At 59.6% G+C, this 43,878-nt stretch carries 41 protein-coding genes and 2 pseudogenes (1 of these 43 running past the window's edge); 10 read left to right on the top strand and 33 right to left on the bottom strand.

All coding sequences use genetic code 11. The annotated features are described in order from the left end of the window. From ACIPUD_RS33565 to ACIPUD_RS33550, 4 genes and pseudogenes are all read right to left on the bottom strand, one after another. A pseudogene (locus ACIPUD_RS33565) lies at positions 1–202 on the bottom strand (ISL3 family transposase); the annotation flags it as partial. 636 nt (positions 203–838) lie between these two features. After that, positions 839–1,546 (bottom strand): PRC-barrel domain-containing protein, encoded by a 708-nt coding sequence (locus ACIPUD_RS33560; protein WP_377791812.1) that lies wholly within the window; start codon positions 1,544–1,546, stop codon positions 839–841. 145 nt (positions 1,547–1,691) lie between these two features. Continuing rightward, positions 1,692–1,856, bottom strand: a complete 165-nt coding sequence (locus ACIPUD_RS33555) for a hypothetical protein (RefSeq protein WP_446482353.1) — start codon at positions 1,854–1,856, stop codon at positions 1,692–1,694. 105 nt (positions 1,857–1,961) lie between these two features. Beyond that, positions 1,962–3,118: pseudogene (locus ACIPUD_RS33550) on the bottom strand (sensor histidine kinase). 334 nt (positions 3,119–3,452) lie between these two features. On the opposite strand from ACIPUD_RS33550, the gene ACIPUD_RS33545 reads away from it, so the two are divergent. Together ACIPUD_RS33545 and ACIPUD_RS33540 are read left to right on the top strand one after the other, a co-directional pair. Then, positions 3,453–3,899, top strand: coding sequence for a hypothetical protein (locus ACIPUD_RS33545; protein WP_377791810.1), 447 nt, complete (start codon positions 3,453–3,455; stop codon positions 3,897–3,899). A gap of 204 nt (positions 3,900–4,103) precedes the next feature. Continuing rightward, a complete protein-coding gene (locus ACIPUD_RS33540; protein WP_377791809.1) occupies positions 4,104–4,289 on the top strand; it encodes a DUF2934 domain-containing protein in 186 nt (61 codons plus the stop codon). A 936-nt stretch (positions 4,290–5,225) separates the two neighbouring features. On the opposite strand, the gene ACIPUD_RS33535 is transcribed toward ACIPUD_RS33540, so the two are convergent. From ACIPUD_RS33535 to ACIPUD_RS33525, 3 genes are all read right to left on the bottom strand, one after another. Beyond that, a complete protein-coding gene (locus ACIPUD_RS33535; protein ID WP_377791808.1) occupies positions 5,226–6,212 on the bottom strand; it encodes an ABC transporter substrate-binding protein in 987 nt (328 codons plus the stop codon). 479 nt (positions 6,213–6,691) lie between these two features. Beyond that, positions 6,692–7,195 (bottom strand): T6SS effector amidase Tae4 family protein, encoded by a 504-nt coding sequence (locus ACIPUD_RS33530; RefSeq protein WP_446482352.1) that lies wholly within the window; start codon positions 7,193–7,195, stop codon positions 6,692–6,694. Between the two features lie 350 nt (positions 7,196–7,545). After that, complete coding sequence (locus ACIPUD_RS33525; RefSeq protein ID WP_446482351.1) at positions 7,546–9,105, bottom strand: winged helix-turn-helix domain-containing tetratricopeptide repeat protein; 1,560 nt, start codon at positions 9,103–9,105, stop codon at positions 7,546–7,548. Positions 9,106–9,260: 155 nt separating this feature from the next. Between ACIPUD_RS33525 and ACIPUD_RS33520 the strand changes: the two genes are divergently transcribed. Both ACIPUD_RS33520 and ACIPUD_RS33515 read left to right on the top strand, forming a co-directional pair. Next, the gene (locus ACIPUD_RS33520) at positions 9,261–9,983 is read left to right on the top strand and encodes a hypothetical protein (protein ID WP_377791805.1); all 723 of its coding nucleotides are present in this window, start codon (positions 9,261–9,263) and stop codon (positions 9,981–9,983) included. Between the two features lie 101 nt (positions 9,984–10,084). Then, positions 10,085–10,435 (top strand): hypothetical protein, encoded by a 351-nt coding sequence (locus ACIPUD_RS33515; protein WP_377791804.1) that lies wholly within the window; start codon positions 10,085–10,087, stop codon positions 10,433–10,435. Between the two features lie 136 nt (positions 10,436–10,571). On the opposite strand, the gene ACIPUD_RS33510 is transcribed toward ACIPUD_RS33515, so the two are convergent. After that, positions 10,572–12,146, bottom strand: a complete 1,575-nt coding sequence (locus ACIPUD_RS33510) for a winged helix-turn-helix domain-containing tetratricopeptide repeat protein (RefSeq protein ID WP_446482350.1) — start codon at positions 12,144–12,146, stop codon at positions 10,572–10,574. A gap of 160 nt (positions 12,147–12,306) precedes the next feature. On the opposite strand from ACIPUD_RS33510, the gene ACIPUD_RS33505 reads away from it, so the two are divergent. Next, on the top strand, positions 12,307–12,549 hold the full coding sequence (locus tag ACIPUD_RS33505) for a DUF1127 domain-containing protein (protein WP_446482349.1): 243 nt from the start codon (positions 12,307–12,309) through the stop codon (positions 12,547–12,549). Between the two features lie 283 nt (positions 12,550–12,832). Here ACIPUD_RS33505 and ACIPUD_RS33500 read toward each other — a convergent pair whose 3' ends face one another. The 4 genes from ACIPUD_RS33500 to nagA all read right to left on the bottom strand — a co-directional run bounded on the left by ACIPUD_RS33500 (position 12,833) and on the right by nagA (position 19,282). Beyond that, on the bottom strand, positions 12,833–13,720 hold the full coding sequence (locus ACIPUD_RS33500) for an alpha/beta hydrolase (RefSeq protein ID WP_446482348.1): 888 nt from the start codon (positions 13,718–13,720) through the stop codon (positions 12,833–12,835). Positions 13,721–16,016: 2,296 nt separating this feature from the next. Continuing rightward, the gene (locus ACIPUD_RS33495) at positions 16,017–17,345 is read right to left on the bottom strand and encodes an adenylate/guanylate cyclase domain-containing protein (protein ID WP_446482347.1); all 1,329 of its coding nucleotides are present in this window, start codon (positions 17,343–17,345) and stop codon (positions 16,017–16,019) included. Positions 17,346–17,394: 49 nt separating this feature from the next. Beyond that, positions 17,395–17,748 (bottom strand): amino acid kinase family protein, encoded by a 354-nt coding sequence (locus tag ACIPUD_RS33490; protein WP_446482346.1) that lies wholly within the window; start codon positions 17,746–17,748, stop codon positions 17,395–17,397. Positions 17,749–18,097: 349 nt separating this feature from the next. After that, positions 18,098–19,282, bottom strand: coding sequence for an N-acetylglucosamine-6-phosphate deacetylase (gene nagA, locus ACIPUD_RS33485; protein ID WP_085394009.1), 1,185 nt, complete (start codon positions 19,280–19,282; stop codon positions 18,098–18,100). Between the two features lie 108 nt (positions 19,283–19,390). On the opposite strand from nagA, the gene ACIPUD_RS33480 reads away from it, so the two are divergent. Genes ACIPUD_RS33480 through ACIPUD_RS33470 form a run of 3 tightly spaced genes read left to right on the top strand, consistent with a single transcriptional unit; the run spans position 19,391 to position 22,300 of the window. Continuing rightward, on the top strand, positions 19,391–20,314 hold the full coding sequence (locus ACIPUD_RS33480) for a BadF/BadG/BcrA/BcrD ATPase family protein (protein WP_446482345.1): 924 nt from the start codon (positions 19,391–19,393) through the stop codon (positions 20,312–20,314). A 19-nt stretch (positions 20,315–20,333) separates the two neighbouring features. Further along, the gene (locus tag ACIPUD_RS33475) at positions 20,334–21,290 is read left to right on the top strand and encodes an N-acetylmuramic acid 6-phosphate etherase (protein ID WP_317245994.1); all 957 of its coding nucleotides are present in this window, start codon (positions 20,334–20,336) and stop codon (positions 21,288–21,290) included. An 11-nt stretch (positions 21,291–21,301) separates the two neighbouring features. After that, a complete protein-coding gene (locus ACIPUD_RS33470) occupies positions 21,302–22,300 on the top strand; it encodes an SIS domain-containing protein (protein ID WP_317245993.1) in 999 nt (332 codons plus the stop codon). Positions 22,301–23,056: 756 nt separating this feature from the next. On the opposite strand, the gene ACIPUD_RS33465 is transcribed toward ACIPUD_RS33470, so the two are convergent. The 14 genes from ACIPUD_RS33465 to ACIPUD_RS33400 form a co-directional block, all read right to left on the bottom strand. Further along, complete coding sequence (locus ACIPUD_RS33465; RefSeq protein WP_317245992.1) at positions 23,057–23,263, bottom strand: GDCCVxC domain-containing (seleno)protein; 207 nt, start codon at positions 23,261–23,263, stop codon at positions 23,057–23,059. Between the two features lie 6 nt (positions 23,264–23,269). Then, positions 23,270–23,521 carry a hypothetical protein gene (locus ACIPUD_RS33460; protein ID WP_446482344.1) on the bottom strand — a complete coding sequence of 84 codons (252 nt, stop codon included), beginning with the start codon at positions 23,519–23,521 and terminating at the stop codon, positions 23,270–23,272. A 1,343-nt stretch (positions 23,522–24,864) separates the two neighbouring features. Next, positions 24,865–25,290, bottom strand: coding sequence for a CopG family transcriptional regulator (locus ACIPUD_RS33455; protein ID WP_377791795.1), 426 nt, complete (start codon positions 25,288–25,290; stop codon positions 24,865–24,867). Between the two features lie 6 nt (positions 25,291–25,296). Continuing rightward, positions 25,297–27,285 carry a conjugal transfer protein TraG gene (locus tag ACIPUD_RS33450; protein ID WP_446482343.1) on the bottom strand — a complete coding sequence of 663 codons (1,989 nt, stop codon included), beginning with the start codon at positions 27,283–27,285 and terminating at the stop codon, positions 25,297–25,299. A gap of 37 nt (positions 27,286–27,322) precedes the next feature. After that, positions 27,323–29,086, bottom strand: coding sequence for a relaxase/mobilization nuclease domain-containing protein (locus ACIPUD_RS33445; protein ID WP_446482342.1), 1,764 nt, complete (start codon positions 29,084–29,086; stop codon positions 27,323–27,325). A 549-nt stretch (positions 29,087–29,635) separates the two neighbouring features. Continuing rightward, the gene (locus ACIPUD_RS33440) at positions 29,636–30,700 is read right to left on the bottom strand and encodes an IS110 family transposase (RefSeq protein ID WP_446482341.1); all 1,065 of its coding nucleotides are present in this window, start codon (positions 30,698–30,700) and stop codon (positions 29,636–29,638) included. Positions 30,701–31,067: 367 nt separating this feature from the next. Continuing rightward, positions 31,068–31,904, bottom strand: coding sequence for a lytic transglycosylase domain-containing protein (locus tag ACIPUD_RS33435; RefSeq protein WP_446482340.1), 837 nt, complete (start codon positions 31,902–31,904; stop codon positions 31,068–31,070). After that, complete coding sequence (locus ACIPUD_RS33430) at positions 31,901–32,413, bottom strand: S26 family signal peptidase (protein ID WP_446482339.1); 513 nt, start codon at positions 32,411–32,413, stop codon at positions 31,901–31,903. Before ACIPUD_RS33430 ends, ACIPUD_RS33435 begins: the two co-directional genes overlap by 4 nt. Beyond that, a complete protein-coding gene (locus tag ACIPUD_RS33425) occupies positions 32,410–32,874 on the bottom strand; it encodes a DUF2840 domain-containing protein (RefSeq protein WP_446482338.1) in 465 nt (154 codons plus the stop codon). Before ACIPUD_RS33425 ends, ACIPUD_RS33430 begins: the two co-directional genes overlap by 4 nt. Positions 32,875–33,163: 289 nt before the next feature. Next, entirely contained in the window at positions 33,164–34,045 is an 882-nt protein-coding gene (locus ACIPUD_RS33420) for a replication initiator protein A (protein ID WP_446482356.1), read from the bottom strand. A gap of 21 nt (positions 34,046–34,066) precedes the next feature. Continuing rightward, entirely contained in the window at positions 34,067–34,348 is a 282-nt protein-coding gene (locus ACIPUD_RS33415) for a helix-turn-helix transcriptional regulator (RefSeq protein ID WP_317245985.1), read from the bottom strand. A gap of 131 nt (positions 34,349–34,479) precedes the next feature. Next, positions 34,480–34,872 (bottom strand): DUF2285 domain-containing protein, encoded by a 393-nt coding sequence (locus ACIPUD_RS33410; protein WP_446482355.1) that lies wholly within the window; start codon positions 34,870–34,872, stop codon positions 34,480–34,482. 187 nt (positions 34,873–35,059) lie between these two features. Then, positions 35,060–35,254, bottom strand: a complete 195-nt coding sequence (locus tag ACIPUD_RS33405; protein ID WP_446482337.1) for a transcriptional regulator domain-containing protein — start codon at positions 35,252–35,254, stop codon at positions 35,060–35,062. A gap of 163 nt (positions 35,255–35,417) precedes the next feature. Continuing rightward, the gene (locus ACIPUD_RS33400; RefSeq protein ID WP_018454790.1) at positions 35,418–35,690 is read right to left on the bottom strand and encodes a hypothetical protein; all 273 of its coding nucleotides are present in this window, start codon (positions 35,688–35,690) and stop codon (positions 35,418–35,420) included. A gap of 101 nt (positions 35,691–35,791) precedes the next feature. On the opposite strand from ACIPUD_RS33400, the gene ACIPUD_RS33395 reads away from it, so the two are divergent. Further along, positions 35,792–36,073 (top strand): helix-turn-helix domain-containing protein, encoded by a 282-nt coding sequence (locus tag ACIPUD_RS33395; RefSeq protein WP_083926382.1) that lies wholly within the window; start codon positions 35,792–35,794, stop codon positions 36,071–36,073. 77 nt (positions 36,074–36,150) lie between these two features. Here the strand turns inward: ACIPUD_RS33395 and ACIPUD_RS33390 are convergent, their stop codons facing one another. From ACIPUD_RS33390 to ACIPUD_RS33360, 7 genes are all read right to left on the bottom strand, one after another. Next, complete coding sequence (locus ACIPUD_RS33390; protein ID WP_446482354.1) at positions 36,151–36,531, bottom strand: GNAT family N-acetyltransferase; 381 nt, start codon at positions 36,529–36,531, stop codon at positions 36,151–36,153. Positions 36,532–36,893: 362 nt separating this feature from the next. Beyond that, positions 36,894–37,214: a DUF736 domain-containing protein gene (locus ACIPUD_RS33385; protein WP_018454792.1), complete on the bottom strand. Its 321-nt coding sequence runs from the start codon at positions 37,212–37,214 to the stop codon at positions 36,894–36,896. A 654-nt stretch (positions 37,215–37,868) separates the two neighbouring features. Continuing rightward, positions 37,869–38,249, bottom strand: a complete 381-nt coding sequence (locus ACIPUD_RS33380; RefSeq protein WP_446482336.1) for a hypothetical protein — start codon at positions 38,247–38,249, stop codon at positions 37,869–37,871. Between the two features lie 134 nt (positions 38,250–38,383). Then, positions 38,384–39,307 carry a DUF2493 domain-containing protein gene (locus tag ACIPUD_RS33375; protein ID WP_446482335.1) on the bottom strand — a complete coding sequence of 308 codons (924 nt, stop codon included), beginning with the start codon at positions 39,305–39,307 and terminating at the stop codon, positions 38,384–38,386. A 330-nt stretch (positions 39,308–39,637) separates the two neighbouring features. After that, complete coding sequence (locus tag ACIPUD_RS33370) at positions 39,638–40,699, bottom strand: DUF7146 domain-containing protein (protein WP_446482334.1); 1,062 nt, start codon at positions 40,697–40,699, stop codon at positions 39,638–39,640. Then, a complete protein-coding gene (locus tag ACIPUD_RS33365; RefSeq protein WP_085394633.1) occupies positions 40,699–40,941 on the bottom strand; it encodes a hypothetical protein in 243 nt (80 codons plus the stop codon). Before ACIPUD_RS33365 ends, ACIPUD_RS33370 begins: the two co-directional genes overlap by 1 nt. A gap of 108 nt (positions 40,942–41,049) precedes the next feature. Continuing rightward, positions 41,050–42,000: an ArdC family protein gene (locus ACIPUD_RS33360; protein ID WP_446482333.1), complete on the bottom strand. Its 951-nt coding sequence runs from the start codon at positions 41,998–42,000 to the stop codon at positions 41,050–41,052. A gap of 1,420 nt (positions 42,001–43,420) precedes the next feature. On the opposite strand from ACIPUD_RS33360, the gene ACIPUD_RS33355 reads away from it, so the two are divergent. After that, positions 43,421–43,878, top strand: partial view of a hypothetical protein gene (locus tag ACIPUD_RS33355; protein WP_446482332.1) — the 5' end (the start) only. 844 nt of this gene lie beyond the right edge of the window; the window shows 458 of its 1,302 coding nt (coding positions 1–458); its start codon is at positions 43,421–43,423; its stop codon lies off the right edge, out of view.

Genomic DNA, 43,878 nt, shown 5'->3' with positions numbered 1-43,878 from the left:
CCCTTCTGCCCGCTGACGGCAAATCAGCCACGTGCCGGATGTATCGGCTATGGATTCGGCGCGACGCTGTCGCGCACAAAGGGCATTGGGCCTCCGCAGCCTCTGACCGAACAGCCAGAATAACCGACTCCATTGAGTGACTTACACCATCAAACACCAAACCACTCGGTACTAGCGATGAGATTTGAAAGCCCGTACGCATGGCGCTGATTCTCCGTTTGAGAACCACAGTCGCCCGGCAAACTTCATCGGAAATGAGTCAGACCCAAAATTGGACGCCGATACGGGGTCAACTTTGAACGCCGATTGACAGCCGAAGCAGCCCGTGAAAGGGCCAAGTCGCTGTAATGTGCTTGTGAACTCGGAAGGAAGGCGTCGCGAGGCCCGCGGCGACTTTTCTGAATTACTCCGCCTACAACATCAGCGCATCAGCTGGTTAAGGCAAGCCGCTGTCTGTGACGCTGCTGTGGTTGGCTCCGGAGTGCGCCGTCCGTCCAGTCTCTCTACGGAGGGCAATTCGAGCAATGGCCGGCCGCTCTGTGCCGGTGCGCTTCATTGCAGCCGCCGGGTGGCGCCTTAACTTCCACCGCTTAAGCCGGAAACCTGGGGGATGCCAGTTTGTCAGGCGACCCGCGCATCGGAGTGAACTTCGTATCACTCCGCTGAGCGCGTTTGCAGTTTGGGCAGACGATAAGGTGGGCGATTATCGACTTTCGCGTACGAGCTCCGAGCGAATCCATCGAGTCCTCCTGCAGAAATAGCCAGAGCGGCTTGAGCGCTGAGAGACGCGATGATTGAGATCGAGCTGTGGGAGGCACATCTACTAAGTGATCAGCACCTATGGCTTTACAAAAAATGCATCGTTGTGGACGCGCCAGGTCTGGTCAGAGAGCCACTTGTAGTCTTGATCAGGCATCACAGGGACAGTTTTCATGACTTCTTTTGCAATAGGAAGAAAGAAGCTCGATCGATCCTGCGTCACCTTGAGAGATCGGATCGGGACAACAATACTGTCCTTGCCGGTGGTGAAAAACCCTCCGGACGCGACAATCGCGTAGTCCGTTCCATCTTTGGTGCCGAACACGATGTTTCGCACCTCGCCAACGATCTTGTCGTCGGAGCTACGAACTTCGGCCCCAATCATCTCGTCGGTCCTCAAGCCGGGCGTAAGTTGATCGATTTTCATCAACGGCTTGGCGCCTTTCTTGTCCCTGCTCCCTGACGATGCCCCGCGCCTGGCTTTGGGTTCGCTATCAGCCATTTGCTTGTCGGCCGCCTCTTCATCATTGTCCCCAAGGGATCCCATAGGCGGTCCGGCGATAAGTTCACGAATGTTGGCGAGGAGACGCTCACAGTCTTCGTGACGTCCATAGGACCGAAGCGTGAAAGCGGCATCTCTCAAACTTCGGAGGTCGCGCACGGACTGACTGTTGGCCGGGCCTCGAAGCCGGGGATTTTGCTGAATCGCCTCCTCAAGCCCTGCGTCCGCAATCTGGCAATCAGCCAGCGCCTGGTTGACACCGGCGGCAACCATTAGCGCAGCCATGAAAAGTGTTCCTAGGGTCTTCATTGCAACCTACCTTTCGGCCGTTCGAATTGTTCATCACACCGTGCTTGTTAGCTCATGGATAGCGTCGATAATTTGGATGGGCATGTAAGGCTTGGGGATAAATCTTGCTTCCGCAGGAAGATCACCGGCTCATATTTTGAAATACCCTGAAGTTGCGGGGCATATCGATGTCGGTGAATATAAGGCGGACATTGGAGTGGTTTTCGAGCAGCAGAATAGCCTCGTCCGCGTTGGCTGCCTCCAGAATATCGAAGCCGGCGGCTTGGAGCATGTCGACCGCATCCATGCGAATGAATGCTTCGTCTTCGACAAAGGACTTGGATGGTTGCACGGACCATGGGCATACGAGGGGAACTCTCAAGAATCGACGCCGACACCCGGGAGCGAGGTTTCAGCTCGCATCACGCGGACGTGCAGGATGGTCGAGAGCAAATCTGATCGTGAACAGCGCTCCCCTTGGTATGTTTTTTGAGATCGTGAACTCGCCCATAACTGTTTGACGAGACCGCTGATAACTCGGAATCCGAGGCTCTTCCGAGGCTGATTGATGTCAAATCGCTCGGGTAGCCCTGCGCCCTCATCGGAGATTTCGACGCGCAGATGGCTGTCGATTTCGCGGGCGTCTACCATGATGACACCCGGCCCATCGACGTAGGCGTATTTAACCGCTTTTGTGACGAGCTCGTTGACCAGCAAGCCCAAAGGAATGGCCTTGTCGGCGGATATAATTATGGGATCCGATCGCGACTGAAGCCTGTGTTCCGGCGTCGAACTCTGAAGGTTTTGGCAAAGATGACTGACAAAGTCCGGGAGATCGACAAATCCAATCTTGCTGCCTCGCCAGAGATGATCATGAACTTCCGCGATTGGACGCGACGCGGCAGGCCCACGACTGATGTGAGGCTGTTTTTGACCCGATGGCTCATCTCTCGCGTCAGCAAGGCCTCGTGATCGAGGGCTTCCTGAAGCTTGGCATCGGCGTGTTGGCGTTCGATGGCGATTCCGAGCAGACCTGCAAAGCCTGCGAGAAAATCTGCATCTGCGTCGTCGAATTGTCCGGGATAGTGACTCAGCTTCGAGGACACCGAACGGCGCGTCGCCCTCGCCGCCGCGCCTGATAAGCACGTTGATCGCGCCCTTGATGCCATGTTCGGCGAGAAGATTCGGGGTTCGGAAGCGAGTCTCATCCTTCAAGTGGTTGGAAATCACCGATTGCCCCGTCTGATAGGCAAAGCCGGCGGGCGATTCGATATCGGCGCCGGGCGTTACATGATCGACCGTGCCCGCCGGCCAACCGATGCCGGCACGTACTATCAAACGCTGTTCATCGGGAAGATATTCGAGAACCTTGGCGTAAGAGCATCCCAGACCGCGAGCACTGAGTTCGACCGCGTGCTGAAGAATCTGCCGGAAGTCTCGGGTTTGAAGTGTAGCCGTACCGAAATCCCTGAGGAGAGCCTGTTGGCGGCGACGGTATGGAAGCTCATCCTGTCGATCCTTGAAAGCATCGACGGCCGTAGACGAAACCAGCCCCGGTTCGGAAGTCATTTAGTTGCCAATTCTGGGTAGCGTCTTCGTCAAGGCGATGGCCATACATGGTGCTTAGAGAAGCACCGTTCCAACGGCCGGAGGAGGACATCGACAACGCTGTCGGCAGCTCATGGTTCCTATGCAACGTCTGCCTTCTCCTCAGTTTCATTTGCGGCGACAACAAACAGGAACGGCGCTTCGTTCGTGCGGCTTGCTTATCCGAGCAGCGGCCTGTCCGGCGCGGCTCCGCTACATGCCTACGATGGCTTGCGTTCGGATCGGTTGGCGCCGCCGATAAGCCGTAGTGCTATGAATACATAACGAGGTGGGGCCGAGCTCGATTGGAACAAGAATGAACGCCGAGCAGCTGGCTGAAAAATTTCGACAGAAAATATCCGCAGCGGTCGCCGAAAAAGAGAGGCAGGCGATTATCGCCGCAGAAAACAAGGACAAGAGAACCGCTGACATCGAGCACTGCAAGCAGGCGATGGAGCGGGAAGTCATACCTTTTCTGGAGGAGCTGAAGCATCATTTGGGGGAAGAGCAATTCTCCTTTGCTCCGCAGATTGAACGCAACGATCACCGTCCGGTCGGGGTTTCTTTCACCGTGGGTAATGGTGCTCCGACCAGCATCTCAACCGCATTCGGCAATATCGTTGTGACTCGCATCGGCGACAGCGGAACCAAAAAGGGTATTCCTTTTGTTTTTGCCCCTGATGTCGAGCCCTACATTTCCAACTCCGGTGATCTGACGCGAGCTAAGATCGCCAAGCTGGTGGAGATGGTGATTGAGGAGTAATGGAGAGCCAACACGGACTGACTCTTGAGGAGAGTCCCGCGGACAGAGATTAACGCAGTCACTGGGACAACTGAGCACCATGGTACGTTCTTTTAGGTGTGCTTCCGATATGCGATCCCCTACCGTCTCCCGTGACGGTTCGCCGAACGGCCCAAGGGCAAGTTCCAATGAGCAGCCGCCGCCGCAACATCAAAGGTTGAAGACATGTCCGATTCCGACGCTCACGACGATCAAGAACGGCGCATCCAAGAGCGGGCCTACCAGCTTTGGGCACTCGAGGGCCGCCAAGAGGGGCGAGCGGAAGAATACTGGCATCGGGCTATCGAGCAACTGGACGCCGACACACATGCTGCCTATCCGCCCGTTGCTTCCAGGGGACACAGGACTTGATCTCCTAGAAACAACTTCGCGGCCATTCAAGAGCAAAGACGGTCCTCTGAACCGTCTCGCCATTTGGCGGGAAGTCTCGTGTTCGGTGTTATGCGCGATGATGATCGCCGCGTCATCGACGAAGGTGGTAGAAGCGGCTCAGCTTAAGGCATTCCGCGCATTTGAAGATGCGAACTCTTTTGACCTGCCGGCTTCGTCCCGCGGGGGGCTTGGGTGATGGCTTCGGCTCCTGCGGTTCATTGTCGTTAGACAAGGCACGCCCAAAATCTATGGGCACTAAGGTCGGCAACAGATCAGTACCTGCCTCTACCTGGGAACAAGTACGCGACATCATTTAGCAGCGCGGCATCAAGGGCGGCCATTGAGCAGCCCCTTGCTCAAGGCATCACCGCCAAGGACGGGTGAAGTTCACTTCCTTAGGATAGGTTTCTGCGCGTCCCAATTGTTTTTGCCGCGGCCACTTCAATTGTAGCTGACACGGTCATGATCGGGCCCCTTTAGTTCTTACGAGATAGACAGCTTCTCAGTTAGCTCCGAACGGCTGTGGTCTCACATCCCCTCGGCCAGATATCTCTCATCGCAGCGTCACGCGCAGCCGCGAAGTCCGAAAGGTCTTCGCCCTGCTCGTCGAGGATGGCCGGCCGAGTCCTGACAGTCGAAGTAGAAGCGCATGTGGGCCAACACTGTCCTGGGTCCGGGCGTTCCTATCTGACCAAGCGCCGTCCCAGGCGATTGTACTTTCTCAAAATGAGCCGTTCGCTACAAACGCGCATCCGTTCACTCCCTCAGGGGGAGCGCGATGCGTTGGAGTCCGCTTTGAGTCAACATGCGAAGAACTCAACCTGAGCAAATCGGGTCCGCCATGCCTCAGTGAGCGGACCTCGTGGGGCGCCGCTGCCTCTTCGCTGATGGGCCAGTTCCGGGCACCTCCCGATTTCACTCAATCAGTTCGTCGGCCTCTATGAGAATGGATGGTGGTACCGTGAGGGTGAGTGCTTTCGCAGTTCGCATGTTGATGACCAGCTCGAACTTCGTCGGCCGCAGGACTGGAAGATCGACCGGTTTCGCTCCGCGGAGGATCTTGCCCGCATACACTCCGACCTGGCGGTAAGCGTCGGCGAGGCTGGCACCATAACTCATTAGCCCGCCATCCGCTGGAAACTCTCGAATGTGGAAGATGCCGGGCAATTTGCGAGTAGACGACAGAGCAATGATCTTGCTCCGCCGAGAGTCGAAGAATGGATCGTTCTGCACCATCAGCGCCGAAACGCCAGCTTTAGTCAACGCGACGAAATCGGCCTCGATCTCAATATCGGTTGTTGCGCTCTGCACGATTACCTCGCGGTCGAGCGACTGAGCTGCGCTGACTACCGACCGCCGGAACTCGTCGAACGCTTCCATTCCGAAGGCCGGGTTGAGCAAAAGCCCCACAACGCGAGCCGAGGGGACCAATGTGCAGAGAAGCCCCAGCCGTTTGGCGCCCAGATCGCCCGTGAAGAAGTTTACACCAGTGGCCGTGCCTGGCCGATTCATACTTGCGACCAGACCGGCGCGCACTGGATCCTGGCCGACGACGAAGACAAGCGGCACAGCGACGGCCTCCGCCTTGGCTGCGAGTGCGGCCGGATCGCCGGTAGCAACAATGACCGAAAGCGGTCGGCTCCGCAGATCGGCGACAAGGGGTCCCAATTGACTGTAATCGCCCTTCGCCCAGCGATACTCGATGGCGACGTTACGGCCTTCGACATAGGCCATTTCTTCGAGCCCGCGGCGGAAGGCATCCATGTGAATCGTAGCTTCTTCGGGCGAGCGCGTACTAAGAAAGCCGATCAGCGGCTGCGCAGGTAGTCGCTGGGCGCTCGCAGCAACCGGCAACGTTGCCGAAACAGCCGTAATTCCTCTAATGAAATCTCGCCGCCGCATTTGTCGCTCCAAAAATACGCTGCGATAGGAACAGCGATGCACAATTGTCAGGACTCGCTTCAAAGGTGAATTTGCGCTGAAGTTCTCAGGCTGTCCATCTTGCGTCCCCGTCAATCGCATCGATCGACCCTGAGTTCGTGATTTCCGAGCTACCGCCGGGAGCGGACATGTGGCTGCACTTCCACAACTGACGCAACGGGCCACAAGCGGAATCGCAGCAACCGCGATGGTCTATCAGAAGAAATTAAAAGATGAGATCTGAGGAGCGAGCCAAGTCAGCTGCGATCACTCCGGCAATCAACGGATACTTTGACGGTCGACGTCCTGGTGCTTCACGGCCAAGCAAAATTACCGAAAGCAACGACGCCGAAAATGTGGGTGACCGTCCGGGTGGAGCACGAAGTTCATGTCACCGCCAAGGTGTTGCAGGCATAAGCCGGCTGCCTACTAGCCGATATAACCCTGTGCTTTTCACTACGTTACGAATTGAGGTCCCAAAAAAAGACTCTGTCGTTTGTCACTGCCGAATACCAACTGCCAAAGTACAAGTCAGCATCGTGTATCTGCCCATTTACCCAGATGTCCGTATGGCCGATGGTACTGGTGTCTGTTGGTTCAAATATGATCACCCCGTTTCGGCTCCCCAGTTTAGATGTGTTCGGAAACATCTGTCCGGAGCCATACCTATTATCGAGGTACTGCCGAAGATCGAGCGTCGAAAAAATATACTCCCAACCGTCGTCGTCCATAAGAAACCGAACTTTTTTGACGAGCACGCCACCTTTTCCGTAGTCGCCATCGCAATTGATATAGTGACCATCGACGTGGTTGAATGCCCAACTGATTTTCGAACCGCAGGTATTCTTGTGCCCTGGTTCGTCGTGAAATTTCTTTATGGACCCGTTGATCATTGTTTTGAAATCGTCGGTCATACTTGGATGGTTAGCCAGCAAGGCGTTGTAGCCTATGTTGATAAAGCCCATGATTAACCCTTGCCGTTGAACCCTCAGCGTCGCGGTATCCGATGAGAGAGGTATGCGTGCGCACACTGTGGTTTGGCTATCTTGCCTTAGCCATTGAGCGGGTCAACAGCTTTTGCCGAAGTAGGGTGTTCGTTTCGCGCCGACTAACCGGCCGCTGTCGCGTTCGCAAGCATCTGGAACGCCGGGAAGCAGATATGGCCTGACTTCGCTTGTGGGTCATTCGCGTCGACTGCTCGGGTCTTCCCAATGTCCGGTCTGGCCTCAACTGCCGACCTACAGGGCGCGATAGCGATCTTCGCCGTCGGGCCAGAAGTGGTCATCGATCACCCCGTCCGCACAGCGCAGGAAGGTTATTCGGGCAGCCCCGCTTTCCGAAGGCCCTCGATCAACAGCTTTGAGCTTTTGGGGACCCGGGCGATATGCGCCGATATTGTAAAGACGGGATCGATCTCAAGCACACGCGCCGCCGCGGCGTGCGCCTCAGCGTCGCGTCCGAGGTGGGCGAAGGCAGACGCGAGTCCACGGCAAGCCGGCACAAAGGAAGGATTCTGACGAAGCGCTTTCTTCAAGACAATGATCGCCTCGTCAAACCGGCCAAGGCCTATAAGAGCATGCCCAATGCCCAGAAACGTCATGTGTAGCAGCGGGTCTACCGGGCTCATGCGAATCGCACGTTCAAAGCTTTGGATAGCCTCTTCGGGCAGTCCCGCGATTGTATAGACCCAGCCTCTATTGTTCCAAGTGCGCCAGGAATTCGGGTTGAGCGCGACCGCCCGGTCAGCCATTTCGATTTCGGCTTCACTATCGCCGACCAGGCCCGCTGAGATTACGGCAACCCTTGACAACGTGTCGGGGTCATCATCATCGAGGCTCAATGCCAAACGTGCAAGCCGAATTGCTTCCTTGGCGTCGAACTCGGGATCCTTGGCATAGCCTAAAGCGAAGTTGCTCGCGTGACAGTCACCTGCCAGAGCCGCTGCAGAGCTAAACCTCGGGTCTAGCTCCAAAGCGCGATGAGCCAGCTTAATCGCCTCGGCCAAACTTTCACGGGTCGTCAGGTAATACTGTTGCATGGCTCGGAGAAAAAAATCATAGGCAGTGAGGTTCTCTGGTCGCCGCCGCACAGCCGTTGCAATCTCTGTTTGAAGCATCTTTGGCTGAACGGCCGAGACAACGGCGAGCGCAACGTCGTCTTGGAGAGCGAAAATGTCCGTCAGATCACGCTCGAATCTGTCCGCCCATAGATGCGCGCCTGTCACCGCATCAATTAATTGCCCTGTGATGCGGACCTTCCCCGATGCCTTGCGCACAGCCCCCTCAAGCACATAGCGCACGCCGAGCCTGCGTCGGACTTCCTCGATATCGACAGCTTTGCCTTTGAAGGTGAAACTTGAGTGACGTGCAATAACGAACAGAGACTTAAAGCGAGAAAGCGCAGTGATGATCTCTTCCACCATGCCGTCGGCGAAATATTCCTGCTCGGGATCGCCGCTCAGGTTCTCAAACGGCAGCACAGCGATAGACGGTTTGTCGGGGAGCGCAAGGTCGGCTTTCTGAAGTTCTAACTGATTATCGGCAACTGCTGCGCCTGCCGGTTCCTGCACTTCCCGGACTGCTCCGACGAAACGGAAGCCCTTGCGCGGTAGTGTTTTTATGAAGCGCTGTTCCTCGCCGGAATCGCCGATTGCAGTCCGGGCGGCATTCAGGCGGGTTGCCAGCGCCGCGTCGGATATGCTGCGCCCATTCCAAATGACTTTGATGATGTCGTCCTTGCTGACAACTCGCTCCCTGTTGCGGATCAGGTAATTAAGCAGATCGAACACCTGTGGTGCGACAGGGACGAGCTCCCCCTCGCGATGCAGCTCGCGCCGATCGGTGTGGAAGACGTACTCCTCAAACAGATAGCGCAACTTCCATCCCCGTTGCCAGTCTCGGAGCGACGCTGCGCCCCTGCGCCAGTCGGAATGAAGAGAATAAGCCGCCGATAAGGAAAATGTAAGCCGCTCGTAAAGCGCACCGGACCGCGCTTCGGCAGTCTAGCCGAGAAAACGTAGCGGAGGCGACGATGAGTGCGACCTACGACTCCAAGAGAATGCGACGGGCTGGTGCATTTGCACAACGGAGTGCCGGCTTACTTGTCTGCTCTGCGCTTGTCGTCGCCTGCGCCAACGCTGCTGAAGCCCAATGCTCGGCGCAGGATGTCCTGCGCAATCACCTGGCGCTCAAGGGGGCTCCACCAGCCCGCGACACTCGGACTTCATTCAGCTCCGCCGCGGAGGTTCCTTTCTGGAAGAGGATTACTGTCGGGACCTTTAGGGATTTGGCCGCTCTTCGCGACGCGATGAGTGCACTGGGCTGCAGTGTTGGGAGCTCGGCTGACGAGCTTATCGGAAGACCGGCCTTTACCCTCAGCGGGAAGAAAGCCGAGGTCGAGCTTGTTGCCGTGTCGCCAGCCGAACTTGGCTTTGAGGGCAAAACGGCAGCGCTGCGGGACGTCTATGCGCGCGCGCAATTGCTGGGCCTTCTGCTTGCGCCCGCCGAAATCGCGCCGCAGCTAAGACTTCAGTATCTGGACCAGCCGATCGGCGAATTCCTTATCCTGGCGATGGAGCCGATCAGGACATGGGCTGGTGAACCGGTCATCCTAACAGTGGCGAATGGTGGAGCGGGCCTCATTCTGATCGGGCAGGACGGCGAAGACGGTTTGGACCTGCCGGTGAGGTCGCGTTTTGTATTCGTTCGCCCTGGTACACCCAGCCTTCCACAGGCAGCGGCATTTGCTCCATAGCCAGAGGTAAAAGCGATTTTGTCGCTTCCGTTCTCCGCATATCGCAGAGCGAGACAGCAGATCGGCGCATAGCGCGCTTGCAGCACGGTAGAGAGCAAGAAATGTCCGCTAGAATACAAGCAGCGCTGATGGTTGGCCTGATTGCGGTCGCCACACCGGTGCTCGCCCGCGATGACGGACGCTACGCCAATTCGCCGCTGAAGCCATGGTTCGAGAGCTTGCACAGCGAGTTTGGGCAGTGCTGTACGAATGCCGATGGATACATCGTCTTCGACGCCGATTGGGAATCCGACCGTGGCCATTACCGCGTCCGCATCGAAGGTGAGTGGGTCGTGGTTCCTGAGGGCGCCGTCCTAAAGCAACCGAACCGCGCCGGTCCGACTATGGTATGGAAGCACTACATCGATGGCCATCCGCGCGTTCGCTGCTTTCTGCCCGGCAGCATGATCTGAGAACGTACGTCGGAATTCCATGCAGGGAGTCCGGGTCGCGGCGTTCTGAATGACCGTGCTTGAGCCAGTGAAGTCGTGGCTTTGCAATTCAGAGGAATTGCAATGAGATCAGAACTTCCAGAACAGTCGCATGCAATTAGGGGGGGAGACCCATGATGCGGCAAGCTATCGTTATTTTTTCGAGAGGTTTCGGCTGGTAAAATCTAGCGAGCTTGGGAACGAGCGTCGAGAGGCGCAGAGCCGGCCCCGCTTCTATCAGGCGTGCACCGATCACTCGGGCTTCCTCGACCCTGCCAGACATTGCGTGGCAAGCCGCTAGACTAAACTGTGCGTTGAGATAGTTGGGCCGGTGCAGCACAGCCAACTTGGCCCATGATGAACCGTCTTCGTATCGATCTGTCAAAAAATGAGCAAACGCTATTCCGGTCTGCATCAGAAAAAGAAACGGATCCATAGGGCTTAAACGCACGCCGGCATGGAACTGTTTGAGCCCCTCCTCAACATTGCCGCGCCGTATGTGTTCCCAGCCGATACTATATCGTGCAACAGCCAAATTTGAATTGAGCTCATGCGCCTGGAAAACAAGGGTCGTGCCCTCGTCGAGCTCATACAGTACGCCGGCAATAGCCTGCCCGACCCTCACAAGGACAGTTGGATCTTCCTTATCGAGCTCAATTGCGCGCCTCGCCAGCCGTCGGGTCTCATCGCGTTCCTGATCCGCATCGACGGTCCAGCCGAAGATCTTTCGTTGCAGGCAGCAATAAGCGCCCAGCGCGTATGCTGCGGCCAATCCGGGATCGATCTCGACGGCAAGCCGGGTCAGTCTGAGGGCTTCAATGTTTTGTTCGCGAGTGAATTGATAGAAGCTTGAGAGTGCACGAAGATAGTAATCGTAGGCCTGAAGATTTTCGGTTGGCTTGCGTTTTGCGCGCTCTATCTCGGCCCGCTCCAATTGAGGAACGAGTGCGCCAATCACGCTACCCGTCACTTGGTCCTGCAGATCGAAGATATCACTGAATTGGCTGTCGAAGCGGTCCGCCCAGAGGTGGGCGCCCGTCGTGGCCTCGATCAACTGTCCGGAAATGCGAACCCGGTCGCCGGATCTGCGCACGCTGCCTTCGAGCACGTACCGAACGCCTAGCTCGCGCCCGACCTGCCTAATATCGATAGGCTTGCTCTTATAGCTAAAAGTAGATTGTCGCGCGATGACGAACAGCGATTTGGACCGTGAAAGGCCGGTGATGATGTCCTCGACCATACCATCGGCGAAATACTCCTGCTCTGGATCCGAGCTCAGGTTGGTGAATGGGAGAACGGCGAGCGACGGCTTGTCGGGAAGTGTGAGGGCAGGTTTGGCGGTCTCCCTTTGGAATTCGTTTACTGCCACCGGGGGGGCTCTGTCGGCTTCCTGCACCGTACCAATAAAGCGATAGCCCTTCCTCGGCAACGTCTTGATCAGACGCTGGCGCTCTCCGGAATCGCCAATCGCGGATCGAGCTGCATTTAGCCGGGTCGTCAGCGCGGCATCGGACACGAACCGTCCCTTCCAAATGGCGGTGATGAGCTCGTCCTTGCCAACTACGCGCTCGCGGTTGCGAATGAGATAGTCGAGCAGGTCAAAGGTCTGTGGCGCCAGGGCAACGACGTTTGTGTCGCGGTATAGCTCGCGGCGGCCGGAATCTAGTTCAAGATCTTCGAAGAGATAGCGCAAGATGCGAAATCCCTCTAGGCGGTCGCCGGTTAAAGGCGGCAACAATTCGGAAGTAAAGAATAAGCTGTCCATAAGGAAAATGTAAGCGGCACGTCAAGCGTGTTGGGCCAAATCTTGGCAGCTTATCTGGGTGGAAACAAGGCACCCGAGGACGCTGCAAATGAGCACGATTTACCAGACAACGGGCTTGGTCCAGACGACCGTAGAGCAGCGACGCAACGTGGGTGCGTTCATCAATTGTTGGACCGCCTTTCAGGAATGGCGAAAATGGGAGCGGCTGCGGCGCGACCTTTGCAACCTGAGTGATCGGGAGCTGATGGATATGGGCATTGCGTATTCAGAGATCGATTACGTGACCTCAAACCGAACTACGAACCCGCGAGGTATACGATCGGCCGAATGATGTCGACCGACGGCAGCGATGGACAGTCCCTCGGAAACAGGCCGACGCGAGCCGCGTCGCGGCCCAGACACCGACTTCCGGTATGGATCAAAATGCGAAGAACTCAACCTGAGCAAATCTGGTCCGCCATGCCTCGGTGAGCGGACGTCCCGGAGGGCTGCCGCCATTTCCCCGATGGGCCACAAGTTGACGTAGCGTTTCGCTCAGACACGACGAACCAACCGCAGGTGAGATCAGGAACGTTTTGCTTCGTCGAGAAATGCTTGGACGGCTTCGAAAAGCTTCAGCCGATTTCGCTCCAGGCGGAGTGGGTACCCTCAGCCAATAAGACATAGCGCTTATCGGGTGCGTTGACCAACAGAGGGAACAGGGCTTGCGCCATGTAGGGCGGGGCGTCCTTGTCCCATTCGGCCCCAACCAGCAAAGTGGGCACCGTTATCTTTGAAGGATCGTAGTAAGGCTTGCCGGCCCCAGAAAATTCCATGCCGTCTTGTACGACCCCGTTGGGCGCCCGGACCACCGCTGGCGTCATTTGAGCGCCAACGGGATCCGTCGCGAAGGTTGCATCAGCCCAAGCGTCGAACCATCCAGCCGGAATTAGGGTTGCCTTCTTCGCCTCCGGGACGCCGGTGTACCAACGCTGCTTGGACTGTTCGCGGTTGACCATCCGATAGGCACCGAGGGGACCCGGACCGGTCTGCACCAGCGAGGCTGTCTGTCTGATCCAAATCGACGCATACAAAATCAGCCGCTCCACTTTCCGCGCGTTCTGGGTCGTGTATGTAGCCATAAGCGTGGTGCCCCACGAAAAGCCTAGCAAGTTCAGCCTTGATATGTTGCGCCGCTGTAGGATGAAATCGACCGCCGTACCAATGTCCTTTACGGCGGTGTCACCTCGCACAATGGGTGGATTAGCTTCAGGCTTGTCGGCCATCTCAGGTGGGCGGCTCGATTTGCCGTAACCGCGCAAGTCCAAAAGCCAAACGTCGTATCCGCGCGCGGCCATATACTCCATCCACGAGACACCATCGAGCTTGAGGCCGAACGCGGTTTCTGAGGGATATGTCGCGCCATGAACATACAACACCGTCTGCTCGGGGCGGAATATTGTCATGTTTGCTGGTCGCTTGTTGCGGACGTAGATTTCGATCGCCGGATCGCCCGTTTTCACCATCATCTCGTCTGTGACAAGTGGGGGCGTTTGTGCGATTGCAGGAGCAGCAATTGTAGCGAAAATGAGCGCTCTGATTGCAGCAATTTGAAATCTCAATATCGCCTACTACATTTCGTTAATCAAAATCTTCCGGATGTTAATTGTAATCTCGAATCACCGCCATCAAGAAACGATCAACATTTCGGTGGACCAAGTCGGATCAACAACCGGACTACGTTAGCGCTGTTGACACTCTCTCCCCTCTTTTCCCTTCGTTGTTTCGTTGTGCAGCAATGTGAACAGGTTCACGTTGGGCGCTGACCAAGAGCGCCTAGAATTTGCGGTGCGCCAAAGACATTTTCAGCAGTTATTTAAGAGGAGAAACGGAATGGCCGAAAACCCTTCAGTCATCAATCTTGCTCCAGATTCACTTGCGTTTCCGCTGTTCCTTGGCGCGATGGTGGCATGTGGCCTCTATGCGCTTTCATCGCTACTCCCGACATGCACGCGGCGGCACAACAGCAACTTGTGCAAGCATTAACGGATGAGAATCGTTCGTTTTGCGAAAGGTTTGGAATGCGTGTGGGGAGCAACGAATTTGTTGCGTGCAACGAGGGCCTAGCGATTGTTCGGCAAAAACAAGCTGCGCGCGACAGCGCGGCGGCGAACGGCTTTTAGCGTTCGCCTGCTGTTTGGTTGTGCTGCGTGACCGGGGCTCCGCATTTGCATATTGAATGGGGCGTGAGGTGTCCCGGTCAAGATGATCTGCTGGGTCAGTAGATCAGCGTGAAGGACAACCACGCCGCGACCGACGCGCAGAGACAAATTCCAAGATAAGGCAATGCAAGGCGCATCGGGCTTTCCCCTCCGAGACGCAATCAAATATGGACCATCATTGTGTCATGCTTGGACGACGACTGCTAGGATCTTGAGTCGCCATCGGCGGTCCGCTAGATACCGAGCAATGGTGCCTCGGTTTACTGTTGCGCTGGCTCGCTGGAGCTGCCGGAGCGGCCCCCGCCGTTACCTCCAAAGCCCCCCTGAAGCCGGGGCCGTTCTCGTACTTGGCGAGATCGGCCTCACCGCGGCTTCCTACTCTTTGAACGGCGGTCGCTGCCCAAACTGCGTTCGCTGTCCCGCGGAGGCAGTAGGCTGGGGCTGCGTCGGTGTTTCCGCTCGTTTGCGTTTCGCACGCGACTTTATAGCCAATGCAGCGACGTACGCGGCCGCAAACAAGACTAGCCCAACCACGAGCTCAAGGATCAGAAGCTCCATGCCCACTGGTATGCAATGAAATCGTCAATGGTCTTTTAAGGTGAGCCGAAGGGCAGATCGACGCCCCCGGGGCAGCCAGATCACGGTTCGGTGAACGAAGTCATTTACTGCCCTCCCGAAGCAGTCCGGAAATGGTCGGAGTTTAAATTCTGCTCGTTTCCGAGCAACGAGTGGATTTCAAATGTTCGCGCCTCAGTTGATTGCAGTGGTGCTTGGCGCCGGCATTCTCTTTTCGCTGTTTTCGGGCGATTTTGGCGCCGACGTGGTTCTCGCCCTCGTCGCTTGCCTCTCATAGCGAGAAGCCCCGCCGGCGCGAACCGGCGGGCCGTTCGTTCGGCTCTTGATGGAAGCGCTTGCTTAGGTTGGCTTGCACTACATACGGGCTCCAGAAACAGACCGGCTGCGATAATAGCATGCAGGATTGAGCTGTGGCGCGTGGCGATTATTCGATCTCCTTCGCCAACTCCATCTTAGAAGATCGATTCTTTCCGTCTCCTGCCGAAGAAATTAATCCTTGGTAACGCTTCGCGGCCGCCCATGGCAGCGCAGCGCTAACGTCTGCAGTGGGTCACAGGCTGCCCTTGGTGATGATCTCCATGTTTCTGCCGGTCAAATCTGCTCGCTTCAATTCCTTCCGGAACGGCGAGTCCTGGGCGTGGGCTGCAAACGAGCAGAGAGAAGCAACAGAATTCCAAGTATGAATCTCATCGTATCCTCCCACTTTGAAAAACTCTGCGGCCTAACAGACGATGCATTAAGCCCGAGAAGGGAGTACAGCTCAAGGCTGATCGATTTTGCGATGCGCCAAGCTGTGCCCAGGAGCTTAGCCTTCTTGGATGGAACGTTGCCCTTGTGACAGCCGCTAGCCGGCGAAGAGCGGATTAACGTTCGTCATCCGGTGCTTTGGCGTGCAGGAGCCAAAGCGTCTGTGATCAAGTCCGGGGCAGCTACAAGCTTGCTGCATTGCAGGAGTGCCTTCAGAAGCTCGCAACCACTAATGCCCTCCAAGCGCAAAAAGCGGTCTTTCCGCCTTTCGATGCTAACCGCTCGCTGCAAAAAGATCCCAGCGGCCAGGAAGACCCTTCAGTTCGAAGGAGCCACGCTCGGCAAACTTCAGACCAGCACCCGCGACGAGATCGGTGACGACACGAGACACCAGCACCTCGCCGGCCCCGGAATGCGACATCACACGCGCAGCGGCGTGTACCGCAATGCCGCCAATGTCATTGCCCCTGATCTCGATCTCGCCCGTATGCAGTCCGGCGCGAACGGGAAGACCGATCTGTTTCGTCTCCGAACCGATTGCGATCGCGCAACGCACGGCGCGGCCAGGCCCATCGAACGTCGCGACAATACCGTCGCCAGTGGTTTTCACCAGGTTGCCGCGGTGCTTACCCACCATCTGTTGCACGAGCTGATCGTGGTCCCCAAGCAGCCGGAGCCAACGCTGGTCGCCCATCGCTGCGGCGCTGCGGGTGGAATCGACGATATCGGTGAACAGTACGGTAGCGAGCACACGTTCCAGCTCAACCATTCCGTGATCACGATGGCCTGTGATGAACTCCTCTATATCCCCGAGCATGGTCTCGATATCGCCCAGCCAGAACGCGTGGTCGTCACCCGTCGCGTATTCGATATACTTGCCCCCCGGAATTGCTCGGGCGAGCTTACGTCCGAACTCGACCGGCACCTGAAGATCAGCTTTGCGATGGAGCACCAACGTGGGTACCTGCAGTGTCGGCAGAATTGCGGTGACATCAATCTGGCGATTAAGCTGCAGGATCGTCCGCAATGCGCCAGGGCTGCTCGCCAGCCGCTCGAACCGTCCGAATTGCGCGACGGCCGAGGGTTTGCCCGCTTCGCTGGGAGCAATCGTCTTGATCAATTGGCCGGCACCCCAGTGCTTCACGATCTGCTCGATGCGTACTTCCCATGCTTCATCTGAGAACCGATCTGCGGAGCGGCTAAAGCAGCCAATCAGAATGAGATGGGATACTCGCTCGGGATATGTTGCGGCAAACATGATGCTCATGCAACCGCCTTCGGAGAACCCGACCAGGGCAGCACGCCTGGAGCCGATTGCGTCCATGATCGCGCGGAGATCATCCATGCGCACCTCCAGCGACGGTGCACCCACCATCCGATCCGACAGCCCTTGCCCTCTTTTGTCGAACGTCACGACGCGCGCAAAGCTCGCCAAACGACGGACAAAGGAGGTGAAACCGTTTAGTTCATGCACGAATTCGATATGGGAGACAAAGCCCGGCACCAGAATCAAGTCGATTGGTCCCTCGCCCATGACCTGATAGGCGATACTGACATCGCCGCTTTGGGCGTAGCGCGTCTCGGGCAGTTGGAAATCGGTCATCGTGCGAACCCCGGGCCAACCCCATTGTTGCCGCTCGAATCCAATCCGATCAACCCCGCACACGCTTCGCCGACGTCATTTTTGGAACGGCACATTCTGGCTTTTGCGCCAGCTCGACGCTGCGAAAATGCAGGATCTTCGCACCCCAAGAGCACATCTCCGACAGGAATGCGAAGTCCACTCGTCGCAGGGACTTTGCGTCCGGTACGATGCGAGGATCGGCCGAACAGATTCCGTCCACCTCCTTGATGATTTCACGGCGCTCGGCTTTCAGCGCGGCCGCCATCGCAACAGCCGTGGTGTCGCTGCCGCCGCGCCCGAGCGTGGTGATTTCCTGGTCGCCGCGTTCACGCCCTGAAATCTTGCCAGCACCACGACGCGTCCGCGACCGAGTTCCTCGCATAACCCAATGGGCCGCACATCAGAATGCGCGCCGAGCAATGTGAGTCGTCGGTCATTACGCCGGCCTGGCTGCCGGTGAAGCTGATGGCGGGCACGTGATCGGAAAGCGCTCCTCGGGGACATGCTGATGCGCTCACCGGTCGTTAGCAGCATGTCTAGCTCACGGCGATTGGGGGCTGACCTGATGAGCCATCTGGATCAACTGGTTGTGCCCATAGCAGAGACGATCGCCACGGCCCGATGACCACGGCCATCGAGCTCGGCAAGACTGCGGGCAACCGCACGAATTTTCGCCGGCGTTTCAAGACATACACCACCATATTTCTGCACGAGGATGGATGGTTGTGCATCTAACCTCGCTGAGAAGCCTCGCCCACCTCGCTGATCGAACCGACGCCGCAGATCCATGTGCCAATGACTTCGAAGTTCCGAGTAAAGGCCACTAGATCCGCGCGGTAGCCGAGCGCGATCCGTCCAAGCTCGGACTCGAGGCCAAGAAACGCCGCCGGCGTACGGGAGGCCATGATGAGGGCATCCACAAGGGATATTCCGAGCAGCGCAACGGCATTGCGCACCGCCTCGATCATGGTGAGGTGAGCGCCCGCGAGTGTACCATTGGGGCCCGTCAGGCGGTTGTCGTGCAAGGTGATTTGCCTCCCTTGCAGCATGAATTGCCGATCTTTCGTGCCCGCCAGCGGCATGGCGTCCGTGACCAGCATCAATCGATCGCGCCCCTTGCAGCGGAACGCAATACGCAAACCGGCGGGGTCGACGTGGATGCCGTCGCAGATGATCCCTGCAAACAGCCTGTCATCTCCAAGCGCGGCGCCGACCAGGCCCGGCTCCCGTGCCGATAGCTGTGACATGGCATTGAACAGATGGGTCACGGCCGATACGCCACGATCGACCGCCTGCCCGATCTGGGCTGCGGTAGCGTCGCTGTGGCCGGCAGCGATCCGTAATCCGGCGCCGATCAATTCATCAATCATGGAGGCGGGCACGCATTCCGGGGCCAGCGTCACCAAGGAGCGGCCTCGGTTCGCAAAGCTTTTGATGGCGGTGAGGTCGCGGCCGTTGGGCACGCGTATCTCGGCTTCTGGATGAATGCCCTTGCGGGACTTGTTGATGGCCGGTCCTTCCAGATGAAAGCCGAGCACGCCGGGAATTTTGAGGCACACCTCGGCTGCTGCAGCCAATCGCTCAATGACCTGGCTACGATCGGTGATGAGGGTCGGCAAGCATCCCGTGGTCCCCGCCTTACGGTGCGCTGCGACGATGCGGCAGACGCCGGCCTCGGTTGGCTGGTCGTTGAGAAGAACGCCCCCGCCTCCGTTCACCTGAACGTCGACGAATCCGGGTGCAAGGATCGCATTTGGGGGAAGCTGGACCGAAGCACCACGTCCCGAGTCGCCGAAGGCGATGCTCTTAATGTGGCCTTTCCAAATTCTGATGGTTCCCCGCCCGCGCATGGCGACACCGTCAAAGATTTGCGGCGCTGCAATCGTAAGAGCGGTGGAAGAGGAGCAGTCGTCCATCGGTATTCATCCGAGAGTGGCAGTCACAGACCTGTGAGACGAGTGCCATAACTCGCACGTGCCCAATTACGCATGGGACCCCGGCCCAAGCCCTCGCGTTAACATGGGATGGGAACAAAAGGTACCACGTATCTCGGCATTGATGGCGGCGGAACTCGCTGCCGTGCGCGCATCGAGGATGAAAACGGCAGGCTGCTTGGCGAAGCAAGCTCGGGACCTGCGACGACGCGGATTGGCGTCGACAAGGCTTGGCGCTCCATCATGGAGGCAACCGAAGCGGCCGCCAGACAGGCTGGACTCGCGCACGAGGATTTTGCGCAGATGCGCGCCGGAATTGGGCTCGCGGGGCTTGGCCGCCGAGGCGCGGAAGCGGCGCTCAAGGAGATCGCACATCCTTTTGCGTCCGTTATCTTCATCAGCGACGGCATGACTGCCTGTCTGGGTGCCCACAGCGGCGCGGACGGAGCGATCGTCGTGGCCGGCACGGGCTCGGTTGGCGTCGGCCTGATCGTCGGCTGCGAGATCCGCATTGCCGGTTACGGATTTCCAGTCTCGGACGAAGGCAGCGGCGCCGACATCGGCCTAGAGGTCGTGCGGTCGGCGCTACGGGCCGCGGATCGCCGGGGCGAGTTGACTCCATTGCTTGCAGAGGTGCTGGGCGCATTTGATCATGATCCTTATCAAGCGGTCGCCTGGTCTGAAGAAGCCCGGGCCACCGACTATGCCGCGTTCGCGCCGACAGTGATGCGGCACGCCAATCAGGGCGATCCGGTCGGCCGTCGCATTGTCGAACGGGCGGCCGATGCCATTGGCGATCTGCTCGATCTGTTCCTGGCGAGAGGAATTGACCGGCTCGCGCTGGTGGGTGGGCTCGCAGATGCCATTACGCCTTGGCTGACGCCCGATCTATGCGCCCGGCTGAAGCGTCCTGATGCCGACGCCGCCGCGGGCGCCCTTCTAGTGGCGCGGGGGCGGCTGGACGTGCCCAAAAGAGAAACTGACCACAAACAGGTCTCAAAGTTCCGCGGCTAAGGACACAGGGATCAACTCTATGGCAACCGAAGAAGTCGACCCCCGCTTTGCTGATCTCGACGCATGGTCGCTGACGTCAGCGATGGAAGCCATGTGGGAGGGCCAACTTGCGGCAGTTGCGGCGATTGGCCATGCCCTTCCCGCGATCACCGCGGCGACCGAAGCGGCCAAGGCGGCGCTCGGCGATCATGGACGCATCGTGTATGTCGGGGCCGGCACCTCCGGCCGCGTGGCGGTGCAGGACGGCGCCGAGTTGACGCCGACCTTCGCCTGGCCCAATGAGCGCGTCTGCTTTATCGTCGCTGGCGGAGACAGCGCATTCGTCACGAGCATCGAGGGCGCGGAGGACGACGTCGATGATGCAGTCGCGCAGATCAACGCCGCGCGGCTCACATCGCACGACGTGGTGATCGCGGTTGCCGCCAGCGGAACGACCCCCTTCACGGTGGCGGCGCTGCAGCAGGCTGGCTCTTTCGGTGCGGTGACGATCGGGGTCGCGAACAATCGCGGCACCGCACTGCTGGCATCTGCAAAATTTCCGATCCTCATCGAGACCGGCCGCGAGCTGATCGCCGGCTCGACGCGGATGAAGGCGGGCACCGCGCAGAAGGTCGTGCTCAACCTGATCTCCTCAGGGATCATGTTGCGCCTTGGCCGGGTGTATCGCAGCATGATGGTGAACATGCCGCCAAGCAATGCGAAGCTGAAGCGGCGGGCGGAGGCCATGGTGGTGCAAATCGCGCACTGCGATCCATCACAGGCGGCACGCTCGCTCGAGCAGGCCGAGGGAGACATCAAGACGGCAGCCCTTCTGGCGTTGGGTGTCAACAGGGCCGATGCACAGACGGTTCTGAATAATTGTAACGGCAACCTTCGGCGCGTGTTTGACGAGCTCGCCGAGAATCGCGACTCGAATCGCGACCGCCATTCCAAGGAGGTGACTGCACGCAACCCAGACGGAGCGGTTGAGCCGTGACATCATCGGCTATGGCGAGCGAAGTCGGGGAAAGCCCGGATGTTGTTGCCAACATCCTTCGCAGCCGCCCCGCCACACGCGACATCGCACAGCGAGTTGGGATCGGCTCGGCGCCCCTGTGCGTCATATGCGGGCGGGGAAGCTCCGGGCATGCCGGGGTCTACTTGAGGTACCTTGTCGAGACGCGGCTTCGCCTTCCCGTGTCAGCCAGCGCTCCCTCGGTGATCACGGCATTTCGCACGCCCCTGATGCTGCGCCATGCGCTGTTCATCGTGATCTCGCAATCCGGGCGCAGCCCGGATCTTGTCGCAGCGACCAGGTCCGCCCGGGCCGCGGGCGCGCGCACCGTCGCCATTGTCAATGTGACGTCCTCGCCGGTGGCTGACGAAGCCGAGTTCGTCGTTCCGATCGACGCCGGCCAAGAGCACTCTGTGGCGGCGACCAAGTCTGTGATCGGCTCGATGGCCGTTGGTGCCGCACTCGTGGCCGAGCTGGCGGAAGATCATGCGCTGCGGTCCGCGCTCGACAGGTTGCCCGAGCGCCTACATCGCGCGCTCGCGCTCGACTGGTCCGAGATTGCCGACGACTTCGCCAAGGCATCAGCGGTGTTCGTGGCAGCTCGGGGCCTGGGCCTGGGCTCGGCGCGAGAGATCGCGCTCAAGCTTTCGGAAATCCTGCGCCTGCCTTCCATTGGACTGAGCGCCGCTGAGTTGCAGCATGGGCCACGCGCCGCGCTATCATCGCGCACGCCGGTTCTCATGATGCGCCTCATGGATGAAACGGCGGCCACCGTGGACGCGCTGGCAGAGGAATTGCGCGAGCAAAAGATCTCGCTGCATCTCTGCGGTGGGCCGCGTGGCTCGCTGCCCTGGTTGACCGAGGATGACGCCGCCACCGATCCGATCACCATGCTTGTTCCGGCCTATCGGATGATCGAGCAGGCGGCGCACGCCTGCGGATTCGACCCGGATCGCCCCCCTCGCCTGAGCAAGATTACCGAGACGTTTTGACGGCAGAAACTCTCGCTTGCGGAAATTGCCAAGATGTCCGGCTTCGGCAACCAGAGCGACTGCCCACGCAGGCTGCGGACCAACGTGGAAGACGACCCACATGTAATAAGCACGCATCCCACAGGGCGGCGGAGTATCCAATCACCTCCGAACTCTCCGCTCACCACCATCCGCCCGAAAATGGGACTGTCGCGCTGCCAACCACACCTTTGCTCCAACCGACCGCCTGCGCGAACAAGCAAACGCTTGTCTGCCGCAATGTACTCCAAGATTTTGCAAAATTCGGCATTCAAGCCTTCGGCCGTCATGCGCGCGGCGTGACTGAGAAGGTCGGCGAAGCTCGTGCGTTGCAGAGCCAAGACCCCCGAGTTCGGCGAGCAGCTCCTGCTGCCGAATACGTAATCGGAGCGCACTTCCGGTCAAATCCTCAGGTTCGTTGCCTGGCTTTCCCTCAACTACGGGTTCGGCTGGGTCAGGTGTCGGGCTCATTCTCCCCGATAGCACAACGGGGATCAAAGCTCTCCGGAACTTTGCTCATCTTTGCTCGGGCATCCCCAGACCGCCTCGATGTCGGTTTGGGGTCAAAATGCGAAGAACTCAACGTGAGCAAATCTGGTCCGCCATGCCTCACTCAGCGGACCTCACCCGGTGCGCTGCTACTTCGCCGATGGACCACAAGCGGGAATGCCACTGAGTAGCTCCTTGCTCAAGCCTCATCGCGCAATGAACGGGTGAAGTTCACTCCCCTCATGGCAGCTAGCTACAGCAGCCCTTGCCGTTCTCTTGAACCGGCGGACAGGGAACGGTGCCGAAGGAACAGAACACGCAGCAGTCGCCGGGGAGCGGCCTCAGGCGCTCGCCGCAGCCTCTGCAGTCGTAGAAGAATTGGCAAGCGTCGGTCGGCATAATTTCGGCAGCAGCGTGACCGCACTTGGGACACGTGATTGTGGAGTTCAGGATCATTTACCTTCAAGCGCGTGGCAGGCACCGAGCAAGGAATTGCAGGCGAGCCTTCTTCTGATCGGCCGCCAGTTTTATCTTCTCTCTCAAAACGAGGATTTCGGAATTTTCTTTTTGGATCTCTGTGGGGATGCGAAGTGCTTCAAGCTGCTGGGCGGTCAGTTTTAATATCGCGGCATATGCGTACTCTGGATGTGGTGCATTGGATCGCTCTCTTCGTCGAGTCAGCGCTTGGAGAGGTTTTAGGAGGAAGCCCACCATTGGTCGGGGAATGGCTCCAGCAAAGTCCAATCGACTTGGTTGTCGTTGTCAGGGGGGCTGATAGCTCCTGCATTCCCGTTTAGTGGCGCGTGGCGACGGAGGCGAACAGACAAACCGCCCCGTTCACGACGTCGAACGCGGCGCGACGGTGGATGTGCCAAGCGTAATGGAGGCACACCGCGGGCGCTTCGCTCAGCTTCTTGCACCAGATCTCGAAGATCTTCCAATTCTGAGAGCTGAGAGGTGAGTTCGCTAAGTCGTTCGGCGTAAAGGATTGCGCGAGAGCCTCGCATAATGTCCTCCCCAACACAAAAAAAGCACTATCAGGATGGCGTCAGAGCAAATAGGCGCGAGTAGTAAAAGTAGAAGACTACCATCGGTATAGCGGATTTCAATACGTCAGGCTCACTGCCTCATGGTGTCGCTGTTTCAGTGCGGTCCATGACCGTTGGACAGCAAGGATCGAGCGATAAACTTGCATCATGCCCTCGTGAGGTCTGCAGTTATCCAGACAGCAAAAGGACCCGAGTTTCAGGGCGGTGAAGCTGGGGCTGTTAGCTGCTTGGCGAAGCAGCTGCCCCCTTGGGGAGGGGCGCGAGGAAATCTCGCTACTCCCTCAGGGGCAGCTCGATGCGCTGGAGTCCCGCTTTGGGTCATTGGACTAAACCGCTCGCGCGGTAGAACGCCGCCGCTGGCGACACGGCGAAGCAATAGGCGACAGCTCATCGTGACGAGCGGGGCAATTGGTGCGTAGCTGGCGACGATCCGATGATCGAGGACGTGCTGATCTGGAAGTTCGTGGCGGAGCACCAACCATTGCACAAGAGCCAACTCGAATTCTCGATCGCGATTATGTTTAACGTCGCGCTAGTTGGACCCCGTCCAGGCATCTCGACGTAAGCAGACTTACAAATGCGGTGATGCTCTTGACGAGCAGCTCGAAACAGTTTCGGCTCTGATAGCTCCGGGGGCTTTCCAGCCACCAGAGATCGGTTAGCCTCATGGCCTTCGAATATCGAGGAGCTCACGTTTAGATTGTGTGGTGTGGTATTTTTGCTATAGCCAAGCCATTGAAAGTACAGGTGCCGCCAAACATTAAATCCCCATAGGCGATCGTCCTGATCGTCTGAAGGTTGTTTGACGCGACTAGCTCGATCACGCGGCATCGTCCTACGTCCCCCCAGCGCGGTTTCCTCCTTTGGAGGCTTTCGGACGCCGGCCCCCGTGCGCGCGGCAACACCGTCATGGGGCCGGCATCCGAAACCCTTCACAGGAGCGGCCAATTTCCACTGCACTGGTCGGCTTCCGCTTTCACATCGAGAGCGGAAGAGATGCTGAGTCTCCTAGATTTTGTTCTCGGACTCCTCACGGCGGATATCCTCTGGAATTTCCCGCAGAAAGCTCTGCCCCTTCTGCAGCCGGCGTCCGAGCGCTTCGACGAATCCCTCGAAACGCTCCCGACCCTTCACTTGCGCCGCAGCCTGGGCTTCGTTGGGCAGGGGTGGCGTGATCGTCAGCCAGAAGCGGATGAACAGGGCGAGGGTCTCTGCCGTCAGACCGACGTCACGCTCCAGCCGCTGCATCTGACGCGATAGCCGGTCCAGGCGACGGGTAAACGCCGCCTCCCGTTTGTCCGCTCCGTCCGGTGACAGAAATGAAACAACAGCCGCTTCCACGATCGCAGACCGGGAAAGCTTCTTGCGATCGGCGAGGTCCGAGATCTGTCTCAGAAGCTCTGGCGGAAAATAGACGTTTATCCGGTCGCGCATGTTGCCTCAGAGCTCCATCCCATCATTCGGGTCCATGGCGATTTGACGGGCGACGCCGCGCATCTGTTGACGTATGAGCCGGGATTGACGGACCGCATCCTCGTCATCGTCAAGAACGGCAGCAAATTCTTCTGCCGGCGTCGGCTCGGTCGTCTCCTTGGCAATCGCGACGTGATCGGGGAGTTCGGGCTCGCGACGGAGACCGCTGTTCGCCGCGTCTTCCTCGGTTTCCGCAAGTTTATCAGTTGGGCTTCCCGTCGGGTTGAGCATTCCGGGCTCTGACCATCCGTCCGTTCGCGATGATCGGCCGGCCGTCGTCGGATCAGGCGGCGGAAGAACCCGCTCTGTGAATCGCCGGTCCTCGTAGTAGCGGACCTTCCTGGCCCGGATCGGCGCCGTCCCCGCCACCATGACAATCTCGTCCATTGGCGGAAGCTGCATGACCTCGCCGGGGGTCAAAAGTGGCCTCGCCGTCTCCTGCCGCGAGACCATGAGATGCCCCAGCCAGGGATTCAATCTGTGCCCGGCATAGTTCTTCATAGCCCTCATCTCGGTCGCTGTACCGAGCGCGTCCGAGACACGTTTTGCCGTCCGCTCGTCATTGGTCGCGAAGCTGACCCGGACGTGGCAGTTATCGAGGATGGCGTTGTTGGGCCCGTAGGCCTTCTCGATCTGATTGAGCGATTGCGCGATCAGGAAACTCTTAATGCCGTAGCCTGCCATGAAGGCGAGCGCGGATTCGAAGAAATCGAGCCTTCCCAGCGCTGGGAACTCGTCGAGCATCATCAGGACGCGATACCGGCGCTCGCGGGCGTGCAAGTCCTCGGTCAGGCGTCGGCCGATCTGGTTCAGCACCAGGCGGATCAACGGCTTGGTTCGTGAGATATCCGAGGGAGGCACCACCAGGTACAGCGTGGTGGGGCGGCTATCTGCGATCAGATCGGCAATCCGCCAGTCGCACCGGCAGGTCACCTGGGCCACCACGGGATCGCGGTACAGCCCGAGGAACGACATCGCGGTGGACAGGACGCCTGATCGTTCGTTCTCGGATTTGTTGAGGAGTTCGCGGGCGGTCGAGGCGACCACGGGATGAGCACCCTGCTCGGCAAGATGCGCGGTGGTCATCATCGCCTTCAGGGTCGCTTCGATCGGCCGCTTCGGGTCGGACAGGAAGACGGCCACTCCAGCCAGGGTCTTGTCTGCCTCGGCATAGAGGACATGGAGTATGGCTCCGACCAGGAGCGAATGACTGGTCTTCTCCCAATGGTTCCGCTTATCGAGCGAGCCTTCGGGGTCGACCAGAACGTCGGCCACGTTCTGAACGTCGCGAACCTCCCACTCCCCGCGCCGCACCTCGAGCAGCGGATTGTAGGCTGAGGATTTCGGGTTGGTCGGGTCGAACAACAGGACGCGGCCATGCCGCGCGCGAAAGCCGGCGGTCAGTTGCCAGTTCTCGCCCTTGATGTCGTGAACGATGGCCGAGCCAGGCCAGGCCAGCAACGAGGGAACGACAAGGCCGACACCTTTGCCCGACCGGGTGGGCGCAAAGCACAATACGTGCTCTGGTCCGTCATGGCGGAGGTAGTCGCGGTCAAGCTTACCGAGCACCACGCCATCTGGACTGAGGAGCCCTGCCGCTCGAACCTCTTCCGCATCAGCCCAGCGCGCCGAACCATAGGTCTCAACGTTCTTGGCCTCGCGCGCCCGCCAGACCGACATGCCGATCGCCGCCGCGACCGAAATGAATGTCCCCGACGCCGCGATGAAGGCGCCCTCGACGAAGACCTGAGGCGCATAGGCATCAAAGACGAACCACCACCAGAAGAAGACTGGTGGGTAATAGATCTTGAAGCCCAACAGTTCGAACCAGGGCGGCCCAAGCTCCGGCTGCCAGGCGAGCCGCCAGGCTGTCCACTCGGTCGCGCCCCAGATGGCCAGCAAGACGATCAGGCCGACAACGATCACCTGTCCCCACAGGATTTTGGTTCCGGACATCCCGAACGCCCTTTCCGCAACCGAATTGGAGAGATTGCTAGAGGCCGAGGTCGCGCTTGCGACCAAAGCTCCATTCGATACCGCCGCCGTCCTTCACCACGCCGGTGGTGTGTTGGCCGAGCCTCTTCTCGAGCTCGCGCGACCAAGGCACGAGTTGGAAACCCAGCCCGTTATCGATCATGGCGAAGCGCCCCGAGGAGAGCGTCAGACGCTGGCGATACGTACCTGCCACATGCTCCCCGGAGGCCGCCTTCACGTAAGGCAGGCCGGTGTCGGCCGAGACTTTTGCGGCCACCTCGTCCAGTTCACGTCGGCGCAACGTGTCCAGAAGGTCGCGCTGCAGGATGATGCGTTGGCCCTGCCGCCGAGCCAGACCCTCCTGAACGAGATGCTCGGTACGGGCTTCCATGGCGTCGCGGGTCTCGCGACCGAATCCGCCCATGGCGAGCGGCTTGGGATCGCGTTCGACGAGCCTGTGGTCGAGCCAGGTCGCTCCTTTAGCCGTGACCTGCCCACCGAGATCGAGATCGGAACGGGTTGCGAGCACCACGGTCGGCCGCGGATCGCCGACGCAGCCCAAGCGTCGGACTTCGACGATTCCGCCGATCGGCGGTGCGTGTTCGAAAGCCTCGATGCCTCGCACGCGGACGTGGTGCGCGCGCCCATCAGTTCCATCGATCAGCGCGTAAGCCTCACCCGTCAGCTCATCGTGCAATCCCCGATCGACTAGCCGTCCAATGATCTGGGACGAAGGCTGTCCACCTTCGATGACAAAGTCGGCAACGCCGCGCGCTTCTCCACGCTCCGTAAAGGCGCGGTGCATGGTCTTGATGATGTCGCCGCGCATGCCGAGGTCGCGCAAGCTGCGCTCAGCCTCGAGCCCGACCATCCACTCTCCGGGTGCGGCGGATGCAGCAAGGCCCATCTTCTCCAGATGTTGAAGCCGACCGACCATCAGGCGCCGGATCTCGGGATCGGACTTGCCGGGATTCTCGAGGCGAAGATCGATTGTGCCGGTCTCATCCGCCGCCAACCGGATCTCCCGATCGAGCCGCGTCCAACGTTCCGCCGTGACCTCCATTTCCAGCGAATTGCGGATCTCGTGCTCCGGTTTGGGGCCCAGTTCGATCGCGACCAGTTCCTCGGCGCGCGAGCGCAGGCCTTGGCTGATGTAGTCGCGTGAGATCACGAGATCGGCTCCATCCTGATCCACTCCCCGGATGAGAAGATGAACGTGAGGGTTGTCGGTATTCCAGTGATCAACGGCCACCCAATCAAGCCGCGTACCGAGATCGGTCTCCATCTGCCTGGCGAGATCGCGGGTGAAGGCCTTCAGGTCGGTCAGGTCGCCGGCGTCTTCCGGCGAGACAATGAACCTGAAATGATGGCGGTCGTCCTTGCACTGTTCTGCAAAGGCCGCGCTATCGGCGCAGTCGCAGCCCTCATCAAACATCTCGGCCCGCTCGTCGCTTCGCGTCACGCCGTCGCGCTTCAGATACGAGAGGTGGGCGGTTAGTGGTGCAGAACGGAAGGCTCGCCCCTTGTGCCGAACCACCCGCGCCTTCATCACGACGCGCCGCGCCGGGCTGAACAATCTGGCGCGGCTGAAACCGAGTCTACCGCGGCCAAAGGTCGAGCGCCCGTAGACCGCAGAGCGCCTGCCAACCGCAGACTGGCTCGATGTGTGCCCGGCTTTGTTCGCCGCGCGCAGCACCTTGTTGATGAAGCTCTTCGGCTTTGGCGCGCGGGTGCTGCGGATGCGGCCAGGCCGGATACGCAGTTCGCTGTCACCTGCTGTCATCCTTAGCGCTCCCCACGATCAAAAGCGCACACAGTGCCGAAAAGGCCTTTGATTGCATTCGTCAAAATGCAAGGTGCGGCACGCGCCCCGACCGACCGGCACGCCAGAACCCAAGCCATGCCAATGGCTTGCGGTTCGACCGGCGAGCCCCTTTTATCTCGCCTTCCTAATCGGGCGGGCAAAGTCAACTCATTCCTACGCTTTTCTTCGACTCTTCGCACTTCAGCCATTACCGACTCCCTGCATCAGCAACGCACAAGCGTCACCACAACCGCGCTTGCGATCGGCATTCACCAGGCGGGGTCCATGCGTTCCTTCGCGTTCAGCACTTCGGCCGTCGCATGCTCTTCATCAGGTTCGTAAACAGGGCTGTCCAAGCAGTCCGGCGCTCTCGTCCCCGAAGGGCGGCAGCAGGCAAGAGATAGCGGACATTCCCCGTTTCGCGGCCCCGCCAGGGGACGCTCACCGCGCGCGCGGATCTCTAATTTCGCTCCTCCTCAACATGCCGGGCGCAAACCCAGTGCTAATCCGTCGTCACCTGCACCGCAGCTATCGCGCCGGTTTTAACCGCAGGCGCTGCGTAACTTTGGCGCCGAACCCGACGTGGAAGTCGGTCTCGCTGACCCACATCCGGTGCAGAATGCTCGCTAGCTTGCGCGCGACCGCGGTGATCGCGCACAGCATGCTCGAGCGTTTGGCGATCCGCAGGCCCCAAGCGCGCAGTGCTGACCATTTCCTGACCCGCAGCAGCAGGCTTGCGGCCGCCTCGCAAAGCGCTTCGCGCACGGCGACATCGCCTTGTTTGCTAATCCGCCCCTCGTAATCGATCGACGTGCCGGACTGGTGCCGTTTCGGCGCCAAGCCAAAATGAGCGCCTACCGTTCGTGATCGCGCAAAGCGATGAGGGTCATCAACGCCAACCTTGAATGACAGGGCCGCAACAGGGCCGACGCCTGGAACCGTCATCAGACGCCGGCAGACAGCATCATGCTGAACCACCTGCAGCAGCACACGATGCAGGCGATCGTACCCCTCAAGAATGGCGCGGCGCACATCCAACATCGCTTCGATGGTCATTACGAAGATCGGATCGCTGCGCTCGATCAGCTCGCGCACGCGAGCTTCGTAAGCACTGCGGGCGATGGCTCCAACGAGCAACCCATAGGCCCGCAGCGCACCACGAATGTGGTTTTCGAGGTCGATCAGTTTGCGCTTGAGCAACTTCCGGCTGGTCAGCAGCGTGCGCATTTTCTGCATGTCGATGTTCTTGACATGGACGGCGCGGTACCAACCCAACCGCATCATCTGCGCGATGCCACGCGCATCATTCCGGTCGGTCTTGTTCCGCATTGTCGACAGCGACACGCGCATGTGGCGCGCTTCGACAACAATGATCGGGAGCCCCGCTGGCCGTAGTTCGCGATACAGCCAGATGCCAAGCGATGATGCCTCGACCCCCACTCTCTCGAGGCGATCCGCGTAGCCCTCTACTGCGGAGCGGATCGCCGCTGGCTCGGTGCTCACCTTGAGCTCACGGACGGTGAGACCCTCGCCATCGACGATGCAAAGACTGGTTTCTTCAAGACCGACATCCAACCCAACGTAAAGCTTCATCGGAGCTCTCCTGTGTTGCAACGAACGCCTAAGTCGTTGCACCAGGCTCCGGATTCGGCCACACGGCGGCTATCGTCGTGCACCGGTTTCTCGAAGCCCGATTTGAAGAGCCGTCCTGCTGTCGTGGTCTCCCGGTCGCCGGTTCCCGAAAGAGTCGCCGCGACCTGGCAGGCAGCTCGTGCAGCCCCCACTGCTTCCGAGCGCTTGCGATAGCGATCATTACCCGAAGTGCCGAGACACCCGAAGGGTGGCTCGATGAGGAGCGAAGCGACGCGCAGAGCGCGGGCCGAAGGCATCGCCCGTACGCCATCAGCACGTACCACTTGCCCGGTGAGGCACGCTAAGGCTTGCGAACCCGAAAACTTGGTCATTGCGATACTCCCGCATCCGATCGACGGACGAACACGCCAATATGCCGCGGGACCATGGGCGAAACATCGGGCGCCGGGATTGCGGTCCTGACACCGCTCGACGGCACAAGCGCCCGCAACCGATCCCGCGTTTTCATGAGATCGGATCGCGTGACGAACAGCGTCGCAGCTGCTGATGACTGTCCGCTGGACGTCCACCTTGGCGGTAGTTCGATGGCAAGCAGATTGGCAAGCTTTGCGAGGTATGCGTGCGTCTCGTCTGGCAAAGAGCCGCCTGCGAGATGCTCTTCATAGCGAGCTGGTCCCGCATTGTACGCGGCAAACACGCCAGGCGAGCCATAGCGATCAAGCAGTTCGCGCAAGTAAGCCGTGCCGGCCAGAATGTTGTCGTGCGGGTCGTAGGGGTCGTTCCCGAGATTGTAGCGCTCGCGAAGTTCCGCCCAGGTCGCCGGCATGATTTGCATCAGGCCCATTGCGCCTTTTGGCGATCTGGCGTGCACGTCACCGGCACTCTCGATGCCTTGGACTGACCGGATCCAGTTCGGCGCAATCGCAAAGCGTTGTGAGGCTTCATTGATGAAGCCGGCAAAGGAGTGAGCGGCCTGACTGATCGCCGGCTGGGCGGCTGATCCGCTCTGGGCCAAAGCAGCACCGCCACACGCGGTCAGAAGAAGCATCAGGGGCACGACAGTAGGAACGCGCTTGCCCAACCGACCCAAGCACGCGGTTAGGCTCGCGCCAGCCTTGCGGACATCGACCGCGACGGAGGAATGATCCCGCAATCGATCGAACAAGGGAATGGCAAGGAGAACACGTCGAAGACGCACGATCACCCCTCCCACGTCCACACCGGGAGCGCACGGCCGATCACCGCAGACCCCGGAAGAAATCCAAAATACCGGCCGTCAAGAGACTCGTCGGACTGCCAATTCATGAGAAAGAGCTCGCCGTCGCCGACGACGTGACAGCCCTGCCATTTCGGCAGCGGCCTGCCCCGTCTGTCGTGATCTTTCGCCTCGCCGACCGCCACGTCGTCGACCGAAATCGTGAGGCCGGTTCTGCAAACACTCTGCCCCGGAAGGGCAAGCACGCGCTTCAGCATGGGGACGCCAATGGGCAAATAGCCGTTAAGGTCGAGGAAGGTCGCGAGCGGCTCCAGCGGCTGCACGGCGACCAGTTCAGTGACTTGGAATCGGTCCGCCTTTCGGAGGCGGTAGAGACCGACCGGCACGCTCGTGGATGCGTTCCAGATGTAAAGCGGAAGCGGCTCCAGGACGACCGTCGCGGTCAGCGCAGCAGCGACCCCAGCCGTTACGGCCAGCATCATGAGGCGGCCCGTCATCGCATCACCTTTTGGCGATGAAGCCAGGCCTGATGGCGCGCTTTCGTATACGAGCGCGGGTTTTCGTTGACGGACAGGCGGTTATGAACGTGATGCCAATGATCGGGAGCTACGTCGGCGGGATCGATGCCGAGTGCTTCTACGGCGTCAATCATTTGCAACACGCGCTCGACCTTCGGCCAGCTTGACAGGCGCAGCAGAATCTCGCCGCCGGGTGTCACATATGGTACCGTCGAGCAGCGCTGTCCCGCTGCAACCGCGCGCAAGATGTCGATGCGCGAAATGATCGTGCCGAAGTCGTTGGAGGTCCAACGGACGAAGGCAAAGATGCTGCCGGGCGCAAACGACAGGACTCGGCGGTGACGATCAAGCTTCCGCTCCTTGACGATACGACCGAACCGAATGCGGTTTTCGATGCGCTTCTCAAGCCACAGCACTTCTACTTCGGTAAGGTCGCTCATGCCGCCACTCCCTGACGCTGGAGCTGGCGGCCGTGAGCTTGGTGCTCGGTCGAGAGTGTGTATGGCCTGCAAAGGCAAGCTGGCTTGTCGGACTGCCGTTGCCGAGCGTTGCCAACGCGACTTTCGGCCTGTTCCGTTAGAAGAAATCCGAAGGATTTCCGGTTAGTAAAGTTAGAGCGGCTGCAAAGCGCAGGGAAACAAGTACTTATGCTTGATTCCGGTCCTCGATAGCACGAGGATCGGGTCCCCGATAGCGCGAGGGTTGCGGTCCTCGATAGCACGAGCTGATTCACAGGTTGTCCTCCGAATTTGGAATGAGTCCGCGCCGGCGCAGGCGTGCCGTTAAGGGAGCAACGAGCGTGGGCACGAAGTTCAGCCGCTCGGCACCGTTCGGGTCGCGCGTGAGCACGAGCTGATAGCCGGGCAATGTCTGACGCTCGACGATCTGGCGTATGTCGTAAGCAAAGTGCTTGAGCGGCGAGAGGGTGCCGGACTTGCCGTGGAGATGCACAAGGTCAAAGCTCCAGCCGCCGTCCTGCCGGGCACCGTGCTTGCGCACGAGGCGGTAGAGCCAGCGCTCAAGCCCGGCCGTCAGATGGAAATAGGCGCGGTCGATCGTCAGCACGAGTGCGTCATCAATAACGCCGGCGTAGAACCAATCCGGCAGGATCAGCTCGAGCCCAAATGGACGACCATTTGCATCGGCCGTCTCCTTCCACTCGTTGATCCAGGAGAAGCGGTGTCGCCGTCGTTCTGCCGGCTGACGGATCGAGGTCAGCACGGTCGTTGACTGAAGTCTGTCAAGACCAGCCTTCAAGCGGTCATAGTCACGTGCGCTGGTGCCGCGGCCAACAAACGTCAGAATTTCGTAAGGCATTGCAGCCATCAGGCGCGACGTCTTCAGGCCGGCGTCACGGGCTTCGACGATCTGGGAAGCAGCCCAGATGAGAACGTCTGCATCCCAAATCGTTGCCATGCCGTGCTCCGCCACGGCTTCGACACGAATTGCGATCGCACCGGCACGGAAATCGATCGGTACAATCCGCTTCGTTTTTGCAAGCGAGAAGAACGGGTAAGCCATGAGATCCTGCGCATCGCGGGGCGCGAGATCGCCGGGCAGCGCCCGAAAGAGTTCCAGCTGGTCGGGCTCGGAATGTTGTTTGCGCCGCATGGTCACTGCTCTCGCCCGCGATCAGCGACGTTCCTGGCCCGCATATGGGCGCAGCACCGGATGCTTCCTGGCCGGCAGCACGGTCCCCTTCCCGGGGTCAGACGTCGATGTCTTCGCGCCCAGGTCAGCCCAGGCTTTCAGATCGTCCAGAGCGTAGACGACGCGCCCGCCGATCTTCCGATACGTCGGCCCGGTGCCGTACGTGCGGTGCTTCTCGAGCGTGCGACCGGAGAGGCCAAGGTAGCGCGCAGCCTCCGGTGTTCGCAGGAATCGCGGAGGTAGACCGGTCATCGGATCGGGCATTTGAGAACTCCAAGAGGACAGCGCACCGCGGATGGCGGCGCCGGCGTGCGTGCGGTCATCATGGAGAAGTGCGATGTCGAAGGGGGATGCCGAAAATTGAGGGGGCGATTTTCGGCCACCCAGGAAGGGCGCTACTCGACCCTGCGCCTGGGCCGAAGCAGCTTGCGATAGCCTCCGCGCACAAATGCGAGGCCGCTTTGTACAAGGCGACGGGTTCGGCTGCGCAGATCGTGTGTTTTCCAGCCACGATCCGATATGCGCGGCTTGCCAAACAGAGCTTCTGCGATGCTGCGATAAGTCGCGCCGGCGAGATACGCCGCGGCCGCGCGAAGGGCTGCGCATAGTCGTTCGCGCCGCTGTTTGGGCACGCGATGAAACGGAGCCCCTGGCGCGCGTCCATTCATCGCGCGCCACAGCCGCGTAGCGGCATGCGCACGCGCGTCGAAATCGCCGTCAAATGGCAACTCGGCCGCATAGCGAGCGCCTGCGGTCAGCGGCTGTTTCGACCAGATGCGATGCTCCACCGAACCGATTTGCAGCACGGCGTGCCAGCCGTCAGCGGCACGGCGCACCTGACCAGATGCAAGATCAAGCGGCGCCTGGGGCGTTGGGCTTGGACCAGACGCTGAAGCGGTTACAGTGACCGGGACGACGGTCGGGAGAACCTCGGGCGCCCAAAAGATTGTCTGCTCATGGAACGACCTCTGCGGGTCATGAGCGAAAGCAGAGGCCCCACCTCCTCCTGAACTCCTCGGTCACCGCGCCATCTGAGTTGTTAGCGATGATCGCCTCGTAGTCACGTTGGTAGTCCACGTTCATACGAAGGCCTACCCAGGCGATTTCAGTGATCTCAGCGTTCTCTAGGCTCTTAAACGAATCCGGCGATCGCCAGTCGAATTCAGCCATTGCTTCCGCCATTGCACGTAAGTAACAACGATTGCGGCGCAATACTTATGAAATATGGGGTTGTGGGAAGCCCCTCGTTTGGCACCACGTGGTGCACGAGAATGACCACCGGTTAGCGGGGGAAAAACGTTCTGGCTGCGAGCCTGTAGTCGGCGATTCTTTTCTATTTTGAGCCAGTACCGCGTAAGAGGCGTCCCTGCTCCGTCACCCATTTGGCGCGCGCAAGATGACTCTGATATGCGCTCTGCGCGCGTTCCGGCTCTCGCTCCGGATCGATATGCAAGACCATTCGAGCGACCTCACGCCAGTCCGCCCCCTCGCCCTCCGCCTGTAGAAGGCGAATGTACGTGACGACATGCTGTTCGTCATAGGCCGTCAGCACCGGCTCATGCGGGGCAACATCCGCGATATCGGGATCTAACGGCGGGCCACTCATAACTTGATTCACAGCATTCGATTGAAACGCGAGATCAAACTATCCGAATAGATCGGTTATAGCCAGTGGTTTGATGGTCTACACAGTGGCTGCTTTTGCGCATGAAAGCTCGTGCGCTCGTGGCCTGGAATGTCCGCCGAATACGCGTCCATCGCGGTATTCCGCAAGAGCAATTGGCATATGATGCTGGGATTGATCGCTCATATATGAGCGGCTTGGAGCGACAAACCGAGAATCCAACCATTGATCTACTGGAGCGACTGGCGGAAACGCTAGATGTTCGGCTGTCAGAATTCTTTCTTGAGCCGCCTAAGGGAGCCTCCACGCCAAAGCCGTTAGCCAAGGGCCGGAAACGGATTCGACCTAGCCCTAAGAGCAAGTAGTTGCTGCATGCTGACTCGGCTCTGATCTATTCAGAGCGCAATAGGAGGCGAACGGCGCCCACCGCGCAAGTATGTGGCTAGAGATCGAACGTAAGCCTGGGCAGCAGTCTGCCAGGTATGGAGCCGGACGGAACCTCCCCGGTGGCACGTGCTCCCAATCTACTATAGAACGGCGCCGCGTCGGGATCGGCCTCAATAACCATTTGGGTTGCGCCCTCGTCCCTGGAGACCTCCGCTGCCCAAGCAAAGAGGATTCTCCCTGTGCCACTTCGGAGTGCGTGCGGCTCGATGAAGAGCTTCAGCAATTCAGCTTCTCCGGAACTCACTTTGACCTGCACAACTCCAACAATTTCTCCATTCTCTTCGGCAACAGCGACTTGGGTCTCTTCAAGATCGCGCCGACTGAGAGATAGCTCCCTCCGACACGCTTCCAGAAACGCTTGATCATAGCCCCACACAGCCTTGGACCTGAGGCAAAGATCCGAGAGGCCTGCCAGCTCATCGACACATGGTCTTCGGACGATCAACTAAGACAATCCCTGTTCGTTCGAGCAGGCGCCAGCATATCACTTTCCGTGGCAGTTAGGTTAAAACGATCCACTTCGATCTGGACTCGACGAAGCGTCGTGTCGATGGCGCGTCCGTGTTCGCCTTAGGCCAAGCGAGCGCCGCATACAGACATGCGTCACCACGGCCGATCCGATTGACGGATTCTGCCGTGGCGCATCAGGGTGGCGCGCCTAAAACGCCGTTCTCGACGGACGGAGCAGGCATTGTGAGAAGCCCCGCCCGGTGGACCGGACGGGGCTTGGCGGAGCGTCTACTCGCCGTTCTTGCGCGGCCGCGACCAGAGCAAGGTGTAGCCTTCGCCGCCTTCATCATCGAACAGGTTCGCGTAGATCGGTGCGTTGAACGAGGGATCATCGAGCTTGAGCGAGAGGTAATCGCGGCCCTCTTCGGAGCGCTTCGACCAGGCTGCCCCAATCTCGGCCCTGCCCACGTAGATGCGGTGGCTGGGAGCGTTGTCGTTGGATCGGTTGGTCTCGGCGACGATACGGACGCCCTTGGCTTGCAGGCTCAGGGTGACGATCTCGCCCTGGAAATCGTTGCCAACCTTCTTGAAAGAACCGATGTTAGCCATGTCACTTCTCCTGTTGTGTTTCGAGCCCGCGACCACCGCGGCGTCGATGGCGATCGAGAGGCCGAGGACGATCGGCGACGCACCCGCTCGCGGGCCGGAGCGCAGCGGAGGACGCCGTTGTTGCGACTTTCTTGCCTCGCGAGGAATGGGCGCAAGCCCAGGGGAAGAAAGTCGCATCAACGGCGTTGCGGCTCAGACGATCGAGGCGCAGCCGGTCTTCGGCCAGATCAAGCCATCAAAGAGGCCACGTGCGTCCGCGTGCTGAACCGCAACCTTGGGAGAAGATTTGGCGAATCTCGATTGTGCAGAACAAGAGGTCGGTACGGTTCGCCGCACAAAGAGAAACAATCTGCCGCAAAGGACGGTATCGTCTCGGAACGAATGATCGAGCGCGGCGCGCCGCTCCACGCAACTATGTGGATCAGACAGAGATTGCTACGGCTTGCTTAGAGCGCTCCGACGAGAAGTGCGGTTACCTCTCGCTCAAGCTCGACGCCCCCTCGTTCAACGTGGTGCCCTGTGCGGTCTTGCTCGGCCGATGATGGCGACGAAGCCTCACCACTCGTGCGTCGCTGCTGGAAGAACTGGGCGAGCCGTATTCTCCAGCACCCCGACCACTCCGACGGGCGGGTTCGCGAAAACAGTCAAACGCGCCTATGCCGTGCCGCTGATGCAAGCGGCGCCCAAACAAGCGAAGACGTGGCGCCAAGCCGACGACGGCACACCGATCTGCGATAGGGCGAACACCACATGATAGCCGGCGATTGCCGCAGGGACCGCGAATACGGTTGCGATGGCGACGCGCAAGGCCAAGGACCGAAAAAAGGCAACGGCGACCCGACCAGCGGCAAGCGTCAGCGCGCCCGAAGCAACTCCAATAAGCAGTGCGCCGAAGACGCCCGCGCCATCGCGAAATGCCAAAGTCCCGATACTGAGTGCGACGAAAAACGGCAAAGCGTACACCGCGAGCGCAAAGATCGCCCAGGAAAAAAAACCGATACCGAGTGTGTTGAGAACAAGCCCAAAGGCAAGCATGGTGGTGGCTCCATGTGCATGGATTTATCAATCGCGCCTTCCACCACCAGCACGGCGCAGTTTTGGATGTAAAAACGAAACGAGGCGGAGTTGCAGCGTGCAACTCCACCTTGGCGTCTTCGAGGCGACGGCGCTCATGCGCCGCCGAACTTCCAGACGGGAATGCCGAGCCGCTTCGCCTTGTCGGCGAGATTGTCCTGAATTCCCGTGCCCGGGAAATGCATGACGCCGATTGGCAGGAGTTCGAGCATGGCGTCGTTGCGCTTGAAGGGGGCAGCCTTGGCATGTTTCGTCCAGTCAGGCTTGAAGGCGATCTGAGGTACCTTGCGGGTGGTCGCCCATTTGGAGGCGATCAGTTCGGCACCCTTGGGCGAGCCGCCATGGAGCAGGACCATGTCGGGATGCTTGACGTGAACCTTGTCGAGACGATCCCAGATCAGATGATGGTCATTGAAGTCGAGCCCACCGGTGAGTGCAATTTTCGGTCCTGGTGGCAACATGACCTCGGTCTCGGAACGACGCTTGGCGGCGATGAAGTCGCGGGAGTCGATCATTGCTGCGGTGAGGGTTCGGTGATTGACCAATGATCCCGACCGAGGACGCCAAGCTGAGCCGGTGTGGACCTCAAATCGCTCGATGGCCTGATCCTGGAACAGTTCCAGGCAGTTGCGGCGCTCGATCAGGGTGAGCCCTTCGGCCGTCAGGCGCTCGAGTTCGACCGACCGCACTTCCGAGCCATTCTGCTCGCGCTGGCTCTTATGCTGCGCCTGTTCGTTGTTATCGAGCTGCCGTTCGATGCGGTCGAGGGCACGATGGAACAGGTTGACAGTCGACCAGAGCAGATCGTCAAGGTCCGGCTCAAGTCGCGTGTCGTTCAGGGTCGCAACCAGGGCATCAAAGATGTCCGCTATGGCGCCGACGATCATCTTGCCCTCCGGGAGCGGTCTTGGATCGGGTTGGTCGTCGAAGGGTCGATAGCCGAACAGCTGTAATTCAGTGAGGATGTGGTCGGTCGGGGAAGAGGCGTGCGGCATTTCGATGTCGTCATCGTCGGTCATGGGAAGAGGTCCTTTGCCGGATCGGCCGCGACCATCGCGGTCTTCGTGGCGATCCTCTGACGGCGGGCGGACCGGGCCAGAACCCGACAGGGCCGAAGCGGCAGCGGAGGATGGCGGAGGCCGGCTATTTTGCTTCGCGATGCAAAGCGCGCGGCCAACTGCATGATGTGTCTTCACATCGCTGGCGCGCGGCGGAAAATAGCCGGACGCAGCCATTGCCGGCCCGAGCCGGCTGCCGTCCGATCGCCCTCTAGAAGGCCGAGGTCGCGTCCTCTTCCGGTATTGGCCTCGCCTATGACCGGCCCATCAACGTCGATCAAAGACCGGGAGCTATTCCGCGGCCACGATCGACGAATGCAGGAAGCGAACGACATCCTCTGGCGCAAGCTGAAACCGCAGCGCTGCTCGGAGGGCCTGGAGACCGAAGACTTGCAGATCTTCGTTGAAGTCGCCCATCCGGGGCGACAGCACGACCACTTCAATGCCGGCGTCTGCTGCGCGCTGGCTGAGAGTTGCCACCACCGCACCACCGGCGGCATCGGCATCGCGCGCAATGTAGAGCCGGCGCAGGCTAGGCGCCAGCGTCATGGCGGAAAGGTGATTAGCCGAAAGCGCGGCCGCCATCGGCATAGTCGGCAGCAGGTAGCGTAGCGAAAGCATGGTCTCGATACCTTCGCCGGCAGCGAGCACGTCATCCGCCAGGCCGAACCGAACGGCGTTACCGAGCAGATCGCCCATCGCGCGTCGTGGGGTATCGATCGGAGCCTTACCGAGCCGCACGCGATCAAAGCCGTCCGGATCGAGCCAGGTGCGGTGCACGCCGGTGATCCGACCATCGAGATCCGTGACGCCGGCAATCATTGCCGGCCAGGTTTCGGTCGGCAGATGGTCGTCCGGCCGATAGTAGCAGCGTGGATGGAAGCGCAGACTGCCGCCATGGTGGATGCGGGTTATGCCGCGGCCCTGCAAATAAGCCTCGGCAATGGTCCCCTCGATCGGGCGGGATATCGCAAAGAGCCGACGGGCGGCTTCCTGCGATCCGGGCGGTACGACTGAGGGAATAGGTCTTGGGGCCGGCTTCTGCTCAGAGCGAGGCAGGTTCAAAAAGCGCCTCGCCTCCTCGGCGACCTCACGAAAGTCTCGCAAAGCCAGCGTTTCGCGGATGATGTCGAGGAGATCACCATGCGCGCCGGTTGCGGCATCGGTCCACTTGCCCGCCGCTCCCTTCGGCGATTCCTGGAGCCGTACAAACAATGAGCGGCCCGGGTTGTTGTGGACGTCGCCGACCACCCAATACCGCCCCGCCCGCTTGCCATTGGAGAGATAGTGTCGGCATACCGCCTCCGCCTCTCGCGCGAGGCGGCGTGCCAGTTCGCAAGGTTGGCGGGACATCAGGCCGCCTCCTGCCAAAGGACACCTTCGGCTGGATGCCGATCGCGTACCTTCGACAGCATCTCTATGCCACTTGCGACCGTTCGCACGAACATGCGGAGATTACAGAAGATGATCTCTCCAAAGTGCCCGTAACCTCGCAAGATCTTGCGCATCTTGGCATGGGATCCCGACACTTCGATGTGCTTTCCACGGGTCACTCCGACATCGGCCGACGTGATCTTTTGGACAGCTTTTGGCATGCTGATTCTCCACGACGGGCAGCCGGGAGCCTCTCTCTCGGCCTCCAACCCGTCACGGAAACGACCCTGCCCCTCTTACTCTTGTGCCCGCGGCCACCGAGCAGAGCCTTACGTCGCCTGCTGGTCCTCCCTCGGCATGTCGCCGACGGGTTCTGGGAGAAAGCCAAGCAGATAATCGGCAACCTTGCTGGCCTTGGAAGCAGCCCGGACAATGGCACGTTTGTCCTCGCGCAAGACTTCAAGCCATGAGCCGATATAGTCGGCATGCCGCACCGTCGGCACGATGCCGAGCGAGGCGCAACTGAACGCAGACGAGATTTCCGCAACCAGCTCCTCAAAGGCATACTTCTTGGTACCGTAGCTGCCTGACAGGTCACGGTTGAGACGCGATGGATGGCCACTGGCATGCGCCAGCTCGTGGAGGGCCGTTCGATGCCAATTGATTGGTTCAAAATAGGCCTGCGGAGGCGGCACCTGCACATAATCTTCCGTCGGCATATAGAAGGCACGGTTGCCGCCGATGCGGAAGTCGATGCCGGTCGCCTTGATCAGGTATTCGACCTGCGGCTCGATCAGGCCTGGCGGCGGAGGCGGCGCCGTTGTTGCGATCTCTGGAGGCAGGCCGCCGCATTGATCGCTGTTGAAGACTGTGAACTGCTTGAGTAACGGAATAGCCTGAGCTTCCTCTCCGGCCTCATGTGCGCGGCGCTTTTCGCAGGCAGGCACAAAGCGGTCGGCATAGACGACGGTCGTGCCGCGCTCGCCCTTGCGGACGTGGCCACCGAGCGACAGCGCCTGGCGGAAGGTAAGCCAGCTCTGCCCTGTAAATCCCTGTTCGGTCACAGCACCCCATAGAATTAAAATGTTTATGCCGCTGTATTGGCGGCCGGACGCCGCACTCTTCGGCAAGGCCAGAGGCCCCTTCGCCGCCGCGGTGCCCCAAGGCTGCACCCACGGGACTCGGCCAGCCTCCAACTCGGCGATAATCTTGTTGGTGATGTCGTCGTAAAGGTTGGCCCGGTCCTTACCGATGCGCGCGTGAGGATAATGTCTGGACATCGCGGGTCTCCGCGACGGGGACCGCGAGCCTCTCTCGCAGCCTGTAACCCGTCATGGCAAAACCCGGCCGACACTCTGACTCTCTCCTCCTACTTGAGAGAATGCGAAATCTGTGACGCAGCCCGTCTTGCATCGTATCTTCATGGGAATTGAGTTGAGCTGCCGGGCCGCAGGCCCCACGAGGCGTGCGCCAGGGCGTATCGCCCTATGGAAAATGGCACCCGGAGAGCGTGAGCATAGCGACCCGAAGGGGCACGCGGGTCCGAGTGCAGCGACGAGACCGGTTCAATAGCGGCACCCGGGAACGGGGCAGTGATAGCGATCGCCGCAAGGCGAGCCCCTTTTCCGAGTGCCCCCGGCGAGGAGCTCCGCTATCCCTGCGCGAGGGATCGAAGCCGGATGGCCGAGACGCAGCGCGGCTCGGTTCACAAGAGCCCGTTGCGGCGCAGCCGCGCGCGCGCAAACGGGAGAACTCGCCAGGGCTTGACCAGAGGACCTCGTTTCGTCGCTTGAATTCGTCGGCGCGTCGAAAAGTCTTTTAGTCCTATTTACCCATCCAGGCGCAGTTCGGGCTGCATTCTGCCTTGCATCGTCCATCCGGCTCAAGCGCATCACGAGAGGCTTGCGGCTCACGGATATCTGCAACTATCAGTCCCAGTACGTGAGCAATTGAACCATTCGAGCAATGGCCAGCCGAGCAGTGCTCAGCCCAGCAACCATAGCCTGCTTAGTCCAACCCGCACGTTCAAATTCCGACGCTCGAAAGCGATCCGAAGGCTTCGATACAAGTCTCCCATCGGACTGTCGGATTGACTATTGATCTATCATCCACAGCAGCTGCCTGCCGGATACCGGCCCTGCCAACGGAGCGCCGCAACTGTTCCCTTGTTCTTTCGCGAGCAACATTGGGCTTTCTTGGAGAACTGCACACCAAAGGCTTCCTTTTCGCGCGCCAATCCGGCCTTTTCCCGCCCGGCCGCGCTTCGCAGTGGAGGAGGAAACTCTTTGGCCGTAAAACTCCGCTTAGTCCGCGATCCGAACTCTCGCTCGCCAACCAGGGGCGAAGAGCAATCTGGATCGACCAGATCCCGTCACGTTCGTCAGTGAAATCAGCACATGTACACCACGGGCATTCAGCAGTGAGATCAAACCGCCTAGTCTCGTCGCACACCGCACTACCTGCCCGCTACCCTCTCGCTGGAACCTGGCCCACGATGATGAGAGCGGACATGGCTGCCGCTTACCTTGACTTTGGAGACACAAGCGAACTCATGCGCGCGATCAGCCGAGGAGATTCCCCCCCGCCAATCGGCTTTCGCGGAACAGGGCGCCTGCGTCAGCCAGTTTGGTCAAAAGCGACCATGGATCACTTCGCAGCATCTATCGGAAAGGGAGATCTTAAGGAGGAGGAGGATCTTTTATGCCTGGTGTGATATCGCTTGAAACGGCACCGCGCCTGCCCCGTTATTGTCGCCGCAAAATATTGGCGAAGAATAGAATAGCCTACTATTTTGCACCCCCAACCTGGGCCCGTCGACAGGGCTGCGATTTAAACCCTGAAGCTCTAGGCTGCGATTACGCAAGTGCCGTCGAGCGGGTAGAGAAAGTCCTCCTGCCGGCGTTCGACAGTTGGCACTCACGGGGTCTAAGCGACATCATGCCGGCGACTATCGAACCCGGCACGTTCGATTGGCTCGTCGGCGTCTTCCAAGCTCACCAGAAGTGGACAGAAATCGAAAGCACTACACAGCGGCACTACACAAAAAGTCTCGCACTGTTCGCCAATCACGAGCTGAAAGATGGAAGTCGCGTTGGGTCTAAGCAGCTTTCCGATTTCACCAAAGCGTTCGTCGACGCAGTTTATGGAAAACTATTGGT

The organism is Bradyrhizobium sp. CAR08, assembly GCF_052871955.1.
This window is presented reverse-complemented; position numbering and strand designations above follow the sequence as displayed.

Bases quoted from the DNA above. Each gene is read 5' to 3' on its own strand.
- ACIPUD_RS33560 (WP_377791812.1), bottom strand. From the start codon at position 1,546: ATGGCTGCGCTAATGGTTGCCGCCGGTGTCAACCAGGCGCTGGCTGAT.
- ACIPUD_RS33555 (WP_446482353.1), bottom strand. From the start codon at position 1,856: ATGGATGCGGTCGACATGCTCCAAGCCGCCGGCTTCGATATTCTGGAG.
- ACIPUD_RS33545 (WP_377791810.1), top strand. From the start codon at position 3,453: ATGAACGCCGAGCAGCTGGCTGAAAAATTTCGACAGAAAATATCCGCA.
- ACIPUD_RS33540 (WP_377791809.1), top strand. From the start codon at position 4,104: ATGTCCGATTCCGACGCTCACGACGATCAAGAACGGCGCATCCAAGAG.
- ACIPUD_RS33535 (WP_377791808.1), bottom strand. From the start codon at position 6,212: ATGCGGCGGCGAGATTTCATTAGAGGAATTACGGCTGTTTCGGCAACG.
- ACIPUD_RS33530 (WP_446482352.1), bottom strand. From the start codon at position 7,195: ATGGGCTTTATCAACATAGGCTACAACGCCTTGCTGGCTAACCATCCA.
- ACIPUD_RS33520 (WP_377791805.1), top strand. From the start codon at position 9,261: ATGAGTGCGACCTACGACTCCAAGAGAATGCGACGGGCTGGTGCATTT.
- ACIPUD_RS33515 (WP_377791804.1), top strand. From the start codon at position 10,085: ATGTCCGCTAGAATACAAGCAGCGCTGATGGTTGGCCTGATTGCGGTC.
- ACIPUD_RS33505 (WP_446482349.1), top strand. From the start codon at position 12,307: ATGAGCACGATTTACCAGACAACGGGCTTGGTCCAGACGACCGTAGAG.
- ACIPUD_RS33495 (WP_446482347.1), bottom strand. From the start codon at position 17,345: ATGACCGATTTCCAACTGCCCGAGACGCGCTACGCCCAAAGCGGCGAT.
- ACIPUD_RS33490 (WP_446482346.1), bottom strand. From the start codon at position 17,748: ATGCGAGGAACTCGGTCGCGGACGCGTCGTGGTGCTGGCAAGATTTCA.
- nagA (WP_085394009.1), bottom strand. From the start codon at position 19,282: ATGGACGACTGCTCCTCTTCCACCGCTCTTACGATTGCAGCGCCGCAA.
- ACIPUD_RS33480 (WP_446482345.1), top strand. From the start codon at position 19,391: ATGGGAACAAAAGGTACCACGTATCTCGGCATTGATGGCGGCGGAACT.
- ACIPUD_RS33475 (WP_317245994.1), top strand. From the start codon at position 20,334: ATGGCAACCGAAGAAGTCGACCCCCGCTTTGCTGATCTCGACGCATGG.
- ACIPUD_RS33470 (WP_317245993.1), top strand. From the start codon at position 21,302: ATGGCGAGCGAAGTCGGGGAAAGCCCGGATGTTGTTGCCAACATCCTT.
- ACIPUD_RS33465 (WP_317245992.1), bottom strand. From the start codon at position 23,263: ATGATCCTGAACTCCACAATCACGTGTCCCAAGTGCGGTCACGCTGCT.
- ACIPUD_RS33460 (WP_446482344.1), bottom strand. From the start codon at position 23,521: ATGGTGGGCTTCCTCCTAAAACCTCTCCAAGCGCTGACTCGACGAAGA.
- ACIPUD_RS33455 (WP_377791795.1), bottom strand. From the start codon at position 25,290: ATGCGCGACCGGATAAACGTCTATTTTCCGCCAGAGCTTCTGAGACAG.
- ACIPUD_RS33450 (WP_446482343.1), bottom strand. From the start codon at position 27,285: ATGTCCGGAACCAAAATCCTGTGGGGACAGGTGATCGTTGTCGGCCTG.
- ACIPUD_RS33445 (WP_446482342.1), bottom strand. From the start codon at position 29,086: ATGACAGCAGGTGACAGCGAACTGCGTATCCGGCCTGGCCGCATCCGC.
- ACIPUD_RS33440 (WP_446482341.1), bottom strand. From the start codon at position 30,700: ATGAAGCTTTACGTTGGGTTGGATGTCGGTCTTGAAGAAACCAGTCTT.
- ACIPUD_RS33430 (WP_446482339.1), bottom strand. From the start codon at position 32,413: ATGACGGGCCGCCTCATGATGCTGGCCGTAACGGCTGGGGTCGCTGCT.
- ACIPUD_RS33425 (WP_446482338.1), bottom strand. From the start codon at position 32,874: ATGAGCGACCTTACCGAAGTAGAAGTGCTGTGGCTTGAGAAGCGCATC.
- ACIPUD_RS33420 (WP_446482356.1), bottom strand. From the start codon at position 34,045: ATGCGGCGCAAACAACATTCCGAGCCCGACCAGCTGGAACTCTTTCGG.
- ACIPUD_RS33415 (WP_317245985.1), bottom strand. From the start codon at position 34,348: ATGCCCGATCCGATGACCGGTCTACCTCCGCGATTCCTGCGAACACCG.
- ACIPUD_RS33405 (WP_446482337.1), bottom strand. From the start codon at position 35,254: ATGGCTGAATTCGACTGGCGATCGCCGGATTCGTTTAAGAGCCTAGAG.
- ACIPUD_RS33400 (WP_018454790.1), bottom strand. From the start codon at position 35,690: ATGAGTGGCCCGCCGTTAGATCCCGATATCGCGGATGTTGCCCCGCAT.
- ACIPUD_RS33395 (WP_083926382.1), top strand. From the start codon at position 35,792: ATGAAAGCTCGTGCGCTCGTGGCCTGGAATGTCCGCCGAATACGCGTC.
- ACIPUD_RS33385 (WP_018454792.1), bottom strand. From the start codon at position 37,214: ATGGCTAACATCGGTTCTTTCAAGAAGGTTGGCAACGATTTCCAGGGC.
- ACIPUD_RS33380 (WP_446482336.1), bottom strand. From the start codon at position 38,249: ATGCTTGCCTTTGGGCTTGTTCTCAACACACTCGGTATCGGTTTTTTT.
- ACIPUD_RS33375 (WP_446482335.1), bottom strand. From the start codon at position 39,307: ATGACCGACGATGACGACATCGAAATGCCGCACGCCTCTTCCCCGACC.
- ACIPUD_RS33370 (WP_446482334.1), bottom strand. From the start codon at position 40,699: ATGTCCCGCCAACCTTGCGAACTGGCACGCCGCCTCGCGCGAGAGGCG.
- ACIPUD_RS33365 (WP_085394633.1), bottom strand. From the start codon at position 40,941: ATGCCAAAAGCTGTCCAAAAGATCACGTCGGCCGATGTCGGAGTGACC.
- ACIPUD_RS33360 (WP_446482333.1), bottom strand. From the start codon at position 42,000: ATGTCCAGACATTATCCTCACGCGCGCATCGGTAAGGACCGGGCCAAC.